Annotated in this window: 43 protein-coding genes, 1 tRNA gene and 3 pseudogenes (1 of these 47 running past the window's edge); 30 read left to right on the forward strand and 17 right to left on the reverse strand. The window is 42.9% G+C overall.

What is annotated here, in order from left to right; translation table 11 throughout:
• Positions 1-136 precede the first annotated feature (136 nt).
• Positions 137-1,393, reverse strand: coding sequence for a glucose-1-phosphate adenylyltransferase (gene glgC, locus DPF91_RS13075; protein WP_277392945.1), 1,257 nt, complete (start codon positions 1,391-1,393; stop codon positions 137-139).
• Positions 1,394-1,532: 139 nt separating this feature from the next.
• Positions 1,533-3,452, reverse strand: coding sequence for a sensor domain-containing diguanylate cyclase (locus DPF91_RS13080; RefSeq protein WP_164684155.1), 1,920 nt, complete (start codon positions 3,450-3,452; stop codon positions 1,533-1,535).
• A gap of 242 nt (positions 3,453-3,694) precedes the next feature.
• On the opposite strand from DPF91_RS13080, the gene DPF91_RS13085 reads away from it, so the two are divergent.
• Entirely contained in the window at positions 3,695-5,077 is a 1,383-nt protein-coding gene (locus DPF91_RS13085; RefSeq protein ID WP_117234883.1) for a CHASE4 domain-containing protein, read from the forward strand.
• Between the two features lie 2 nt (positions 5,078-5,079).
• Here DPF91_RS13085 and DPF91_RS13090 read toward each other — a convergent pair whose 3' ends face one another.
• The 3 genes from DPF91_RS13090 to DPF91_RS13100 all read right to left on the reverse strand — a co-directional run bounded on the left by DPF91_RS13090 (position 5,080) and on the right by DPF91_RS13100 (position 6,436).
• A complete protein-coding gene (locus tag DPF91_RS13090; protein ID WP_164684157.1) occupies positions 5,080-5,616 on the reverse strand; it encodes a hypothetical protein in 537 nt (178 codons plus the stop codon).
• Positions 5,613-6,143, reverse strand: a complete 531-nt coding sequence (locus DPF91_RS13095) for a YaeQ family protein (protein ID WP_117234885.1) — start codon at positions 6,141-6,143, stop codon at positions 5,613-5,615. Before DPF91_RS13095 ends, DPF91_RS13090 begins: the two co-directional genes overlap by 4 nt.
• A gap of 83 nt (positions 6,144-6,226) precedes the next feature.
• Positions 6,227-6,436 (reverse strand): cold-shock protein, encoded by a 210-nt coding sequence (locus DPF91_RS13100; protein WP_117234886.1) that lies wholly within the window; start codon positions 6,434-6,436, stop codon positions 6,227-6,229.
• A 524-nt stretch (positions 6,437-6,960) separates the two neighbouring features.
• Between DPF91_RS13100 and DPF91_RS13105 the strand changes: the two genes are divergently transcribed.
• The 4 genes from DPF91_RS13105 (at position 6,961) to DPF91_RS13120 (ending at position 12,567) form a co-directional block, all read left to right on the forward strand.
• Positions 6,961-8,970, forward strand: coding sequence for a methyl-accepting chemotaxis protein (locus DPF91_RS13105; RefSeq protein WP_117234887.1), 2,010 nt, complete (start codon positions 6,961-6,963; stop codon positions 8,968-8,970).
• A gap of 364 nt (positions 8,971-9,334) precedes the next feature.
• On the forward strand, positions 9,335-10,330 hold the full coding sequence (locus DPF91_RS13110; RefSeq protein WP_117234888.1) for a TRAP transporter substrate-binding protein: 996 nt from the start codon (positions 9,335-9,337) through the stop codon (positions 10,328-10,330).
• Positions 10,331-10,474: 144 nt separating this feature from the next.
• A complete protein-coding gene (locus tag DPF91_RS13115; RefSeq protein WP_117234889.1) occupies positions 10,475-11,203 on the forward strand; it encodes a TRAP transporter small permease in 729 nt (242 codons plus the stop codon).
• Between the two features lie 2 nt (positions 11,204-11,205).
• Positions 11,206-12,567, forward strand: a complete 1,362-nt coding sequence (locus DPF91_RS13120) for a TRAP transporter large permease (protein ID WP_117234890.1) — start codon at positions 11,206-11,208, stop codon at positions 12,565-12,567.
• 74 nt (positions 12,568-12,641) lie between these two features.
• Here DPF91_RS13120 and DPF91_RS13125 read toward each other — a convergent pair whose 3' ends face one another.
• The 3 genes from DPF91_RS13125 to DPF91_RS13135 all read right to left on the reverse strand — a co-directional run bounded on the left by DPF91_RS13125 (position 12,642) and on the right by DPF91_RS13135 (position 16,729).
• Positions 12,642-13,979 (reverse strand): sigma-54-dependent transcriptional regulator, encoded by a 1,338-nt coding sequence (locus DPF91_RS13125; RefSeq protein ID WP_117234891.1) that lies wholly within the window; start codon positions 13,977-13,979, stop codon positions 12,642-12,644.
• A 30-nt stretch (positions 13,980-14,009) separates the two neighbouring features.
• Complete coding sequence (locus DPF91_RS13130) at positions 14,010-15,785, reverse strand: sensor histidine kinase (protein ID WP_117235136.1); 1,776 nt, start codon at positions 15,783-15,785, stop codon at positions 14,010-14,012.
• 119 nt (positions 15,786-15,904) lie between these two features.
• Positions 15,905-16,729, reverse strand: coding sequence for an alpha/beta fold hydrolase (locus DPF91_RS13135; protein WP_117234892.1), 825 nt, complete (start codon positions 16,727-16,729; stop codon positions 15,905-15,907).
• A gap of 326 nt (positions 16,730-17,055) precedes the next feature.
• Between DPF91_RS13135 and DPF91_RS13140 the strand changes: the two genes are divergently transcribed.
• Complete coding sequence (locus DPF91_RS13140) at positions 17,056-17,589, forward strand: calcium-binding protein (RefSeq protein WP_164684159.1); 534 nt, start codon at positions 17,056-17,058, stop codon at positions 17,587-17,589.
• Between the two features lie 440 nt (positions 17,590-18,029).
• Here DPF91_RS13140 and DPF91_RS13150 read toward each other — a convergent pair whose 3' ends face one another.
• On the reverse strand, positions 18,030-19,811 hold the full coding sequence (locus DPF91_RS13150) for a sodium:solute symporter family transporter (RefSeq protein WP_117234894.1): 1,782 nt from the start codon (positions 19,809-19,811) through the stop codon (positions 18,030-18,032).
• An 822-nt stretch (positions 19,812-20,633) separates the two neighbouring features.
• Here DPF91_RS13150 and DPF91_RS13155 point away from each other — a divergent pair.
• Positions 20,634-21,374 carry an oligogalacturonate-specific porin KdgM family protein gene (locus tag DPF91_RS13155; RefSeq protein ID WP_117234895.1) on the forward strand — a complete coding sequence of 247 codons (741 nt, stop codon included), beginning with the start codon at positions 20,634-20,636 and terminating at the stop codon, positions 21,372-21,374.
• A 71-nt stretch (positions 21,375-21,445) separates the two neighbouring features.
• Here the strand turns inward: DPF91_RS13155 and DPF91_RS13160 are convergent, their stop codons facing one another.
• The 3 genes from DPF91_RS13160 to DPF91_RS13170 all read right to left on the reverse strand — a co-directional run bounded on the left by DPF91_RS13160 (position 21,446) and on the right by DPF91_RS13170 (position 25,067).
• Positions 21,446-22,150, reverse strand: coding sequence for a 3'-5' exonuclease (locus DPF91_RS13160; protein ID WP_117234896.1), 705 nt, complete (start codon positions 22,148-22,150; stop codon positions 21,446-21,448).
• Positions 22,147-24,012 carry a putative nucleotidyltransferase substrate binding domain-containing protein gene (locus tag DPF91_RS13165; protein WP_117234897.1) on the reverse strand — a complete coding sequence of 622 codons (1,866 nt, stop codon included), beginning with the start codon at positions 24,010-24,012 and terminating at the stop codon, positions 22,147-22,149. Before DPF91_RS13165 ends, DPF91_RS13160 begins: the two co-directional genes overlap by 4 nt.
• A 335-nt stretch (positions 24,013-24,347) precedes the next feature.
• Positions 24,348-25,067, reverse strand: a complete 720-nt coding sequence (locus tag DPF91_RS13170; RefSeq protein WP_117234898.1) for a FadR/GntR family transcriptional regulator — start codon at positions 25,065-25,067, stop codon at positions 24,348-24,350.
• A 284-nt stretch (positions 25,068-25,351) separates the two neighbouring features.
• Here DPF91_RS13170 and DPF91_RS13175 point away from each other — a divergent pair, with 284 nt between their 5' ends.
• The 4 genes from DPF91_RS13175 (at position 25,352) to DPF91_RS22095 (ending at position 29,271) form a co-directional block, all read left to right on the forward strand.
• The gene (locus DPF91_RS13175) at positions 25,352-26,068 is read left to right on the forward strand and encodes a FadR/GntR family transcriptional regulator (protein WP_117234899.1); all 717 of its coding nucleotides are present in this window, start codon (positions 25,352-25,354) and stop codon (positions 26,066-26,068) included.
• Positions 26,069-26,129: 61 nt separating this feature from the next.
• The gene (locus tag DPF91_RS13180) at positions 26,130-27,488 is read left to right on the forward strand and encodes an MATE family efflux transporter (RefSeq protein ID WP_117234900.1); all 1,359 of its coding nucleotides are present in this window, start codon (positions 26,130-26,132) and stop codon (positions 27,486-27,488) included.
• Positions 27,489-27,700: 212 nt separating this feature from the next.
• Complete coding sequence (locus tag DPF91_RS13185; RefSeq protein ID WP_117234901.1) at positions 27,701-28,747, forward strand: polysaccharide lyase family 7 protein; 1,047 nt, start codon at positions 27,701-27,703, stop codon at positions 28,745-28,747.
• Between the two features lie 371 nt (positions 28,748-29,118).
• On the forward strand, positions 29,119-29,271 hold the full coding sequence (locus DPF91_RS22095; RefSeq protein WP_164684161.1) for a hypothetical protein: 153 nt from the start codon (positions 29,119-29,121) through the stop codon (positions 29,269-29,271).
• Positions 29,272-29,539: 268 nt separating this feature from the next.
• On the opposite strand, the gene DPF91_RS13190 is transcribed toward DPF91_RS22095, so the two are convergent.
• Complete coding sequence (locus DPF91_RS13190; RefSeq protein WP_117234902.1) at positions 29,540-31,708, reverse strand: heparinase II/III domain-containing protein; 2,169 nt, start codon at positions 31,706-31,708, stop codon at positions 29,540-29,542.
• Positions 31,709-33,910 carry a heparinase II/III domain-containing protein gene (locus DPF91_RS13195; protein ID WP_117234903.1) on the reverse strand — a complete coding sequence of 734 codons (2,202 nt, stop codon included), beginning with the start codon at positions 33,908-33,910 and terminating at the stop codon, positions 31,709-31,711. It abuts the gene before it with no gap.
• A 312-nt stretch (positions 33,911-34,222) separates the two neighbouring features.
• On the opposite strand from DPF91_RS13195, the gene DPF91_RS13200 reads away from it, so the two are divergent.
• The 9 genes from DPF91_RS13200 (at position 34,223) to DPF91_RS13240 (ending at position 43,844) form a co-directional block, all read left to right on the forward strand.
• Positions 34,223-34,558: a cupin domain-containing protein gene (locus tag DPF91_RS13200; RefSeq protein WP_117234904.1), complete on the forward strand. Its 336-nt coding sequence runs from the start codon at positions 34,223-34,225 to the stop codon at positions 34,556-34,558.
• Between the two features lie 34 nt (positions 34,559-34,592).
• Positions 34,593-35,525: a 2-dehydro-3-deoxygluconokinase gene (gene kdgK / locus DPF91_RS13205; RefSeq protein WP_117234905.1), complete on the forward strand. Its 933-nt coding sequence runs from the start codon at positions 34,593-34,595 to the stop codon at positions 35,523-35,525.
• A 53-nt stretch (positions 35,526-35,578) separates the two neighbouring features.
• Positions 35,579-36,205: a bifunctional 4-hydroxy-2-oxoglutarate aldolase/2-dehydro-3-deoxy-phosphogluconate aldolase gene (locus DPF91_RS13210; protein ID WP_117234906.1), complete on the forward strand. Its 627-nt coding sequence runs from the start codon at positions 35,579-35,581 to the stop codon at positions 36,203-36,205.
• Positions 36,206-36,471: 266 nt separating this feature from the next.
• Positions 36,472-38,550 carry a DUF4962 domain-containing protein gene (locus DPF91_RS13215; RefSeq protein ID WP_117234907.1) on the forward strand — a complete coding sequence of 693 codons (2,079 nt, stop codon included), beginning with the start codon at positions 36,472-36,474 and terminating at the stop codon, positions 38,548-38,550.
• A gap of 150 nt (positions 38,551-38,700) precedes the next feature.
• Positions 38,701-39,021, forward strand: a complete 321-nt coding sequence (locus DPF91_RS13220; protein ID WP_117234908.1) for a cupin domain-containing protein — start codon at positions 38,701-38,703, stop codon at positions 39,019-39,021.
• Between the two features lie 308 nt (positions 39,022-39,329).
• Positions 39,330-40,166, forward strand: coding sequence for an endonuclease/exonuclease/phosphatase family protein (locus DPF91_RS13225; protein WP_164684163.1), 837 nt, complete (start codon positions 39,330-39,332; stop codon positions 40,164-40,166).
• A 483-nt stretch (positions 40,167-40,649) separates the two neighbouring features.
• The gene (locus DPF91_RS13230) at positions 40,650-42,401 is read left to right on the forward strand and encodes a sodium:solute symporter family protein (RefSeq protein WP_117234910.1); all 1,752 of its coding nucleotides are present in this window, start codon (positions 40,650-40,652) and stop codon (positions 42,399-42,401) included.
• A gap of 303 nt (positions 42,402-42,704) precedes the next feature.
• Complete coding sequence (locus DPF91_RS13235) at positions 42,705-43,592, forward strand: NAD(P)-dependent oxidoreductase (protein ID WP_117234911.1); 888 nt, start codon at positions 42,705-42,707, stop codon at positions 43,590-43,592.
• A 177-nt stretch (positions 43,593-43,769) separates the two neighbouring features.
• A tRNA-Gly gene (locus DPF91_RS13240) sits at positions 43,770-43,844 on the forward strand.
• A gap of 211 nt (positions 43,845-44,055) precedes the next feature.
• Here the strand turns inward: DPF91_RS13240 and DPF91_RS22410 are convergent.
• From DPF91_RS22410 to DPF91_RS13255, 3 genes and pseudogenes are all read right to left on the reverse strand, one after another.
• Positions 44,056-44,133 (reverse strand): annotated as a pseudogene (locus DPF91_RS22410) (helix-turn-helix domain-containing protein); the annotation flags it as partial.
• Between the two features lie 61 nt (positions 44,134-44,194).
• Positions 44,195-45,115 (reverse strand): annotated as a pseudogene (locus tag DPF91_RS13250) (IS5 family transposase).
• 296 nt (positions 45,116-45,411) lie between these two features.
• Entirely contained in the window at positions 45,412-46,449 is a 1,038-nt protein-coding gene (locus DPF91_RS13255; RefSeq protein WP_117234912.1) for a LacI family DNA-binding transcriptional regulator, read from the reverse strand.
• A gap of 183 nt (positions 46,450-46,632) precedes the next feature.
• Here DPF91_RS13255 and DPF91_RS13260 point away from each other — a divergent pair, with 183 nt between their 5' ends.
• The 10 genes and pseudogenes from DPF91_RS13260 to DPF91_RS13305 form a co-directional block, all read left to right on the forward strand.
• Positions 46,633-47,805 carry a glycoside hydrolase family 88 protein gene (locus DPF91_RS13260; protein ID WP_117234913.1) on the forward strand — a complete coding sequence of 391 codons (1,173 nt, stop codon included), beginning with the start codon at positions 46,633-46,635 and terminating at the stop codon, positions 47,803-47,805.
• 32 nt (positions 47,806-47,837) lie between these two features.
• Complete coding sequence (dctP, locus tag DPF91_RS13265; protein ID WP_117234914.1) at positions 47,838-48,824, forward strand: TRAP transporter substrate-binding protein DctP; 987 nt, start codon at positions 47,838-47,840, stop codon at positions 48,822-48,824.
• Positions 48,825-48,889: 65 nt separating this feature from the next.
• The gene (locus tag DPF91_RS13270) at positions 48,890-50,806 is read left to right on the forward strand and encodes a TRAP transporter large permease (protein ID WP_338116883.1); all 1,917 of its coding nucleotides are present in this window, start codon (positions 48,890-48,892) and stop codon (positions 50,804-50,806) included.
• 3 nt (positions 50,807-50,809) lie between these two features.
• Complete coding sequence (locus tag DPF91_RS13275; RefSeq protein ID WP_117234915.1) at positions 50,810-52,534, forward strand: DUF2264 domain-containing protein; 1,725 nt, start codon at positions 50,810-50,812, stop codon at positions 52,532-52,534.
• Positions 52,535-52,555: 21 nt separating this feature from the next.
• The gene (gene kduD / locus DPF91_RS13280) at positions 52,556-53,317 is read left to right on the forward strand and encodes a 2-dehydro-3-deoxy-D-gluconate 5-dehydrogenase KduD (RefSeq protein ID WP_117234916.1); all 762 of its coding nucleotides are present in this window, start codon (positions 52,556-52,558) and stop codon (positions 53,315-53,317) included.
• Between the two features lie 18 nt (positions 53,318-53,335).
• Positions 53,336-53,971 carry an RpiB/LacA/LacB family sugar-phosphate isomerase gene (locus DPF91_RS13285; protein WP_117234917.1) on the forward strand — a complete coding sequence of 212 codons (636 nt, stop codon included), beginning with the start codon at positions 53,336-53,338 and terminating at the stop codon, positions 53,969-53,971.
• Positions 53,972-54,287: 316 nt separating this feature from the next.
• On the forward strand, positions 54,288-54,848 hold the full coding sequence (locus DPF91_RS13290) for a hypothetical protein (RefSeq protein ID WP_117234918.1): 561 nt from the start codon (positions 54,288-54,290) through the stop codon (positions 54,846-54,848).
• Positions 54,849-55,004: 156 nt separating this feature from the next.
• Positions 55,005-55,415 carry a hypothetical protein gene (locus DPF91_RS13295; RefSeq protein WP_117234919.1) on the forward strand — a complete coding sequence of 137 codons (411 nt, stop codon included), beginning with the start codon at positions 55,005-55,007 and terminating at the stop codon, positions 55,413-55,415.
• Between the two features lie 446 nt (positions 55,416-55,861).
• Entirely contained in the window at positions 55,862-56,707 is an 846-nt protein-coding gene (locus tag DPF91_RS13300; RefSeq protein WP_117234920.1) for a hypothetical protein, read from the forward strand.
• A 230-nt stretch (positions 56,708-56,937) separates the two neighbouring features.
• Positions 56,938-57,671 (forward strand): annotated as a pseudogene (locus DPF91_RS13305) (IS5 family transposase); it runs 181 nt beyond the window's last position.

The following is a 57,671-nucleotide window of genomic DNA, read 5'->3' on the forward strand; positions in this document are numbered from 1 at the left end:
CTAGCTCTCTAGCTCTCTAGCTCTCTAGCTCTCTAGCTCTCTAGCTCTCTAGCTCTCTAGCTCTCTAGCTCTCTAGCTCTCTAGCTCTCTAGCTCTCTAGCTCTCTAGCTCTCTAGCTCTCTAGCTCTCTAGCTCTCTAGCTCTCTAGCTCTTCAAACTCATAGCTCTCTGGTATCACGACGACACCTTGCTCTGAAATATGGAATCGCGTTGAATCTTTGGCAGGATCAAAGCCGATGCGAGTATTGGGTGGGATCTTCACGTGTTTATCGATAATACAGTTACGTAGCTGGCTGTTTTCACCAATACAAACCCCATCAAATAAGATCGAATCGACGATGGTGACGCCATCATTGATTTGTACATTGGCAGATAAAATAGAATGATGCACCGAACCACCTGAGTTGACTACACCGTTGGCGATGATCGAGTTGATGAAGATGCCCTCGTTCCCCGTAGCTGACGAAACCGTGCGCGCAGGCGGGTATTGATATTCGTAAGTTCGCACTGGCCAAGAAGATTGGTAAAGATCAATCGGTGGCACTGGCTCTAGTAAATCCATATTGGCCTGGTAGAAAGAGTCGATGGTACCCACATCACGCCAGTACGCATCTTGGCTTACTCGGCCTTCTTCATTACCAAATTGATACGCATACACCCCTTGTTGGTCGATGAGCTTTGGAATGATGTCTTTACCAAAGTCATGACTAGACAGGTCATCATCAGCATCGAGTTCTAGGGATTCAATCAAGGTCTTCATTGAGAAGATATAGATACCCATTGACGCCAAGCTTTGAGTTGGATCGTGCGGTGTTGCAGGTGGATGCTCAGGCTTTTCTTCAAAGGCGACGATACGTTTATCGTCATCAATGCCCACACAGCCAAAGGCACTGGCTTCATCAAGTGGTACTTCCATACAAGCGATAGTCAGGTCAGCCCCCGTTTTCTTATGTTGGCTAAGCATTGGCTCGTAGTCCATTCGATAAATATGATCACCTGATAGAACCACTACATAATCCGCATCGCTGCGGTCTAGTAACCAAAGGTTCTGATAGATGGCATCGGCGGTCCCTTCGTACCAGTTCTCGCCTTTACGCATTTGAGGTGGTACGGCTGTGATGTATTCGCCGAGCTCTGGGTTGAAGATCGACCAACCATCTCGGAGGTGTTTTTGCAGGGAGTGAGACTTATATTGCGTCAGTACAAGGATACGTCTTAAACCGGAGTGTAGACAGTTGGTTAGCGTGAAATCGAGTATTCGATACTTACCACCGAAAGGAACGGCTGGTTTTGCTCGGTTGTCAGTAAGAGGTGAAAGGCGTGAACCCATGCCTCCTGCAAGTATTATGGTCAATGCGTCCTGCATAGTCGTAGTCCTTGAGCTTTGTTTAATTAGGGGGAGTTAAACAATAGCTATCAAGTTTTAGACCACAATATAAGTGGTTGTATTATTGGCTGATTATAGAATGGCCTTGTTTGATTGCACCAGAATGGCGAGCGAAGTTAATCTCTCAATCCCTAATATAGTGCAATCAAGCAATCTCAGTCGCTTCTTCTACGGTAAGCGTTTTAATGACGTTGCGACCCGATGACTTGGCATCATACAGTGCGATATCGGCACGCTTGTAAGACTCATTAGCTCTTGCACACAAGCTGGTTAAACCCCCACTAATAGTGACATCGTACCGATGCTCAAGCTCAATAGCGATGCGCAGACGATTGAGTACAACTTCTGCTTCACGTAATGGTGTATGAGGCAAAAGAATCGCAAACTCTTCACCTCCAACTCGGGCAATGAAGTCGGTCTCTCTGCAGCCAAGCTCTAACGTTCTTGATACAGATTTAATCACTGAGTCGCCGACGTCATGACCAAGTTCATCGTTAATTCGTTTAAAGTAGTCGATATCGACAATCGCTAGACAGGTATGTTCTTTGTCTGGGTAGCGGTTATATTTGGAGGTTAAAATATTCAGTTCTTGATCGAACTTTCTTCGGTTCCAACTATTGGTGAGAGGATCGCGCTCACTGAGATCACGTAAGCGGTTCTCTAATTTCTTGCGGGCGGTAATATCGACGAACGATGCGACGTAGAACTGGATATCGCCTTGTTTATCTGTGATGGTTTGTAGGCGCAGTAATTGGTCAATAAGCGCGCCGTTCTTGGTCTTATTGGTGATCTCACCTTCCCAAAAGCCATCTTCGCGCAACGATTTCCACATCATCATGTAGAACTCTTGGTTGTGCTTACCTGAAGCAAACACATCAGGTTGTTTGCCCTCAATTTCTGCTAGAGTGTAGCCACTGAGCTGAGTAAACTGCTGATTTACCTTAATGATCTTGTTCTGTTTGTCGGTGATGACGAGTGCAGACATGCCATTCATTGCAGCTCGTGCGATCTTACTTTCTAGACTGTTCTTATTGTGATTTGAATTCCACAGGGTTAAACCAGATGAGATGAGGAATACGATCATGAATAGATAGACAGAGTTCTCGATGAACTTTTCAATGGCCTCGTCGTAGACCTCGGCCATTTTTGGATCTTGCCCAACGAAGAGTAAAAATATTGGTCTTGTCAGCGAGGAGAGGTTTCCACCATGGTTGGGAGTGATGTTGAATCTTGAGTAGATGTACCACTGCTCACCATCGTAGTAACTACCATTCAATGATTCTTTCATTTGAGCCCAAAGCTTTTGGTGTGCGCGTGCAAATGTTAACTCTGCATTCTTTGGGTACATATTGATAAATTGAGGCTGGACGTCGTGCCCGAGAATGATGTCGCCAACTTCACTGATAATCAGTGGTAGGTAATTGCTGGTCTCGTAAGTGAGTGATTGATAGATCTGTCTGACATTAACGTTGGCAATGAAGTAACCATAGCGTTTTAGAGCACCGGTATCAGGGTTTATAGCATCAACAGGCGTTAACAAGCGCATCGTCGGGATTAGAGGGTAGACCAAATCGCCATTCTCTACCTCAAAATCGATACCAAAGTGCCCAATTTCCCCTGTTTTGAGTTGCTTTGCGTAATCAAAATAGTTTCGATCCCCTTTAAACTGAAGCTCCGATTTAGGAACGATGTAGCTAACACCGTCTTGATAGTTTAAGCGCAGTTTTTCCATTCCCTCCGTGTCTACAAACCGAAGTTGTGAATAAATCTGAAGTGATTCTGCGCTCAGGCGCCAAAAGTCATACATTAACGCGACATTACTCTGCGATGGATTTAATGCCGTGAGAGTGAGTTGGTCAGAGCTTGAAAGAATCTTGATCGAAGATTGCAGCTTACCTACAAACTGCTGTAAGCCTTTAACGCTGTACTGTAGGTGGTTGAAGTTATCTTGCTCAATGCGGTTGTGGTGCTCGGTCTTAATTTGCTGAAAGTCATAGATGACATAAAACAGTGGGACGACACCAAATGTGATTAAAAGCGCTAGAAACTGAAAAGCGATTTTCACTGGCTTCATATTTTGGACGGAGCTCACAAACCGAAAAATAAACCAGAATAGTATACCGCTAATAGAACTAAGGCTATTTCTAGTTTTTGAAAGTTTGACCTATTAAACATTACTACTAAAAGAGTAGATCTACTGATGGGTTTGAGCCCTGAAATTTATCTAGCATAGAGAAATACAGTTTACTGTGTGGTATAGTCGATGGTTAGATTCAATTTTATTGTTTAACGCTCAAAGGCTTCATCATGACCTGGAAAAATTCGATAGAGAATAGGCTAACTTTTCTATTCATGTTGGTCATGTTTGGCTTGTTTGGAATCACGTCCTCTATTTCCATATATTTTGGTGAAGTCAGCAAGTCTCAGAATGACTCTGAATACAGTGATAAGTTAATGCATGTGAGTTTTGCCTTGATTCGTGGATTTCGTAATCAAGTTAGAGTGTTGACTCGTGACTATGCGGAGTGGGACGAAACTTATCACTACGTATTAACCGACGATGCTGAATTTACCCAGCAACAACTGGGTGCGGCTGCTTTAGAGTCTGGTGAGGTTGACGGAGTCGCTATTCACTCGCCCGTTTATGGTTTGATGTACAGTGAAAGTACGCTTCAGTATTTAGATAATAAGTCTTTATGGGCATTGTTCGATGACTTCTCTAGTGCTGATGTTTCTGTTCCACTTCGAGGCTTAGTCTTTGATAAAAGTAGAGCCTACATCTATACATCCATGCCAGTGACAGGAAACGGTGCATCTAAAGAATCAGTAGGTAGGATTACTTTTATCAAGCAGATTACACATGCACTGAGTGAACAAATATCCGCGTCAATCCAAGAAGAATTTCGTATCGTGAACAATTTAGATACCCATACTTCTTCTCGCTTTGATATCCATGATAAATGGAGATACGAACGACTTAATATGAGTTTTGAGCACGAGCATCTTGTCGCTACTTATCAAATGACTCATGGAGAAGATCAAGTTCTACCGCTTCACATCGAAGTTAAGATGAAGCGACTGGATACTTCTAACGACCGTTATTGGCCGCAACTTGTTCCTCAGTTCATCATCATGGCGATTCTAGGTGGCATGTTGCTGCTGATTCTTAGAAGACGTGTCACGAACCCAATCAAACAGTTGATTGAGTGGCTGAATCAGATCGGTAACCTAAACATGTCTGAAGACCTCAAGCCATTTGAGCGTGCCGATTATGGTGAAATTGGCGTACTGAGTAAGCGATTCGAAGAAATCTATAACGATCTTTACGAGCAACACCAATTCAGTCAGATTTTACTCTATTCAATCAGTGACTTTATTTTTACGGTCGATAGTGCCGGGCGAGTTGATTACTGTAACCCCGCCGCTGCAGAGTGGTTGAAGATCGATGCTAGAAGTGTTGAACATCAAGAGTTTGAGTTGCTACTTTCTTGCTTAGATGATGATTTACCGAGTGTTTCAAATTGGCTTTATCGAGCGCTGCATACCTACAGTGAATACAGTGGAGAGGCGAATATTCGAATTATCAGTCAGCCGGATTGTGTGTTCAAAATGCAGGTTCAGGTGAGTCCGATGCTACAGGCAGAAGAAGGGCAAAAAGGCGCAATGATCATCCTGCGCCCCCTTGAGTAGGACTAAAAGCCTTGTTTGATCATGCCGATCAATTTTGACCATAGCGATGAGTCATGGCTCTTTGGTTGTGCTTCTTGGCCTAGATAGTAGTATTTCACTAGGCTTACTCTAATATCATCAACTTCTGTGAGCTCTATTTTACTGAGTAGCTCAGCACTCTCTAGCGCGTGGTCGTTCGCTAAACTAAAGTCCATACCTCGATAGCCCTGAATGTAGAGCCAGGCTTGAGTAATCATTGCTAAATGATTGCTACCGGTAAGCTCAAACTTGTTCGCGTGTTCATCGCCAACCCCATTTTTAATCGCACTTTTCATTGCACGAATGCTTTCTAAGTGTGTATTTAGGGTTTGAATCGATTCAATATGAAGTTTGGTAAAAAGGCCTAAAAGTAGATAAGAGGCAGACTTATCAGCTTGGTTTTCGACAACACGCTGATAAAAGGTATTATTTTGCGCTATCAACTGCTCGTATTGCGTCAGTTTTTCTGCCGCAACACAATCTGAAAAGCCAATAGACGTTAAGTGTTTTTTTAGAATCAAGTTAATTGTGTCCACTCAACTTCAGCGTCGCCCGATGGCGAGTTAATGTAAAGCTTGTCTCCCGAAATCATCACAGATAAGTCCATTGTGCGTTCCACAAGACTTGCCATTGCTTCAATACCTTCGTTGTCTAAGCGAATCACTTCAGGGTTGTATGTGGAGATCTTGTTCTGATTCTGATTCCACCAAACTGTTGATTTAGTATTGAACGTGAAGATGGAGACCTTGTCTGAAATACGGCTCACTTTTTTTACCCGCTCCGGATCTGGTTCACCAATATCAATCCACTCGGTAATCTGTCCGTCTAATGCTTTGACCCAAATATCCGGTTCTTCAATCGTTGATAGCCCTTTGGTTAACGTCAGCTCTGGTTGTGCTTTTAAACAGAAAGCACAGATGCGTGCCATCATACGTTGCAGTGTTTCGGAAGGGTGTTGTGCCACCGTCAGGTTGATTGAATCGTAGTGGTCGCGATTCATATCGGTCAGAGCGATACGAAACTTATAGATAGTCGGTTTGAGAGCCATGAAAAGAGTCACTGAGTTGTTGAGTGAAAGGCATAAAAAAGCCAGCAATTAAGCTGGCTATTGTGCATCAGTGTTCGGCGAGATTAAAGTGCTTTGATGCTGTCTGCTTGAGGACCTTTCTGGCCTTGAGAAACAGTGAACTCTACTTTTTGACCTTCTGCTAGAGTTTTGAAACCATCACCAACAATTGCAGAGAAGTGCGCGAAAACGTCAGGACCGTTCTCTTGCTGAATAAAACCAAAGCCTTTTGTTTCGTTAAACCACTTAACGGTACCTGTTACTGTGTTAGACATGTGTCATGTTCCTAATTTATACATTACTTTTTTGGGCTAGTGTAGGGCACTAGCAGTCGTTCGATAGCATGGAAAAGTTGATCGCTACTGATGTGACACAACGACAGAATTCCGACAATTCAACGAGATGTAACCGATAGACTAAGCCTTCCTGTGCTAACCTCGAGTCTAGAGTTTTGACCGACTAAGTCAATGAAATCAAGTGCATGAATTGTATGGATTTTGAACTTCCGCAAGTTTTTTCTAATGTCAGGCTAGATCCCATCAGGGCTGGCCGTTTTCATGAATTATTGATGACAGTTTTTCATGATCTATGCGACAGTTTTATGTTTGTCTTTTAAACAAAAAATCTTTGTTTGACCCAAATCACTTTATAAAAGATCTTTCATCCAAGTGGGTTATATGTGATTATACCGAACGAATGACGGAGCCGCTTGTAACGATAGGAAATTGTGCCTTTGACCAAATTTTTCTATCGGACAGTAGTCTTTATCCTTACTGCTTGATGTGAGTCTTTTGAAACCATGAATCTATTAAATTCGATCGCTAAGAAGTTGGTGCTAGCGATAGCAACCATACTAGTGATTATCTCTGCAATCGTATCCTATTTTGCTGTGTCCCAACGAGCAGAAAGTGTAGAGGCGGAAGTGCTTCAGCATGTTGAACTTGAAACTGGCCAAACCGCAAGCACCATCCGTGAGTTCTTCCGTGAGCGTTCTCGTGTTGTAACCACGCTTGCTGAAACCCCTTTTCTAAATGACTGGTTTGCGGACTATACAGAGCGTGGCTCATACATCGAAGACGATGCTGAATACCAATCTATTGTAAAAATGTTTGCAGGCGTATCTCAGCATGACCCATTGATAAAATCGGTATTTTACGCTCCAGCGAATACCTTCGAATATTTTGATATTAATGGTCGCTACAATGACGCGAACTACTACACCAATAAACGCCCTTGGTGGTTTGAAGCGCTAGAAATCGACCGTTTGTTTATCACTGAACCTCAGATTGATGCCAATGATAAAAGCATTGTGACGTCTATAAAGACCACGGTGAAAACGAACCAAGGTAAGTTAGTTGGTGTCTTGGGCATTGATATTCTTGGTACTGAGATCAAAGAGAAACTTATTGATAAGATGGCTTATCAAGGCCAAGGCACCGGCTTTTTGATTACCTCGGAAGGCCAGATCATTGCATTGAATGATCGCCAAAACATGATTGATATGTCAAAGCTACCAACACTGGACCAAGTTGACCGTATCGTACCCAACTCTTCTGGTTTCAGTGAGCTATTAAATCAGGCTCAACGTTCAGATACCTTATCTGGTAGTGTGGTATTTAACGGTGTTGAGCAGGAGGTATTTGTTCAGAGCATAAAAGACACTACGATGAACCTCGATTGGCGCATTGGCTTTATGGTCCCTGAATCTATGATTTCTGGCCCAGTTAAAGCGACACTTTGGGGCACGTTAGGCTTTATCGTTACCATGGTCGTGATTACATGTGTGATCCTAATGGCCCTGATTAATCTGGTGTTGACGAAACCAATGAACAAGGTTGTTAGCGCCATGGATGACATCGCAACAGGTGAGGGCGATTTAACGCAACGCTTGGATTATGCGCACAATGATGAACTTGGCCGTTTAAGCGACAGCTTCAATACGTTTGTTGATAACATCCAAACGACGATTCGACTTAGCCTAAGTGCGACAAATCAAGTGGCGACAGGCTCTGATGAGCTACAAAAAGTTGTGGGCTCGTTTGGTACAACGGTGTCTGGGCAGAAGAGCTTCATTGAACAGATTGCAACGGCTTCGACAGAAATGTCGCAAACCATCAATGGTATTGCCGATAGTGCTCAAACGGCGCAGTGTTACTCAGAAGATGCGACGGCTCGCGCTCAAGAGGGTAAAGAGGTGGTTGATCAAGCGACGCAGCTGATGAACGCGCTTTATGAAGACGTTTCGAAAACAGAGCAAGACGTAACAGTATTGCACGAAAACGTAACGGCGATTTCAAACGTACTCGGTGTGATCAAAGGTGTCGCAGAGCAAACCAATCTTCTGGCGTTGAACGCGGCAATTGAAGCAGCGCGTGCTGGTGAACAAGGTCGCGGATTCGCAGTTGTCGCCGATGAGGTACGTACTCTTGCTCAGCGAACTCAAGAATCAACCGTGAACATTGAATCTATTATCGATCGTCTACAAACCTCGGCTTCTGAGACGGTGGAGTCAATGAAGGTTGGTCGTGATAAAGCCGAGCAAGGCGTTGTGATGATTGCGGATGTCGACCAGAAGCTAAACGATATTCGTGAAGCGGCTGAGCTTATCAAGACTCAATCACAAGAGATTGCGTCTATGGTAAAAGAGCAGGCGATTGCCTCTGAAGATATCACCCAGCAAACCGTGTCGGTAGATCAGCTGGCTGAGGAGTCGGTAACAAGCACTGCGGAGATGGAGAATAAAATCCAACAGCAAGTGCGGGTTATCGATTCGTTGAACGAGACAATCAGTAAGTTCAAAGTATCCTAATTAGCTCTGAGCTAAAATGATGAAACGGCGACCTTTTGGGTCGCCGTTTTTATAGCTGTTAAAAGGTGGTCTCTTGTATATACATTGATCATTCAACATCGAACAAGCTAAAGATTCAGAGATTTGATGTAGTTGAGGGAGCTTGTATCCATATCTACCCATAACTCCAATTTCTATGGGTAGAAACCTACACATTTTTAACCGTCTAGGTTCGAAAAAATCATTAATGCACAGAGAGTTCCTCTTTAAGTTATTGAAAATAATATAATTTAATTGGTTGTATACCTGGTTGGCTAGCTTATTGCTCTTAGTAATGCATCTACACCCAAAGATGGGAGTAGTTCAAATACCAAGGAGAATAATAATGTTAAAGCCTCTTACCCTACTGTCTGCCTCTATCCTCGCTGTGACTAGCTTTAATGCTGCTGCAAATTGTGACCCGGGCGAAACTGTCATCAAATTCAGTCATGTAACCAATACAGACAAACACCCAAAAGGAATTGCTGCTTCTCTATTGGAGCAACGTGTTAACGACGAGATGAATGGCAAGGTTTGTATGCAAGTCTTCCCTAACTCAACACTTTATGATGATAACAAGGTGTTAGAGGCTCTTTTGAACGGTGACGTGCAACTTGCTGCCCCGTCTCTCTCTAAGTTTGAAAAGTTCACCAAGAAGTACCGTATCTTCGATCTGCCGTTTCTATTTGAGGATGTCGATGCCGTAGACCGTTTCCAAAATTCAGAGTCTGGTCAACAGCTAAAAGACGCGATGAAGCGTCGTGGTTTGCAAGGTCTGGCGTTTTGGCACAATGGTATGAAGCAGATGTCTGCGAACAAACCTTTAATGACACCAGAAGATGCAAAAGGCCTGAAGTTCCGTGTTCAAGCATCGGATGTTCTGGTAGCACAGTTTGAGCAGCTTGAAGCGAACCCACAAAAGATGTCGTTTAAAGAGGTATATGGCGGTCTGCAAACCAAGGTTATCGATGGCCAAGAGAACACATGGTCGAACATATACGGTAAGAAGTTCTTCGAAGTTCAAGATGGTATCACCGAGACCAACCACGGCATCCTTGATTACCTCGTCGTAACGTCGAATGACTTCTGGAAAGGTCTACCAAAAGATCAGCGTGAGCAGCTAAACACCATTATCCAAGAAGTCACAGCGACACGTAATGCCGAATCCACAAAAGTTAACCTCGCAAACAAGAACAATATCATTGAAGCCGGCGGTGAAGTTCGTAGCCTAACGCCAGAGCAACGTGAGCAATGGGTGAGTGCACTGCAACCTGTATGGAAGAAGTTCGAGAAAGACATTGGCTCTGACTTGATTGAAGCAGCACTCGCTTCAAATAACTAATCACAGCATATCTAACAATAATAACTATGGGGCTATAGCCCATTAAAAAGGCTCTCTTGTACTTGTAAACAACAGAACGTTACAGGTACATCGGGAAAGAGAGCCTTTCATTTTTCGATGAATAGAATCTAAAGCGATAACACTATGGAACAGTCTACTTTTGCCAAGATAGGTCAAGTGACGGATGCAATTGAAGAGACATTGATTGCCTTCTTCTTAGGCGCAATGACGCTGCTTACCTTTGCCAATGTCATCTTTCGCTATGTTTTAAACGACAATATTTTGTGGGCGCTAGAGCTTACCGTTTTTATGTTTGCATGGATGGTGCTAGTTGGTGCGTCTTATGGTGTCAAAAAACACTTTCACATTGGCGTTGATGTGATCATCAACATGGCGCCTGACAAGCTAAGAAAGATATATGCCCTAATCGCAGCCGCAAGCTGCTTGGCCTTCTCCATCCTTCTTCTCATTGGTTCATGGAACTATTGGTATCCGTTTGCGACGGATCGTGCTTGGTATGAAACCGACGATATTCCAATGCCTGAAATACTGCAGTTCTTGGCCGACTGGCTCAACGAGGGTGAACGCTACGAAAAATTGCCTCGCTTCATTCCTTATATGGCATTACCGATTGGTATGGCACTACTGACGTTTCGGTTTCTCCAGGTGACCTACCAAATTGCAACAGGCAAACTTGACCGCTTAATTGCGGGTCATGAAGCGGAAGAAGAATTAGAAGCGCTAAAAGAAGAATACAAAGAAGTGGGTGATGTGGTCTCTTCAAGCGCGCACAGCAATAGCGACAGCACTGCTAGCGATTTTAAGAACGACCACACCAAAAACAGCCACAACAATAACAATAAGGAAAACTAGACATGGATATCCTACTGCTTTTTGTCATGGTAATAGGCTTCATGCTGGTAGGCGTGCCTATTGCTGTTTCGCTGGGTCTATCCAGTATTCTATTTTTGCTGATGCACTCAGATGCCTCTTTGGCTTCAGTTGCTCAAACCTTATTTAATGCTTTTGCTGGGCACTACACCTTATTAGCGATTCCGTTCTTTATTCTTGCTTCCAGCTTTATGTCGACGGGGGGCGTTGCAAAACGCATCATCCGCTTTGCTATCGCTATGGTGGGCTGGTTCCGTGGCGGCCTAGCCATGGCCTCGGTTGTCGCATGTATGATGTTTGCTGCGCTTTCAGGATCATCCCCAGCAACAGTCGTGGCGATTGGTAGTATCGTTATCGCCGGTATGGTGAAAAACGGTTACTCAAAAGAGTTTGCCTCTGGGGTGATTTGTAACGCAGGTACGCTAGGTATTTTAATTCCACCTTCCATCGTTATGGTGGTGTATGCCGCAGCAACGGATGTATCTGTTGGTCGTATGTTCCTAGGTGGCGTTATTCCAGGCTTGCTTGCTGGTGTGATGTTGATGATTGCTATCTACATTGCTGCTCGAGTAAAAAACTTGCCTAAACAACCCTTTGTTGGTTGGGGTGAAATGTTCGCTGCAGCGAAAGATGCAAGCTGGGGATTGTTGCTGGTGGTGATTATCCTTGGTGGTATTTATGGTGGTATTTTCACACCGACGGAAGCCGCAGCAGTGGCTGCTGTGTACTCGTTTTTGATTGCTAACTTTATCTACAAAGATATGGGGCCATTCGCAGACGAGAAAAATACCAAACCAGCAATCGTAAAAGTGTTCCAAGCATTTGTTCATAAAGACACTAAGCACACGTTATACGATGCCGGCAAGCTGACCATCATGCTGCTGTTTATCATCGCCAATGCGCTGATTTTAAAGCATGTACTGACTGAAGAACGCATCCCTCAAATGATCACAGAATCGATGCTTTCTGCGGGTTTAGGACCAATCACCTTCCTGATTGTTGTGAACGTATTACTGCTGATAGGTGGTCAGTTTATGGAACCATCAGGCCTTTTGATTATCGTTGCGCCTCTGGTTTTTCCAATTGCGATTGCGTTGGGGATCGACCCAATTCACCTTGGGATAATGATGGTAGTGAACATGGAAATAGGGATGATCACACCACCCGTTGGACTCAACCTGTTTGTGACCGCTGGGGTTGCTAAGATGTCGATGATGCAAGTGGTCAAGGCCGCGCTACCTTGGGTGGGGGTTATGTTCTTGTTCTTGATTATCGTGACTTACGTTCCTTGGGTATCAACTTGGTTACCAACCACGTTAATGGGGCCAGAAATTATCACTAAGTAATTGACTGAAAGGCGGTTTACACCCAAGTAAACCGCCTCAACTTTTTCATATCTTAAATCTTAAATCTTAAATCTTTAATTTTTAAATCGACTCTTATCAATCCCATACTTCTGCATCTTGTCATACAGTGTTTTGCGTGCGATCTGCAATACATCTATCGTTTCATTTATTTTTCCGTCGCATCCGGCGAGCGTTTGTTCAATCAGTGCTTTCTCAAACTCAGCGACCTGCAAGGGAAGGGGAGCCGTCGAAGGTGTTGCCTGATTGGTGTCAAGGTGACTCAAGTTGCCAAGCAGGACAAACCGTTCTGCGCTATTACGTAACTCTCGCACATTTCCTGGCCAGTCGTGACACATCAAGCGTTGTAGGTCGGTCTCTGGAAGAGCATTGGCGGCTTTGCCGTAGCGGGATGCTGCAACCAGCAAAAAGTGATGGAATAGCGCAGGAATGTCGTCTTTGCGATGACGAAGCGCGGGTAGGTCAAGGGTGACAACATTGAGCCTGTAATAGAGGTCTTCCCGGAATGTGCCTTCTGCAGCGGCCTGTTTTAGGTCAACCTTGGTGGCGGCAATAACCCGAATATCAATTGGGATTAATGTGTTGGATCCGATACGCTCAATATGACGCTCTTGAAGTACACGCAATAGGCGGATCTGAGCCTGCATCGGCATCGATTCTATCTCATCAAGAAAAAGCGTTCCGCCGGAGGCATGTTCAAACTTACCAATGCGCTTGCTATCCGCGCCGGTGAAAGCGCCTTTCTCATGACCGTACAGTTCACTCTCTATTAGGTTTTCTGGCACAGCCCCACAGTTGATCGCGACAAAGTTCGCATCTCGACGTGAGCTCTGTTCATGAATAGAGCGAGCAAACAGCTCCTTACCCGTTCCGGTTTCACCAAACAGCAAGATATCGGCATTGGTATCTGCGATATGATTGATGGTGGAACGCAGGTTTTGAATCGTAGTGGTTTCACCAATGATTCTTGGGCCTAATACTTGACTTGCTTTGAGGTCTTTTTTCAGCGCCTGGTTCTCTAACATTAACTCGCGTTTTTCTAGTGCACGCCGAGTAGTGTCAATCAATCGTTCGATGGGAAAGGGCTTCTCAATAAAATCATAAGCACCATTTCTTAGTGCCTTGACCGCCATTGATATATCACCATGACCAGTAATCAAAATCACAGGAATATCAGCATCTTGATTAAGGATGCTGCTCAATACATTCTCGCCATTCAGGCCTGGTAAACAGATATCGGTAATGACGACTTTCGGTAACCCATCCGCCTTGATGGCGAGCAACGCATCTTCGGCACTGGCATAGAAGTTTGCCGATATGTCCTCTAATTCGAAACTCTGCTCTATAGCTATTCGAATGTCGTTTTCGTCATCGATGAATATTACGTCTTTCATGGTGATCTCGTTATGTTTGGTGTTATCGGGCTAGGCACTTGGCAAACTAATGATGAATCGAGCTCCACCCAAAGGAGAGCTGTCGACTTCTAATTGCCCTTGCATTGCTTCAATGAGTTGTTGAGAGATAGATAGCCCAAGTCCTACACCGTTCTTTTTCGTGGTAACGAAGGGTTTAAACAGCTCTCGTTGTTGTGTGAGTTCAATACCTGGACCGTTGTCATCAATGGTGATGATGAGTGATTGATTCATCACTTTGACACTCAGGCAGACATGTCTTTGCTGTTGAACCTCAAAGGCCTGAATAGCGTTCGTGACTAGGTTAATCACGACTTGCTCAAGCTGTATAGCATTGACATCAACCTGAGGTAGCGATTCTGGTATGTCTATTTGGAAATTAATCTGATAACTCTTTAGCTGAGCGATGAGTAACTCATGCGCCGACTCGATAATAGGGATAAGCGACTGCTTAGCGCGATCTTGCCGGTCACTCTTACGAGAAAACGTTCTGAGCTGCTGACTGATTTTCGCCATTCGATCCGTTAAGGCGGAAATCCTTGAGAGATTGTCGTCTACACGTTCGAATTTCTCTTTTTCTAGGAAGCGACGACCATTGTCGGCAAAGCTGCGAATCGCGGCTAATGGGTTATTCAGTTCATGGCTGATGCTCGCAGACATCTGTCCTAATACCGCGAGCTTGGCGGCTTGAATCAAGTCATCTTGTGTTTCACGCAGCTTGGTTTCGGTTTTTATCTTTTCGCCGATCTCTGCGTGAAGCTCTGCGGTTCTTTCCATCACAAGAAACTCGGCCTTTTGCTTCGCTTCATATTGCAGCTGTTCGAACTGGCGCTTCTTTAGCTGTCTTTGGTAATTCAGCAAAATCGAAAGGTAGGCGATGACAAATAACAGTGTCAATAGCAGTCCATAACTGAGCGCAGGCCAGAGTAAGGTTAGCTTAGATGTCAGTACCCGAATGGTGAGAGGATGGTTTTCCATTGCTAGTGAGGACATCAAGTAGTCACTTGCTAAGCGAGATGTGTGAGGAGTCACTAACTCTGTTTGTTTGCTAGTGACATCACCGTAAAGGTTGAGTGAACGAACCGGTTGATCCAGATATTGGCGACTATTGAGTATTTGTTGTCGAGTTTGGCTCGTTAATGGAATCAGGCTCTTGAACAACCAGCCTTCTTTATTCGACATAAAGATAACCTGATTGTCATCGGTTGCAACGAATATACTGTTGCTGTCTTTCCAGTTGGCTTCAATGGTGGAAAGATCCATCTTTACTACGATGATCCCAATGACGTCTGCCGCATAGATAACCGGGTAACTAAAGTAATAGCCGCGTTGCTTAGAACTAGATCCTAACGCAAAGTATTGTGCAGCTTGTCCTTTTACAGCGTGATAAAAATAAGGTCGCCACGCATAGTTTTTACCGACGAACGAGCGAGAAAGATTCCAGTTGCTAGCCGCAAGTGTTGTGCCTTCTGTATCTAGGAGATATACATCGGTCGATTGAATCGTATTGTTGATGCTTTCGAGATAACGGTTGGTGATGTCTTTCTGCGCTGAGTTAGACGGCGATTGCAGCAAGCCAACCAATAGGTCGTCTTTGGCGATAAGCTCTGGGATATGGGCATACTTGTCGAGCTTACTGGAGATGAATAGTGTAAAACGCTCGAGTTGTTCTGCATGCTCTTGGTAGAGCGAAGCTTTACTGTGGTGCCAAATCCAAAACGAACCTATCCCCAAACATGCTAAATAGAGGATAAGTAAGCTGATTTTTCCTTGTCGATAAGCAACCATAACACACTCAAAACGCTCTGAAACAACACTGCTTTTGGCAAACATCAATAGCGTAGCGTCATATGTTATTTATGTGTTGTTGTATGTTACATAATTGAGGTAGAGACCAAGTAAAGATCTTACTTCTGTGACCCCTTACTCTTTTCAGTCACAAGAACATTATCCGTCACACGAGCGCTATCAGTTCTACGAGGATTATCAGCCACATGAGTCTTAGCATTGATGTTCAGGCTGGTTTCTATTTGTTCGCATAGCCATTCGGGATCATCTAACGGCAGGTCATGACCCGCGGTTGGGTGTATCAGCAATGGGCAGTCCCAGTGGTGCGATAAGACCTTGGAACATTCAACGTTTACCAGATTGTCTTGTTCGGAGGCAATCAGTGTGAGTGGGCATAGAGGTTTCATCGCCTTGAAGTTAAAAGCGGCTTTCAACTGACGAAAGAGATTGATCTTGCGTAGTTTGCAGCATTCATTGAGATGAACCCAACGATGAATGATTCGGTTGTTTAATGGCTGGTTTGATACGGCTTGATAAACCAAGGTTTCTCTTTGTACCGGTGTGGATAGCAGCGCATGGCAGAGACGTGAGTAATTGGCCGGTCTGAGTCGATGGTAAAAAGGACTTAAAGACTGTGAGCTCGTGTTGATAGCTATGATCTGTTTAACGTCATCTGGGTATCGTTCAGCCCAGTTTAAGGCAATCATACCACCCATAGAGAGGGACAACAGTGACAATGGTTGTTCGTTAGAGACCTGTGCGCGTAACGCATCGACAATGGCACTTATGGAGCTCGGTGAGTCCTGATGAAAGAGTTCTCCCGTGCCAGGGATATCCAGGCAACGGACATCGTAATCAACGAGTTTTTCACTTAACTTTTTTGGAAAGTCGCCCCAGTGGTGTTGACCACGAAACAATCCTCTCAACAGGATCAATGGCTTCATCTATCGATATCCTTTTCCAATGACTCAATATTAAGTGTAGTGCTTGTCATCCCTAAGTTGGGTTAGAACCAAAGAATGAACAAATCACGCTGTTTGATAGCTTTATAAGGTACTGAATTAATTAATTAAAGTTGTTTTACCTAGTTAATTAGGTTGAAAGTCACTCAGTGCTTTACTCTAAAGTCGTAACTTTTGTGTGGTTATTGGCCTAGAAGCAATCCGCTCTTTAATCAAACTCTGTTATTAGCCTTTGATTTATATAATGTAATGGTCAAGGTTGGCTTGATGCTTGTAACGATATGGAAAACGAAAATGGAGTTCAGATTATGACAACACTAACAAATGATACTGATCTATATGCAGGCTCGTGGGGCTCAGATACTGCTGTTGGTTATGATGGCGATGATGCTATGTATGGAAGCTGGGGTAACGACTTACTTATTGGCGGTAAAGGTGACGACATTATCTTAGGCGGCTTTGGTGATGATGTGTTGCGCGGTGGTAGCGGTGATGACGTGTTAACTGCTGGTTTCGGTAACGATAGTTTAAGTGGCGGTACTGGTGATGACATTTTGATTGCTGGCTCTGGTACAAATGTTCTGAGAGGTGGTGACGGTGCCGACACATTCGTGATAGTGGGCCCTTCAGGTACAACAACGATTAATGATTTTGATATCTCGGAAGGTGATACTATCGATATTATTGACTGGGGTGTAAGTAGCTTTAGCGACCTTGCTATGTCTTATGATGCAGCAGGTAGCGTGGTTATCGAATATCAAGACTACAGCTTCAAGGTAAAAGGCTTAACTGAAACTGAAATTGCTGATGCAGGAATGGAAAACCTATTCTCAATTGCATGAGTAATATGAAGTAAAATGGGCGCTGCTGGATAGTGTAAACAGTAGCGCCCATTTTTATGCCCGTGCTAAAGACTAGGGTCTGTTGACCTTTCGTGGTTAAATTTTGTTCGAGATAAAATCGTTTTAGGCGCGGCAAGGGGTGTGTAGCCTAGTCATTCTAAGTAAATACCCCTTAACAAAGCATAAAACGATTTTAGCCGAACCCTTCGGGCAGCGTTTGTGCTTCATTCCCACTGTGTTATCGGCTTCTCATGTAGGCTAGCTACACATCAAAGCCTCTGCCTTGTGGAAATTTCCCACAAACTGCTGCAAAAACCAGCTCGAAAGGTCAACAGACCCTAGTCATTGTAATGAGAGAGAATGGGTATTTTTAATGATCAATTTAAACGGCAAAAGCCAGCGATTGAATCGCTGGCTTCATTAGTCGTCAGTCACTAAGGCTAACTTTCCGTTGCCGTTTGTCCTGCTTTCTCGATATTTTCATCGACTGCTTTCACAAGCAACAGACCAACACCACCGACAATCGCACCACATAGGATGAACACTAGACGGCCCCATAATGGGTTAGGTAGCAGTGCCATTAGCATCACACCAACACCTGCAACTGCGATAAGTTTACCTAGCATTTGACGCTGTTTGTTGTCCAGTTTCTTCTGCTCTGTAGATTCCGCTACAAGTGGAGTATCTAAGTTGTTGAAGAACTTATCAACGTCTGCTTGACGCTCTTCAGACAGAGGCTTGTAGAACAGCGTTGATACGATGAAGAAACCACCCGTTAATACAATGTGACCTACAAGACCGATAGCAACTTTCGCATCAGACCATTCACGTTTAGTCAGCTCTTCTAGACCGAATGCAGCTGATACCATCTCTGCATTGATAACGAAACCAACAACATAAGACACGATACCACCGACAACCAGCGTACCCCAGCCCGCCCAGTCTGGCGTCTTCTTAATGAAGAAACCAAGGAATGCAGGGATAGTCATTGGGAAGCCGATAAGCGCACCCACATACATCATCGTATCGAACAGGCTCAGACCTTTAAGAGAGTTGATGAACTGTGCAATCAAGATGATAGCTACACCAAATACCGTTGACGTAATCTTAGAAACAGTAACCAGCTCTTTCTCTGTAGCTTGACCCTTACGAACGATTGGCTCATAGAAGTTCTTAACAAAGATACCTGAGTTACGGTTTAGACCTGAATCCATAGAAGACATGGTCGCTGCGAACATTGCTGCAACAAGTAGACCCACCATACCAGCAGGCATGTATTCACGAACGAAGTATAGGTAAGCAAAGTCAGCTGCTTTTTTACCTGCTTCAGGGTAAGCCGCTGCTAGGTCAACACCTTGGCCAGCAATGTACCAAGACGGCATGAACCAAATGAATACACCACCTAGCATTAGAACACACGCAAGCAATGCTGCTTTCTTCGCATTCTTCGAGTCTTTTGCTGCGAGGTAACGGTACGAGTTCAACATGTTATTAGTGATAGAGAATTGCTTCACGAAGATGAAGAACGCCCAAATACCGAAGATGCTTAGGTAGTTCAGGTTGTTACCCGAAACAAAAGACGCGCCTTCTTGTACAGGGAAGTTGTTCACGATTTCGCCGACGCCGCCACCTTGTACAACCGCAACCACGGCACACGTTACTGTTACCGCCATGATGATAACCATCTGCATGAAGTCAGAAGCGATAACCGCCCATGAGCCACCGGTTACCGACATTGCGAGTACCACAAGACCAGTAGCCCAAATGGTGACGTTCATATCGAAACCGAAGATGCCTGAAGCAATGATAGCCAACGCGTTCAACCAAACACCTGCAGAGACAACAGAGTTCGGCATAGAAGACCAAGTGAAGACTTGTTCATTCGTGGTACCAAAACGCATACGGATAGCTTCGATTACCGTCACAACACGAAGTTGACGGAACTTAGGCGCGAAGTACGCGTAGTTCATGAAGTAACCAAAGGCGTTGGCCATAAAGATAACCGCAACCGCAAAGCCATCGTTGTAGGCTTTACCTGCTGCACCGGTGAATGTCCACGCAGAAAACTGTGTCATAAAGGCTGTTGCACCTACCATCCACCAAAGCATGTTACCGCCCCCGCGGAAGTAATCACTGGTGGTATTGGTAAATGTTCTAAACATCCATCCAATGGCAATTAAGAATAGGAAGTAGATTCCTACAATCGCTATGTTGAGATCCATGTCTAAGACCCTCTCGCTCGTTATTAAAGTTTGTAATTAAATTGACGAGGTTAATACTAACTGAGTGAGTCTCTATTTGTACTACAATAATTCAAAGGCGTGACTTATGATCGAATACTCATTGATAGATTAGTCATACAAGTGATCAAGGTCTCATTTTTACATTATCTTGACCGTAGGGAGCTTAAAAAGGGCAAGTTTGCTTAAGTTACTCTACTAATTAGAAAACTTATCAATAGATGCAACTGGGGATATTTTGACTGGAAATGCACAAATCTAACTTTCAATTAGACTTTTGTATGATTTTATTTCTTTGCGGATAAAAAAACGCTCAAGAGTACCTGCACACTCTTGAGCGTTAAATGGATACAACCTTGGGGGGAGCATTCCAGAAGACTATAATTGTAATTTTTGGGAGCAATATTCGGTATATATCAACACATCAACGTCGTTGATAATGGGCCTCATACTCATTATAAAAGTACGAGTTAACTTTGTATAATCATAATGTAATACAATTAAAAGTAAACACCATCTTATTGAATATTTGATCATCTGCACAGTTACGGACAAATTTATAGATTATATAGATATCACCTTTCTTTATAAATCAACCGCTTATATTGACATATAAGGTTGTAACAGTATGTAACCACTAACTTACTCGTGTTTAGGTGATCGTTCTCACAGATCAAATCGACTCGAAAATTTAATATATTTGTCATACATGAATACTTAATGATTACTTTCGTTTTGAGCATCAATTGCGTGCTCAGAGAAGTAATCACTTTTAGAACCATTACATATAATTGGACTAATACAATGACAAAAATGAAACTTCTAACCCTAGCTATTGCATCTGTAGCGGTAACAGGAACAGCAACTGCTGCTTCTTTTGACTTTCGCCATGAGTACAAGAGTCATACAGATCAACACGCTAGTCGTGTGAAGCTTGCTGATAGCATCGGCAACTTCCTGGTAGACATCGAAGCTAAGTTTAAAGGCGAAGATGGGGAGTTCATGGAAGATCTTAAGAACAACGGCTGGGAGCTAGGCCTTAACTATCGTCATAAGCTGGATGACAACTGGACACTGACCTACGGTATGCCTATTGAAGGCCGTGAAAGCGGTGTTACTTACAAGCCACAGATTCGTGCTACGTACGCGTTTGATAGTATCGATGGCTTGAGCCTAAGTGCTCGTTACCGTTACGACATGCGCCAAAACACTCGCACTACAGCGTTAAACGACGATGGTACACCAATTGTAGATGAAGATGGCAAGCTAACAGAAACTAACGTTGGCAACCAGCGTCGTCACCGTCTAACGTTCAACGCAAACTACGCAATTGAAGATTGGCGTTTCGGCTTTGAAGGTAACTACTATAAGGCTGATGACTACAACATTTATGATAATGACGATACAAACTACGAGCTAAACGCGACTGCTCGTAAGATCATGGGCCAATGGGCACCGTATGTAGAGTTTGGTGATGTAAGCACTAGTTCAGAGAAATCAACACGTGAGCTGCGTAGCCGTGTAGGTATTACTTACAGCTTCTAATGATAACAAGTCACAGATACACAAAAGCCAGCGATTGCTGGCTTTTCTCGTTTAATCAATAGTGAAAATAATCAATGGCTTAATTTAAACAGCTGACCAAAATTGGTTTTACTTCCGTTGATGCGTTTACTTTGTGCCAGTAACAGTTCAGCAGTGGCAACAGCGTCAGTTAATGCATTGTGGCCATGGTATTCTGGTAAACCGTAGCGATGCCTTGTTGCCCAGAGGGAAACGTCAATCTCGTCTGCTTGGTTAAGCGCTTGCGCGAGTTTCTTCTCGATACACATGGTATCCACCCAAAGCAAAGGAAACTCAGGTGCACTGTAGTTTAGCGCTAGGTATTGTCGAAAGAACTGTGACTCCACCACGCAAGCATGGGCAACGAGCACTTTACCTCTTGCAGCTTCGAGAAATGAACTCATTGCATCATGGATAGGCACACCATCTTCAAGCATTTGCGGGGTGATATGGTTGATCACCGCAGTTTCAGGGTTTATTTGTGAGCTGTCATCAATATAAATATGATGAGCACCTGCTAAGTCGATACGCTCACCACTCACCGTTACCCAACCAATGGATAGAATAATATCTCGTTCGCTATCCAACCCCGTTGTTTCTAAATCGACAACAATATACTCAAGCTCATTTGCTACCGTTTCGATCGTTGGATTTATATCGGTAATTAGGTCCTTAAGCATTTTAGGCGCGGACGTGCTTTGTAGATATTGTTCTCGGCCTCGTAAAAACTTCAGTAAAGGATGGAAGTAGCGGATCATTGACGGCTCCCGAAGCGTACCTTAGCGGCATCTTGCAGATCGGCAATGATTCTAAACGCATCTTTTAAGTGGTTGCGTTCAAAGCTCCCAAAGCTATTCGGATCGATATGGTTATCAGGGGTCTTGCCATGTTTTAATGCTTCAAGTTGGTGGCTGAAGCGGAAAGATAGGATGTACTGATAAGCACCAAGAATATTCTTCATCGCATCTTCGCTTAACACGCCTTTCTCATGAGCTGCCTTGAATCGTTCGTCCGTTGCTGATTCATCTGATTCAACCGCTAAACCATAGATTCGTGCGAGGTCGATAATCAGATTGATCGCATACTTCTTCACATTAAGTGTTTTTTTGTTTTCCCCTGACTTCTCAAGAACTAGGCTATTGAAAATTCCCAATGGTGGATTGGTATTAATCGCATCGTTCGTCAGCATGCCAAGAAACTCGCGGTTGTCGCGAATATTGGCATGCATTTCGTCGCGTAGGATGCGCTCGAAATCGCTATTGCCATAGATAGAGCGGATTTCTAGGAAAACACTGATATTGAGCAGGCGCTCATATTCAGGGTTTGCCACCCACTTCTTATAGTAATGCTTCCAAACTTTCAGAGGCTGACACCATTTTGGCGTCGCAGCCATGTACTTACCGGGGCAAAGAGGATAATCACAAGCGGCGAGTCCGTTGGTTACGATCATCGCAAGGTGTTTGAAATAAATACGGTCGTTCTCGGTCGCACTGTCATCCAACACAATGGCGCTGTCTTGGTCGGAAAGCATGTGGACTTCATTACGAGCATGTGAACCCGCCACTAACCAAGAGAAATCACAGGGCGGTGGACCGAGTTTATCAATCGCAATTTGAATCAAACGCTTGGTGTAGGCATCCATGATCATGGTCATCACTTTGCCTATCACTTCAGGAGCCACTTTGCCTTCAACCAGTGCCTCAAAAATGGCTTGTCGTTCTGGAGTAAAGCTAGATAAAGACTTCACGCTGCCAGCGTATTTGATCTTTTCAATGAGGAAGATTGCTTGAACACGGTGATTTTGTACCAAGTGTGTCGTTGTCAAAAGACCCACAACCTTGTTGTCCTTAACCACAGGAAGGTTACGAATGTTGAACTGCATCATCATCGAAGCAGCATGGAGAACCAAGTCATCCGGCTTGACGGTAAGAGGGGATAGGGTCATTACTTCCGAGATCGCAGTGGAGGTTGGGACATCTTTTGCGATGACTCGTTTCGTCATATCACGATCAGTAATAAGACCAACGATTTTTTCGTTCTCGTAAATTACCGCGCAAGGTGAGCGTTGTGTAAGCATCTCGGTAGCAACGTATTTGATGCTTTGATCGGCGGTCGCTATTGCGACTCGCCCACTCGCGACCTCATCAACACGGCGAATGAAGATACCTTTTTCTTTATTCGACCATACGACATCAAGTGCTGACTTGAGGCGTACTTGAGCTTGGGTTGCAAACAGCTCCGCGCCCTCTGGATACACCTTAAATAAGGTCTGCAGTGAGTGATAAGGGATGATGTAGATTAAACTATTCTCAATAGCAACCGCTTGATAATGTTCACCTTGGTTGTTTTGCTGAACGAGAGTAGTAAAACCAAACAAGTCTTCAGGGCCAAGGCGTGCGCGCAGGACACCATCGTTTTTACGCTGCTCCATTGAACCGGTACGAACAATGTAAAGTGACTTCTTCTGACTCTTATCGCATAGGTCAATTTGCTCACCTTTTGACAGGTAAGTGATCTGAACCGTTGAGGCAATTTCTCTTAGTAGCTTTTTAGGTAGTTTATCGAATGGATCAATCTGGCTAAGAAACTGAATGATATTAGGCAACAAGGGATCAGACATAATCGTACAAACCTTAAATAGTATTATTATATTAATCTTTATCTAATATAGCAGTTGTCGATGAGTATAGAAAGTAGGGTAAACCTGAATGGCGTTAGATTGGCTAACCGTTGACAGTAACCCAAAAGTGTCATTCCTTACCGCGAGGAACGAGCTAGATAGGGAATCTGACCTAAGTGATGAACGGCAGTATTGCTTTGAAGTTCTGCCTAGGTGTTGTAGCGAGTAATTGCGAAGGTAGCTTAGAGCTCAAAGATGACAGGTTTTAACTCATAAAAAACGCGCCATTTGGCGCGTTTCAATGATTCGACGTTAGTGTTTATGACCAAGCTAACTTAGGCTCCAGTTGCCACTCTGTGATTTGCGTCGATAAGATGGTTTGCTGACGCTTGACGCGCTTTATCGCTGTTTCCTGCCATGATTGCATCGTAAATCTGACGGTGTTCATTAATACAGGTGCTGCCTTCCTCTGAAGAATGGGCAATAAAGTTTACGAACATCGTAGTTAGGATGTTGCCAAACGGCAGATAGAAATCATTACCTGTCGCGTTGAAAATCAGACTATGGAAACGAGTATCTACGTCCATCCATTTTTCTTGATCAAAGACTGGTGATTCGGCTACTTCTACCATCTCTTGAAAGGTTTCAGAAAGTTGAATGCGTTGCTCTGCTGTAGCGAATTGTGCAGCTAGTGCACACGCTTCAGGCTCAATTGCACGGCGAAGACCAAGGAATTGACCACAGAATTGGTCAGTATCAGCCAGACCATCCATCCACTCGATAAGTTGTGGGTCAAGGAAGTTCCAGTAGGCGCGGTCAATAACTTTAGTGCCTACTTTTGGACGAGACTGAAGTAGACCTTTTGAGGTAAGCAGCTTTACTGCTTCACGTAGGGCAGTACGACTCACGCCAAATTGCTCGCAGAGCTCCATTTCACCAGGGAGAATAGAACCTTGAGCCAGTTTGCCTGAAAGAATGCCACGTGCGATCTCTCGAGCGACTTGGACGTGCAGGCTACGTTTTGAACCTGCGATAGAGTTAAATGCACCAGACATATTGTTCACTTAATATTTATGTATTATTTAAGCCTTACTATATCACTATAGCAAATAGTCACCAAATGATTGCGTGGTGATTTAGGCGTATGCTTCACACTTTTATCAGTAGCTGAAAATCATTCTCATGCTCACTTGATTTCTTATGTTTATTACGAGGGCTAAAACCATTTAGGTCACGCCAGAGATCACAGAATTTATAAGGATTGTTGAGAAATAGAATACTCTTACAAAGTGTTATTGTATTATTATATAAAAATATAACGACTCAGTTGGAGCATTGAATGGCAGAGTTTTCTCAAGTTGCGGATTCAAGCCGCAAGATTCACGTTCAAGTTGCCAGGCAAATCGCTCGCAAGATTCTGTCAGGGGAGCTTGAAGAACAAGAAAAATTACCCAGTGAGCTAGAACTCTGTGACCTGTTTGGCGTTAGCCGAACAGCGCTACGTGAGTCTACTAAGCTTCTATCAGCGAAAGGTCTCATTGAGTCTAAGCCGAAAGTGGGTACTCGTATACAACCGAGAAACAATTGGCACTTTCTTGATCCTCAATTACTAGAATGGATTCAAGACCTGGAAGATACACAACCATTTTTAGAGCAATTCTTAGGCCTAAGAAAAGCGATTGAACCAGAGGCGTGTGCGTTGGCTGCAACCAAAGCAACGGTTGAGCAACGAAAAGAGATTTCGGTTATTTTCCAAAGAATGGTCAAAGCGGCTGATGCGTTCGACTATCAGAGCTGGACCGAGAACGATCACCAATTTCATCAAGTGATTTTCTTGTCTACGGGGAATCAGTTCTATATCCCATTTGGTAATATTCTTTCGACGATATTCCGTCAGTTCATTGACCATTCCGCTGAAGGCGGGCGCTTCTGTCTCGATGAACACCGAGCTATCTACGAGGCGATAATGTCTGGCAATAGCTGTGAGGCTAGGATTGCATCACATAACTTGTTGAGCCCTGAAAACCAAAAGTTCTCGCAAGTCGCTAATGGATAATATTAAACGCAGCAGAGTAAAGCTGCGTTTCCTTTTTCTACCAACCCATTATTGAGCACCAATGTCTTCCCAGTCTTACGTAAGAAAAAACATCTCACTCGCTTGGCCACTTGCCCTTAATGCATTGCTGATGCAGTCAATGCTAATGATCGACACCTTCCTAGTCTCTCCATTAGGGGAGGTTTCGCTAGCGGCAATGGGTATCGCCACTACTATTATCGCCTTTGTGATGGGGATTCAAATGGCGTTGGCAAATGGTAGCCAATTGGTTTTGAGTCGAGCGGTAGGATCGGGAGGAAACATCGCTCTCAATAGAGGGTTTTGGGCTGGCATGGCGATCAATGTAGCAGTGGCTGGCTTGTTCTGGGTGCTCATTACGTTGTTTGATCAATCGCTAGTTCAAGGTCTAACAGACGACGCTGCACTACATGAAGAGATAACTCGCTACCTTGCTATCTCTAAGTATCTGCTCATTTTCAACGGTATTACACAGGTGACGATTGCGCTGTTCAATGCGTTAGGTAAAACCAAGATACCGTTCAAGGGCTATCTTATTGAAATGCCATTTAATGCCTTAATATCCTATTACCTGATTTATGGCTTTGTTGGTTTTGATGGCATGGGGGTGCAAGGTGCTGCGCTGGGCTCACTATTGGCAATTGCTCTTCGCTTGGTTTACTTAACTTACTGTCTAAAATCGCAAACTGGTGCAGGGTTATCGCCTAAAGATCTAGATAGCTCTCTGAAAAAAAGCATTGTTAACCACTTTAAAGAAATTTTCCCAGTTGCAGCCAATGTAACCATGCTGCAAATAGGGGCCACCATCTACTTGTTGATATTCTCACAGCTTAACATCAACGAGTATGTTGCGATAACGCTAGTGATGCCATGGGTCAAGGCAGGAACACAATTTATCACCGCTTGGGCGCATTCTTCAGCGATTACCATTAGCCAAGCGATCGGATCGCGAGATATGGATGATCTGAAAAAGAATGTCGATACTAGCATTGATATTGCGGTGATTATTTCGTTCTTCTCTGCGCTGTTTTTTCTGGCCCTAAGCTTTTTTCTTGTGAAGTTGTATCCAAATTTGGACCCCGCGACTTATCACGCGCTGGCTGTCATCGCACCTCTCTATATTTTCTTACCAATTGCTCGTGGCTATAACACTGTGCATGGCCATGTACTACGTGCTTTGGGTAAAACCACAGAAGTCTTTAAGGTGAACTTTACCGGGCAGTGGATCATTTCTATACCTTTATGTGCGCTTATTGTACTTGGTCTCGATGGATCTATTTTCTGGGCGTTTGCCATCTTCCCATTTGAAGAACTAGTGAAGATGCTGCCTTTTCGCATGCTAGCAAGAAAGTCCCTGAGAGAGTTTGACAAAAGCAAAGCCGAAAAGCTGATGTATGACTAACTCCCTTCTCAAAAGTAGGGTTGTGCTTGGCGATGAGTCGTTTGTTTAAAGCGGAGTGACGATCCCTTACTTCAACATATTAAGCAAGATCACAGTTGTCATAGAAGTGTCGCTTAAATTGTGATCGCTCATACACAACAACACTTCTTTCCTCGAATAGTCGAATCCATTAATTATCATATGTATGACAATATTACATATGATAAGGTTCGATGATGAAATACAAAGTACTCGCAGGCTCCGTGTTATTTGCACTATCTACTATGGCTATTGCCTCTGATGTAAATAATGGTGTCGACACCCCAGTTCCAGCCGATAAATTCGATATGCGAAACTGGAAGATAACGATTCCTTCTGACATCAATGAAGATGGAAGAGTCGATGAGATTGAGGGTGTTGCAATGCTGAGCTACTCCCACAAGGATTTCTTCTTCTTAAATGACGATGGGCATGTAGTCTTCGAAGTACACAACAAAGCGGTCACAACAAAGAATTCTAAGAACGCGCGTTCTGAGTTGCGTGAAATGCCACGAGGAGCGGACTTCTCGATTGACACGAGTGATCTTAAAAACCACTGGGCTTTAACTAGCCACCCGAAAGCTTCTGAACACAGTCACGTCGGCGGAACTTTAGAAGCGACACTCAAGGTTGACCACGTATCTCAGAATGCTAAGTTTCCTGAAAAAGGGCCAGCACATTCTGTTGTAGTGGGTCAGATTCATGCTAAAAAAATTGATGCTCGTATCAAAGAAGGCAAAGGCTATGGGCATGGTAACGAACCAATTAAGATTTTTTACAAGAAGTTCCCGGGTCATGAAATGGGGTCGGTTTTCTGGAACTACGAGCGAAACTTAGCGAAGAAAGATCCAAATCGTATTGATATTGCTTACCCAGTGTGGGGTAACACTTGGGAAAATCTAGATGAACCAGGCAAAGCCGGTATCGCACTTGGAGAGGAGTTCAGCTATAAGATCGAAGTGGTTGGGACAATGATGAACCTAACCTTTGAAACCGCTCGTCATGATACCGTGACGTACTCAGTAGATTTGAGTAAGGGTGTGGATGACAAAGATTTTGAACATGGCTATGCAGAAGACATGTTCTATTTTAAAGCGGGTGCCTACGGTCAATGTAGTGCAAGTGACTCTCACCCTGTTTGGGGTACTGGCTGTGCGGGGACAGGTGACTTTGCCGTTGATAAGAAAAATGGCGACTACAACAGTGTGACCTTCTCGAAGCTAAAACTTAACGGTAAGTAATATAGAGAGAGTTGTCGCGAGTTAGCTTCTAGCTTCCTTTGCCAACCAGAGTGTTAATAAACCAGCAATCGCCACCTTACTAGGTGGCGATTGTGTTTTTGAGCTTTTTAAACGGTAGTAATCGTATCGACAAATAATCGGATTAGGCGAAATAGAACACCTTTGTTTAAATGCGCGCCAAGGCCACTTGATTAGGGTTTCAACCTTAACCACTGCCTTATGCCCTTCATACTTGAAGCCACAGCTTTGTTAACTGCGTCAATTCACCGGATCGCCGGTCGCCCAAATCACATAGGGCTGAATTGTCTTGTTGCTGCGCTGCAACTCCAATTATTTTGGGTATAGTATTTTATTAATTTTGAGGTGTTCAAATGTTCTCAATTGATGATCGTGTTGTTGCTACTAAAGGCGTAGATAACGGCGAAATGGTAGTGGTAGGCTTGAGTGCTGAAGGTTTCTACGTTCACGTGCGTGGCGAAGGCGTGAAGCTAACTTACCCTGCACAAGACCTTAAGAAAGCATAATACCAACCACGCCAATTATTCGCTCATTCTTGCTGGTTAAAACCGCTGATAACTGCGTTAAAGATTTTGTAGGTAGAGCAACTAGCTAGCTGCAATCTTTGCCTTGTTCTAAGCGTTTTTCCCTGCGCAATTTACTGAGCCACTAATTAACCTGGTTGGTATGATCACAGTTTCCCCCAAACTGAGATTGAATAAAAAAAGCCGAGCATACGCTCGGCTTTGTCTTATTCCCGATTTTTTACATTTAACGTCAGCGACAGGCTGATGATTAAATTTGTGCGAATGCGCCTTCCCAAGAGAAAGTCACACCGTCGAACTCTACACTGTGTTGTGCATTTTGCTTATCTTCATCTAAGTTGCAGATAGCAAAGTGATAGGTATTACCTGATGTTGTTTCTAAGCGAACAACAGTACCAATCTCGTTGTGGCCGACAACGGTAACTGACTCAACTAGGCCACGAGCGTTTACTGATTGCTCGAACTCTTCGTTGAAGTAACCATGAGTCTCAAGTACAGAAGCGAATACATGATCTTTGCCTGATTGGCGCATGATCATTGCAGGCTCACTGCGTAGGTTGAAGTCTGGGTCGTTTGCACCTAGTCGAGCAAAGATAACTTCGCTGTCTGCTGCAGTAGCGCTTGTTACTAGTGAGTAGTAGCTGTTGTTTACTAGCCAGCTAACAAGAGAACTGCCTTCAACTTTACCTGAGCCTAGGTTCCATAGGTGTTGGTAGCCATCAGACTCACCTACAGGCTTAAGCGTGCTTTCTGTTTGGTATTCAAAGTCAGTACGGATGATCTGACCTGTGTAGTGTACAGGTAGGTCGTACTGGTTCTCTTGCTCAGACTCAATGCGGTAAACATCAATCACAAGTGGTTTTTCAAACTCAGGAAGGTCAGCAAGAAGGATGCTGCGTTGCATCTCTGTGCCTTCGTAGTAACCTGAGATACGACCGCTCATGCCTTGAAGCTTAGCATTGTCAGTGTTGAAGAAGTGCTTCTGACCAAACTTAGACTCAGCTAGTGCCGTGTTGAAGTTGTTTTGTGTCTTCTGGTTAACCGTCACTGTGTTGTGAGCAACAGTTTGCTTACAGTATGACTTGTTCTCTGGGATGTAACGACCGCCGAACTTAGGCTCAACGTTTACCCAACGGCCGTAGCCGTAGTCATGCAGTACTTCAAGGCCGCGGTTGAATACGCTTAGGTGAAGACCATCGTAGTGACCGTGATCCAGTGCTGAGTGGTACTGGTGATCAGAGCCGTGCTGACCGAACCAGATAAGCGCCATTGTGTCGTCGTCTTGCGCGTCACGGTGACGTAGGATTCCTAGACCACCTTTTTCACCTTCTGGACCATCAGTGATGTATAGGCTGCCCCAGTTGAATGGCTTGATTTCATCAGCTGCTTCAACAGCGTTAGATAGAGTCAGACCTGAAGCGTGTACCCAAACATTTTGCTGGTGGTTAGCCATTGCAAGTAGCGTTTCAGCTTGCTCGTAACGGTGGAAACATACCGATGTCGCCATCACAACACCTTCATCGTTGATAGAGATTGTCTTCGATGAATCGTTACATGCAGGAAGAGAGCCGTCAGGGAAGGCTGTTTTAAATACTGCGTAAGACGTTGTCTTGATAACAGAGTCGTTGAACTCGTAAATGCCGATTTCTGGTTGACGACGCTCAATCGCTTCTGCGAATAGGTAGATTGGGCGTAGAGAGAAACGGTGGTAGTAAGGACCTTCCATGTAGTAGCCATCAGGCGAGAACAGTTGGTCTAGCTGTGCAAGGAAACCACCGCTTACTTTGTCTAATTTTAGACCGTATAGCGCTTTATCTACCGACTCTTGATCATTAATCGCGTAACCACAGATACCTACAGCGGCAACTGCCCAAAGACCGTGATTGTGAACGATATCGAAGTCGTGGCCGTAAGTGACTACGAATAGGTCGATCATCTGTTTAAACAGGTCGTTTTCAATCAGTGTTTTTTGTTCTTCTTCCAATGTGTGGTAAACACAGCTGTACGCACAAGAAGCATAAAGCATCCACATGTTCTCGTTTAGAGTTTGGTGGAAGATCTTACCTGGAGGGTTAGTGTCTTTACTTACGTTGCTCTCTAGCGTTGGGTACACCTTCGCGTAAGCCGTTAGCATCTCAACGATGTAATCACGGTACTTCTGCTCACCCGTGATTAGGAACAGGCGACCAGCTAAGTCTATGTGAATGTAGTTTTGTTTGTGGCGGTTATGCTCATAACCGCCGCCTTCGCCGTGTCCTGGGACCTCAATACCCACTTCCGCCATGTAAGCGTCAGTTTGTTTGATATCACGTGCGAGCGCTTTCCCTAATAGGCTATCCGTGCCAAGTGCTTTGCTTAATTCTGCCGCTTCTTCAAAGTTCATTAATAGCGGTTGGTAAGCTTGGGTTTGATAGCTCATTTATTTCTCCTGCTCGGATGTTTTGCTTTCTGTTTCTGTAACTTCTAGTGAATAGAAGCCAGTCCAGCTGTAGGTTTTACCGTTAGTGTCCACTTGATGTGGAGTTTGTTCGTTTGCACCGAAGACGTTACTGACCATCAATGTGATGAGTGATGTTGCCGTTTCGACTTCGATAACGCTGCCCACTTGTGTTTTGCCGACAACGCGAATATCTTTGACTTGGCCGCGTGCATTGACCGATTGTTCGAACTCTTCGTTGAAGTAGCCGTGAGTTTCTAGCACAGAGGCAAACAGTGTTGATTCGCCTTTGCTACGCAACATAAATGCTGGCTCACTACGAAGATTGAAGCTTGGATCGTTCGCTCCTGTGCGAGTGAAGATCACTTCATTATCATCATTTGTGCTCGTACCTAACCAAGTGTAGTAAGTATTGTTTTGTAGCCAACTGACCAGTGCTGAATTTTGTGCTTTACCGGTTGCGACTTTCCATAGGTGTTGGTAACCGAAATCGCTGCCAAGGGTGTTAAGTTCCGTTTCAGTTTGGTATTCAAAGTTGGTACGTACAATCTGACCAGCATACTGATGTGAGTAATCGTATTGATGTTCACCGTCTGCTTTTAGACGATAAAGATCGAGCAGTAGAGGGGCTTCAAAACCATCAAGGTTGAGCATAAACACGCTGCGCTGCATGTCTGTATTTGGGTAATGATCGTTAGCGAATGCGCTCATGCCTTTGATTTGATCTTCTTCAACTTGGAAGAAGTGAGGTAGACCATGAACGGAATCAGCACGTTCTACATCGAAACCGTTCTGACATTGCTCATCCATAGTTACGGCATTGTGAGCAATGGTTTGGCGAGCGTAAGACTTGTTCTCGTCGAGGTAACGGCCACCAAATTTAGGCTCAACGTTTACCCAACGGCAGAAGCCATATTCACGCAGCACTTCTTGACCACGGTTGAAGTAAGTAATGCCTAGCGTATCAAAGTTGCCGTGGCCCATGCCGTGCTGACCATAGTTCATGACAAGTTGAGACACATCGCCGCTCTTGTCTTGCATGCGGATAAAGCCTTGTGCGCCGTTATTGCCTTGAGGCCCTTCATTTAATTCAACACTAGGGAAGAAAGGTAGGCCAATCTCACGTTCAGCCGTCGCTTGTTCGTAGGCTTTAGAAAGTTCTAAACCGCAAGCATGCATCCATACAGAATTTTGGATTTTTGCCATGCCTAGGATGTTGTCATCAAGGCCTTTGTGTTCTTGAGAGCCCCCGTTACCTTGAGAACCATAATGCTTGCTGTATAAGCTAACTGCAACTTGAACGCCGGCATCGCGAATGCCCATAGTACGCGAGGCATCATTGAGGGCTGGGAACTCACCGTTTGGATAAGCCGTTGCCAGAAGCGCCTGTACCGTATTGCCAATCACTTTGCCTTTGTAGTTGTAGATATCAATCTCAGGCATATGACGATGGATCACCTCTGCGAACACACACAAAGGACGAATGGCATAGCGATGGTAATAAGGGCCTTCCATGTAGTAACCCGACGGTGCAAATAATTGTGAAATCTGCGCTAAGAAACCGCCGGTATCATTGCGATCAAGGCCGTAAACCGACATATCAAGGTACTCTCGCTTACCAATCGCAAGACCACAAATACCAACCGCAGCAACCGCCCAAATACCGTGGTTGTGAATACGATCAAAATCGTGTCCATACTTAACGGTAAACATCTCAAGCATTGGTTCAAAAATGCGTTCAACAACAGCCGTTCGCTCTTGCTCTGTCATGGTTGAAGCCACGCAAGAATACGCTAGGCTTGTAAACATCAGCCAACAATGCTCATTCAAGATTTGGTGAAACAGGCGACCAGTAGGGTTGGTGTTCTTTTGTACATGGAAGTCAAAAGTGAGGTATTTTTCGGCGTAGATAGCCAATAAATCTTTAACGAACTGAGCATACTTTTCTTCTTGGGTAATTAAGAAAAGGCGACCAGCAAGGTTCATGTAAGTGTAGTTTTGCTTATGACGGTTATGTTCATAACCGCCAGCTTCACCGTGACCTGGTACGTCTAGCGGTAGGCGCATGAAAGCTTCGAGTTCTTTGCAGTTTGCCTCAATGGTTCTACCCATCAAGCTATCCGTTCCTACTTCTTTACGAAGCTGCTCAACTTCCTTTTCCGTTAACAGAATTGGTTGTGTCATTTTTAGTCACCCTTACATGAAGTGTGTGGATTTTGAAATTGCATATAAAGTAATACAATAAGATTGTTATGGGTAGCCTAATCCTCAAAAAGGATGATCAATATCACTAGTTACTATATAACTTGTTGTTTTTAAATGAATGAGTTTATTTTGTTTAATAATTACTTAAGGCGTATAGAGTACTGAATTCGAAGTCTAGTTTGATGTAAATCACATAAAACTGGATATATTGTATGACAATAAGGATTTATGGATTATGATTTACTCCATCAAATGATTTACAACAGATCACTATTGGATTGGAGATTCACGATGACTTCATTTTTCGTTGCAGATGAGCACCCGTGGGAAACGTTGGGTGGTGGCATTAAGCGCAAGATCGTCGCTTACACCGATGACCTAATGGCTGTGCATCTTTGCTTTGATAAAGGTGCAGTCGGCGCTCCACATGCTCATGAAATTCATGACCAGATTGGTTATGTGGTTCGTGGTAGCTTTGAAGCGGAAATAGAAGGTGAGAAGAAAGTACTGAAAGAAGGCGACGCCTACTTCGCACGTAAACTTATGGTTCACGGTGCAACTGCTCTTGAGCAAGACAGTATTTTACTCGACATTTTCAATCCAGCTCGTGAAGACTTCCTAAAATAACGTTAAATGCAACCTCAGTTGCAAGGGTAAGCAGATGAAAACTACGAATATCGCAATTATTGGCGAGTGCATGGTTGAGTTACAAAACAAGGAAGGCCAACTAAAACAGACATTTGGTGGCGATACGCTGAACACAGCGCTTTATCTATCACGCCTTACCAAGTCGCACGACATTACTACGAGCTATGTGACAGCTCTTGGTATCGATCCATTCAGCCATGAAATGCTAGAGAGCTGGCAAGAAGAAGGCATCGATACTCAACATGTCATGATGCTTCAAGACAAGCTTCCTGGTATTTACTACATCGAAACGGATGAGACGGGTGAGCGTAGCTTCCATTACTGGCGTAATGATGCAGCAGCAAAACACATGTTTGACCAAGTCGACTCATCATTGTTGCTCGATAAGCTGTATCTTTACGATGCGCTTTACTTGAGTGGTATCACACTGGCTATCCTGACTCAGAACGGTCGTGAAAAGCTATTTGACTTCCTAACACAGTACAAGAAGAACGGCGGTAAAGTATTCTTCGACAATAACTACCGTCCTAAACTGTGGCAGAGCCAACAAGAAGCGGTTGAGTGCTACGGCAGGATGTTGGCATTTACTGATACGGCGCTGCTTACTTTTGACGATGAGCAAGACCTGTACGGCGATACTGATGTTGAACAGTGCATCGAGCGTACGGCGAAAGCAGGCGTACAAGAAATCATCATTAAGCGCGGTGGCAGCGATTGTCTAGTTGTTGAAGGCGAAAAAGCAACTTACGTTGCGCCAAACCCAGTGAGCAACATTGTGGATACTACGGCTGCAGGCGATTCATTCAGTGCTGGTTTCCTAGCGAAACGTCTAACAGGCGGCTCGCCAACTGACTCAGCGTTTGCCGGCCATTGCGTAGCAGGAACGGTAATTCAGCATAAAGGTGCGATTGTTCCACGCCAATACATGCCAGATCTTTCTTTATAATTTAATTTCGTTGGCCCGGTTTAGCCGGGTCTCACAAACAGTGAGAACAAAAAATGACTACTTTAAACGAACAATTAGCAAATCTAAAAGTTATCCCAGTAATCGCGATCAACAAGGTTGAGCACGCTATTCCACTAGGCAAAGCACTGGTTGAAAACGGCATGCCTTGTGCGGAGATCACTCTACGTACTGAATGTGCAATTGAAGCAATCCGTATTATGCGTAAAGAATTCCCAGACATGCTAATTGGTTCTGGTACGGTTTTGTCAAACGAGCAAGTTGATGCGTCTATCGAGGCTGGTGTTGATTTCATCGTTAGCCCAGGCTTCAACCCACGCACTGTTCAATACTGTATCGACAAAGGTGTGGCTATTGTACCGGGCGTAAACAACCCAAGCCTAGTTGAGCAAGCAATGGAAATGGGTCTTCGTACACTGAAGTTCTTCCCAGCAGAACCATCTGGTGGTGTTGGCATGCTTAAAGCACTGACGGCGGTTTACCCAGTAAACTTCATGCCTACTGGCGGTGTAAGTTTGAAGAACGTTGATGAATACCTATCAATTCCTTCTGTACTTGCATGTGGCGGTACTTGGATGGTTCCAACAAACCTAATGGATGAAGGTAAGTGGGATGAGCTAGGTGAGCTAGTTCGCGCTGCTGTTGACCACGTAGCTGCTTAATCTACGCCGACATGTGTTTGAGGCGAGCGGATCTGCTCGCCTTTTTTGTATCGACGTATTTTATGTCGAGAATTGTGTTTTATGTCGAGAATTGTATTTTAGAGCGAGACAGTATTAGGGTCTCAACCCCAAGTGAAGCCCCGTCCTGACTGAATTTAAGAGTTAAGTCACGAAACGGTAAAATTTACCCAAATACAATTGTCATACAATAATACGCATGCTAAATTTATCTTAACTGAATTACTAAATATAGAAGAGAGTTCGCTATGAGCAACCAAAAATCTCTTGATGCGATTAGGAAGATGAAGCTGGAGAATGACACTTCAGCAGGTAACCTAGTTGACCTACTACCTATCGAAGTTCAAAAGCGTGACTTCGACCTTTCTTTCCTAGACAACTTGAGCGAAGCGCGTCCACGTCTTCTTGTTCAGTCTGCTGATCTAGAAACGTTTAAAGCTGCTGTACGTGCAGATGAATCTCACTGCATGTTCGATGACTTTTACAACAACTCAACGGTTAAGTTCCTTGAGACAGCTCCTTTTGAAGAGCCTCAACCTTACCCAGAAGAGACGGTAGGTAAAGCTTCTCTATGGCGTCCTTACTGGCGTCAAATGTACGTTGATTGCCAAATGGCTCTGAACGCGACACGTAACCTAGCAATCGCGGGTATCGTGAAAGAAGATGAAGCGCTCATCGCGAAAGCAAAAGCTTGGACTCTAAAACTGTCTACGTACGATCCAGAAGGTGTTACTTCTCGTGGTTACAATGACGAAGCGGCTTTCCGTGTAATTGCAGCAATGGCTTGGGGTTACGACTGGCTACACGCTTACTTCACTGATGAAGAGCGTCAGCAAGTTCAAGACGCACTAATCGAGCGTCTAGACGAAATCATGCACCACCTACGCGTGACGGTTGATCTACTGAACAACCCTCTAAACAGCCACGGTGTACGTTCAATCTCTTCTGCTATCATCCCAACGTGTATCGCGCTTTACCACGATCACCCGAAAGCAGGCGAGTACATCGCATACGCTCTAGAATACTACGCAGTACACTACCCACCATGGGGCGGTGAAGACGGCGGTTGGGCTGAAGGTCCTGACTACTGGAACACGCAAACTGCATTCCTAGGCGAAGCATTCGACCTATTGAAAGCATACTGTGGCGTAGACATGTTCAACAAGACATTCTACGAAAACACAGGTGACTTCCCACTATACTGTATGCCTGTTCACTCTAAGCGTGCGAGCTTCTGTGACCAGTCGTCAATCGGTGACTTCCCAGGTCTAAAACTGGCTTACAACATCAAACACTACGCAGGTGTTAACCAGAAGCCTGAGTATGTTTGGTACTACAACCAGCTTAAAGGCCGTGATACTGAAGCACATACGAAATTCTACAACTTCGGTTGGTGGGACTTCGGTTACGACGACCTACGCTTCAACATCCTTTGGGATGCACCAGAAGAGCAAGCACCGTCAAATGATCCATTGTTGAAAGTATTCCCAATTACTGGTTGGGCTGCATTCCACAACAAGATGACTGAGCGTGATAAGCACATCCACATGGTATTCAAGTGTTCACCATTTGGTTCTATCTCTCACTCACACGGTGACCAGAACGCGTTCACTCTACACGCATTTGGTGAAACGCTAGCAGCGATCACTGGCTACTACGGTGGTTTCGGTGTAGACATGCACACTAAATGGCGTCGTCAAACGTTCTCTAAGAACCTTCCTCTATTCGGTGGTAAAGGTCAGTACGGTGAGAACAAGAACACAGGCTACGAAGGTCACCAAGATCGTTTCTGTATTGAAGCGGGCGGTAACATCACTGACTTCGATACTGAATCAGAAGTTAAAATGGTTGAAGGTGATGCAACAGCATCTTACAAATACTTCGTTCCAGAAATCGAATCTTACAAGCGTAAGATCTGGTTTGTGAAGGGTAAAGTATTCGTAATGCAAGACAAGGCTGCTCTATCTGAAGAGAAAGACATGACTTGGCTAATGCACACAACATTCGCGAACGAAGTGGCTGACAAGTCATTCACTATCCGTGGCGAAGTAGCGCACCTAGACGTGAACTTCATCAACGAGTCTGCAGACAACATTGAATCTGTTAAGAACGTTGAAGGCTTCGGCGAAGTTGACCCATACGAGTACAAAGATCTTGAGATTCACCGTCACGTTGAAGTTGAATTCAAGCCATCGAAAGAGCACAACATCTTGACGCTTCTTGTTCCGAACAGAAATAAAGGCGAGCAAGTAAAAGTGTCTCATAAAATCGAAGGTAACACGCTGCTGCTATCAGTTGATGGTGAGACAGTGTCGATCGAGCTTTAATCGAGTCGTTCGAGTTTAAAAGCCCTCGCTGGGTGTTAGTCGTTTTTCCCTAGCGAGGGCTCTCTCTACTAATTAATGAATTATCCATCGCGACATCTTGCTTGAAAGCAGCGAGTCTGCGCTGGTCACATAACGAAAAGGTTTAAAATTATGTACGTATTCAATAAAGACGTTGTTCTTGAAGATATGGGTGGCGGTCTAAAGCGTAAGGTTATGGCTTACAGCGAAAACATCATGACTGTAGAAGTTCATTTCGACACTGGTACTGTAGCAGCAATGCACAAGCACCCACATGAGCAGCTGACTTACGTTGTTTCTGGTAAGTTTGAGTTCACCGTTGGTGAAGAAACTAAGATTGTTGAAGCGGGCGATACTATCTATAAAGAGCCAAACATCATGCACGGTGCAACGTGTCTTGAAAAAGGTATCCTGATCGACAACTTCACGCCTATGCGTAAGGACTTCGTTTAATCGCTCTACTGAGCGTTTGAACCGTCGAAATTAAGACAATCTAAAGCTTATTCCTGTCGTTTTTAGCTTTGGAATCGTCGTTGAAGACCTTACCTTTTCGGTAAGGTCTTTTTCGTTTCGGAATTCGTTTGAAAAATTGGTCTAATCTTTAAAGAAACGGCCACGACAGGAAACGAACTATCATCAAGGCTTTGTATACTCAGAATATGCTTAGGTTGTTGTTACTCGCCACGCTAGCCATTTGGCTCATGTGTTGGTGGAAGTACGACTATTGGTGGGCAGAGAACATCATATCTGTTTCTGCGTTTATGCTTTATTTGTTTGCTGTAATTGTGTTGTTTAGCTTTTATCTCAAAGATAAGTTATCAATTGCAGCGAGTCTGCTTGTTACAATGAGTTTTTACTACTTCACGCCGCCATTTAACAAAATTGTTCAGCAGCAGTGCTCTTCGCCACTTTCTATCGTTCAATATAACTTAGCATTCAATAACGACAACTTAGAGCAGTTTGTTGAATCTATCGCTGAAAAACAGCCTGACTTGGTTGTGCTTAATGAAGCCTCCCCTGAACATGCCGAGCAGTTCAGCCCCTTATTTGCACTATATCCTCATCGTTTTGGCGGACAAGAGAACATAGGGTATCCCTCCAATGTGTTTATCCTCAGTAAAGCGCTGCTTTATGGGCTTCAAATCGAACGGGCTTCTTATGGAGGGAATTTGATCCAAGGTGTTTGGCAGCCGAAAGAGGGAATTGATGTGTCAGTGTTCTTTGCCCATCCCCCGTCTCCAAGAAGTCAAAGCCTGTGGCGTGATAGAAACAGTATGATCAATCTCGTAGAGTACCAAGTGTCTAAAGCCGTGACTGAACGTTCCTTAGTTGCTGGTGACTTCAACCTCTCTTCAATGTCCCCAAGGTACAAACAAACCCTCAAAGATCATCAAAGCATTCCAGTACGCAGTTGGTCGATGGTCAATCAACGTCTTGAAGACTATTTTGGTATTCGCTTGCCCTTGCTCGGGATTGCGATTGACCACTTGTGGCTCAAAGGAGAACAGAAAGCCCAAGCCATATTGTGCTCGCGCCGATCTCTTATTGAAATTAAAGGTTCTGATCATTATCCCGTCTTGAGCTTCATTCAACTGTAATTGTCATACTTCCTTTTTCAATAAGATGATGGTGTGGAGTCCTATAAGTACGATTTAACTGGCCATTTCTGAGCTATTCTTTGTTGAATTTGAACAAACTATGAATAGGAACAGCAATAAGTCTCACAAGGTGAACATCTCGGTTTGATAACATTATCTATAATCACTTCTAATGTTTGATTTCCATCCCATAAAGGTGGTTATGGGATAGGTACTACGTTGTTGAGCGGTGCTTTGGTGTAAGTTGCTGATAATTATATAATTTAAATGGTATGACAATTGGGTGTTCAAAAGTAACAATTTATGAACGCTGCTCGAGCTGCGATCACTCCTCTCAGCCTTTATTGTCAGGGCTTTGTCATGTTTTTAGGAATGACAAAACCTCTTGGTTTGGATCACAATAAAAGCATATTGTAGTACAAATTAATTCATAAAAGGTTAATCTAGTACCCAGTTAATAATCACACTTTAAAGGCTGAAAAAATGACTATTGATACCCTTGTTGTTCTTGCCTATTTCTTCTTTTTGATCGCCATCGGTTGGATGTTCAGAAAGTTTACAACTTCCACGAGCGATTACTTTCGTGGGGGAGGCAAGATGTTATGGTGGATGGTAGGTGCTACCGCCTTCATGACGCAATTTTCAGCATGGACGTTTACAGGAGCTGCAGGACGCGCATTCAGTGACGGTTTCGTCGTTGTAATCCTATTCTTGGCCAACGCATTTGGCTACTTCATGAACTACATCTACTTCGCTCCGAAGTTCCGTCAACTTCGTGTTGTAACGGCAATTGAAGCGATTCGCCAACGTTTTGGTAAGACTTCAGAGCAGTTCTTCACTTGGGCAGGCATGCCAGACAGCTTGATCTCCGCGGGTATCTGGCTAAATGGTCTTGCAATCTTTGTTGCTGCAGTATTCAACATCCCAATGGAAGCAACGATTGTTGTGACCGGTCTGGTATTGATGCTAATGGCGGTAACAGGTGGCTCTTGGGCGGTTGTTGCGTCTGACTTCATGCAGATGCTAGTTATCATGGCCGTTACCATTACCTGTGCGATTGCAGCATACTTCCACGGTGGTGGTATCACGAACATTGTTACCAATTTTGAAGGCGACTTCTTCATGGGTAACAACCTAAACTACGCAAGCATCTTCGTACTATGGGTGGTATTCATCTTCATCAAGCAGTTTGGTGTAATGAACAACAGCATTAACGCGTACCGTTACCTATGTGCAAAAGACAGTGAGAACGCACGTAAAGCAGCAGGTCTTGCTTGTGTACTTATGATCATTGGCCCACTGATTTGGTTCCTACCAGCTTGGTATGTGGCAGCATTCATGCCTGATTTTGCTGACCAATACGGCAGTGTGGGTGGTGACGCAGCTTACCTTGCATTCGTACAGAACGTAATGCCAGCAGGTATGGTTGGTCTACTGATGTCAGCAATGTTCGCAGCGACCATGTCTTCAATGGACTCGGGTCTAAACCGTAACGCTGGTATCTTCGTAATGAACTTCTACAGCCCTATCGTACGCCCTCAGGCGTCGCAAAAAGAGCTAGTAGTCGTAAGTAAGCTAACGACTATCATGATGGGCTTCCTCATCATCGGTATCGGTCTGTTTATCAACTCACTACGTCACCTAAGCCTATTCGATATCGTACTGAATGTCGGTGCATTAATCGGCTTCCCAATGTTGATTCCTGTATTACTTGGTATGTGGGTTCGCAAGACTCCAGACTGGGCTGGTTGGGCAACACTAGTCGTCGGTGGTATCGTTTCTTACATCTTTGGTATCTCTCTACAAGCAGAAGACATCCAAAACTGGTTTGGCCTAGAGCAAGCACTAACTGGCCGTGAATGGTCTGACTTGAAAGTCGCACTTAGCCTTGCAGCACACGTTGTGTTTACAGGTGGCTTCTTCCTAGCAACAACGCTGGTATTCAAAGGTCGTACACCTGAGCGTGAAGCGGAAGTTGAGAAGCTATTTGAGAACTGGAACACGCCAATCGTGGCAGACAGTGCAGAGCAGCAAAACCTAGATACTAAGCAACGTGGCATGCTAGGTAAACTAATCAGCACAGCAGGTTTTGGTATCTTGGCGATGGCGCTGATTCCGAATGAACCAACAGGACGTATGTTGTTCCTACTATGTGGCTCGATTGTCCTAGTCGTTGGTGTACTACTGGTTAACGCGGCAAAGAACCCAAAGCAGGAACTCGCTAGCCAGGACTAACCGTTCACTAGCAACTTATCACTAAGCCAGTCAGGGAGACTGACTGGCTTCCTTCTCTACCTTTATATAAGTCACTATGGATTACGTCAAAGTTGTATGATTTTTCAACGATGACAATGATTAGCGAGTTATAAACATGAGAAGACTTTTATCGAGAACGCTTTAGGCAGGGAATCAAGCCTCGTCGAGGATCACAAAACGAGACTCTATTGCGCCTCTCACTGAAATTTATGATTGATCTGATGATGATATGGTAATAAGCTAAAGCCATATAATCATACAATAACGCATTTGGAGACAAAAATGACTAAACCTACTATCGGCTTCATCGGCCTAGGCCTTATGGGCGGCAACATGGTTGAGAACCTACAAAAGCGCGGTTATGAGCTTAACGTAATGGATCTTAACGCTGACGCTGTAGCTGTATGTGTAGAGCGTGGCGCTACTGCAGTAAGCACTGGTAAAGAGCTAGCAGAGAAAAGCGACATCGTAATGCTTTGTCTAACAACATCTGCTGTTGTAGAAAAAGTAGTATACGGCGACGAAGGTATCCTAGCGGGTATGTCTGAAGGCAAAACGCTAATCGATTTCGGTACGTCTATCCCAGCTTCTACTAAGAAGATTGGTGCTGACCTAGCTGAGAAAGGCGCAGGCATGATTGATGCTCCTCTAGGCCGTACTCCAGCACACGCTAAAGATGGTCTTCTAAACATCATGGCAGCAGGCGACATCGAAACGTTCAACAAAGTTAAGCCAGTTCTTGATGAGCAAGGCGAGAACGTATTCCACCTAGGTGCACTAGGTGCAGGTCACACAACTAAACTTGTGAACAACTTCATGGGTATGACGACTGTTGCAACTATGTCTCAAGCATTCGCTGTTGCGAAACTAGCAGGCGTAGACGGTCAACAACTGTTCGACATCATGTCTGCAGGCCCTTCTAACTCACCATTCATGCAGTTCTGTAAGTTCTACGCTGTAGACGGTGAAGAGAAGCTAGGTTTCTCAATTGCTAACGCAAACAAAGACCTTGGTTACTTCCTAGAGATGGTTTCTGACCTAGGTACTCAATCTCTAATCGCTGAAGGTACTTCTAAGAGCCTACAAGCAGCAGTAGATTCTGGTCTTGCAAACAACGATGTACCAGTAATCTTCGATTACTTCGTAAAGCTACAAAGCGAAGCTAAGTAATCCTTAGGTTTTATTCTGTCTAAAACAAACGGCATGGAGTCCCACCATGCCGTTTTTTATATCTATATCACACTTATCGAGCTATTTGGCTCATCTTTAACCACTTAAACCATTGATATATAAAAAAGGTTTCCCTTTTTAGATGGTTGTGGCATAGTAAATCTCGTTCCACAAAGTGCGTACTTCGTATAATGGCTATTACCTCAGCCTTCCAAGCTGATGATACGGGTTCGATTCCCGTAGTACGCTCCAATCTATTCTCTATAGTTACCCAATTCAACTGATTGAAATAACACGCTTAATTGCGTGATTTTGTGTTTCTGCTACTAATTTTTTATCTTTCTGTTTATAGACGAAAATGAGTTGAGACCAAATTGAGACCACAGTGAGACCATAGTTACATTATGGATCCGTATGGCTCAAAATGGCCTAAAGTACGACTTCTGGAATCGTATAAGAAAAACTAATCTTCTTGCTCCTTTCTAACCTCTAGTAGTTCCCCAACTGTACACCCTAAGTAGTCACAGAGTTTCTCTAGTGTTTCAAAGGGCTTTGTTGCTTAATTCAGTGAGAAGACATGGTAGCCCCATGTTGACCAGTCCTTAAACAATATACTGAGTTTCAGGCATACCAAACCCTGTAAGCTTGTTCAGCGCTTTGATCATAGCGTAAGCCTCGCCAACCTGAGCATTGTAATTTCTTAGGCTTAATTTCCCACCTAGCAGCTGTTTTACTCGGTACATTGCAGTCTCTGACAGAGAGCGCTTATGATAACCATACCGCTTTTTCCACTTCTTATTGGAGCCGTAGAGCTTCTGACAACCTACTGCTAAGTTACGAGGATGCCCTCGTTCCCAGAAGGCTGCTCCTTCTCTTGGCGGGATGAGCGGAACAGCTCGCTTGAGCCGTATGGCATCATGGCAATTCCTTGTGTCATAAGCGCCATCACCTGATATCTCCATGATTTTTCAACGTGTCTGCTTAAGCAAGTTGGGAAGCACTTCGGCATCGGTTACGTTAGATAAGCTCAGCTCTGCTGCGACTATTTCGTGGGTGTTGGTATCTACTGCGATATGTAGCTTACGCCAAACCCTACGCTTCCTGTCAGTACCATGCTTCTTGACTTTCCATTCACCTTCGCCATAAATCTTGAGACCAGTGGCGTCAATGGCTAAGTGTTGTATCGCAGCTCTGGTTTTAGTTTTGAATGAAACCTCAACTTCCTTAGCTCGACGGCTCATACAGATATAGTGTGGGCAAACAAGCGGGATGTTAGCCAGCTTAAATACTGAGTCTAGAAAACCTTGCAGCGCTCTCAATGGCATAGAGAAAACGCGTTTCACCATCAGAGCGGTAGTAATGGCTAAGTCGCTGAATCGGCGAGGTCTACCACGCTTGCCTTGTTTGTTTTGCTTCCACTCGGCTATCGCTTCCTCATCAATCCAAAATGTCTGAGAGCCACGGTTGATTAAGGCTTTATTGTACTGCTTCCAGTTAGTTGTTTTGTAACGAGGTTTAGGAATGAGGATACGATGATTGATGGCTGTAGCCGATCAGATCGTAGCTTCTTGATTTAGTTCCATCGATTTAAGCAACAAAGCCATTTCAGAAACCGAAATTCCCCGTTCCAAAAGAGCTGAAATCTGGTATCTTCTGCCCTCGGTCAACTGTTGATAATTCATGGTAGTACTGCTTGTTTCTTTGGCGAGAAGAGCGTACCACTTTCAGCAGTTGGCTTCCTCTTCTACACCTTTCCATGAATGTCGCACTTATTATCTGAAATCAGGATGAATATTCGAATATAGCTGAGAAAGTGAACCTATAAGGACTTTCTTTCTATGTAACTAACTTCGGTATATGAACGAACAGTTGGCTCTTGAACGTCATTACTCAAGTGGATGAGTTTGTAGATGGCTGACTTTGCAAGGCTTTCATATGCTGGTCGAATCGTTGTTAAGGATGGTGTCACTAAAGACGAGATCTCTAGGTCATCAAACCCAACAACAGCAATGTCCTTTGGAACAGAAATGTTCTTTGATTTCAAAGATTGAATCAAAGATATAGCCATTAAATCACAAATACAAAAGACGACATCACAATCATCAAAAACACCAGATTCAACAATTTTATCCATAATTAAACTACTGCCGAAATCTTGTCCAGCGGTATCGTTATTCATCAGTTCCAACGTTGTAGTGTCGGCATAAGTACGAATATCTATTACATCTCTTGCATATTCAAAGCTAATTTCCTCCATCTTCATTGCTCGGAAGAATCCATCAACTCTTTGTTGGATAGTTAAACGAGGGATTGTTGTTAATATCTTTGGTTTTCTATAACCATTATTCACGGTTGCCTTACCTAGTAGGTAACCACCAAGCTCGTAATCAGGACTTATACTGCTCAGCCTCATTAAGTCATCAAAGCAGTTAATCATGACTGTGGGGATATTCAACTCAAACGCAATATTGTTGAGCTCAGTATTGGTTATACCTGCAATAATAACTGTTTCAGAGTTCTTGACCTTCTTGATAGCGGAAGAAATTTCATTATCTGATCTCATTATAATAGTTTCGATAGTCAATCCAAATTTTTTAGCTTCATTTTTTAAGTGTTCATAGATTGTAAAATAGAAACTATGTGGTTGTAGTACTGATGAGTGAATGACAAGCGAAATTTTATTGAAGTAAATATTTACCGATAAAGTCTTTTTTATCCTTGGTTTATAAGAGATTTCCTCAAGCGCTTTATTAACTTTTTCTACGGTTTCTGGTTTTACTATTGATGGGTTGTTTATCGCTCTTGAAACGGTGGCTTTAGAAACCCCTGCTATCTGAGCAATGCGTTCAATACTCATTTCGTTATTCTCTTTCTATATGACCTGCATCACGACCTAGATTTTATAACTAATGAAACAAATCATTTGAATGAGTTGTTACATTTTGCGTGTTGTAGATCACGTTTTTTTGGATTTCCGTTGTTTAAAGTACCCTCCATCGAAACAGCGTAATTTGTTGAAAGTTAGTTAAGTTGAGAGTTTATGTTTAAAGAATTAACGGAAATTAAAAATGATATTCTAGAGAGTATCGAGCGCAATGCACCAATCATTGGCAATCGTAATCCAATGATTGGAGCTGGTCCGGAAGATTTCACGTGGCAATATCCAAAAGAAGATTATTTCTGGACGGACTCATTTTGGACTGGTGAACTGTGGCTAGCTTACATGCTGACTGGTAAGCAAGAGTACAAAAATATGGCGCGTATGCGTTATGCGCATTTTGGAGAAATCCTAAACAATCCAATGTGGCTGAACCATGATCTGGGTTTTGAATTCTCATTAACCGCGGTAGCTGATTACAAATTAACGGGCAATGAAACAGCTCGTAATCTTGCTCTGAAAGCTGCTGATGCACTACGTAGTCGCTTCAACTGGAATGGTAACTATTTAGTTGCTTGGACTGCAGGTACAGAAGACCAAGCACATGCTGAGCTAGTTCAAGGCAAAATCATTATCGATTGTATGCAAAACCTCTCTTTGCTGATGTGGGCATACTCGGAAACCAATATTGAGTCATACAAAGAAGTGGCGATTCGACAAGCTGAAACATCGCTAAAATACTTAGTTCGTGATGATTTTAGTACCTATCATACTTATGACTTCGATACGAAGACAAACCAACCAATCGCAGGTAAAACTTTCCAAGGTTATGCTGATGAGTCTTGCTGGTCTCGTGGCCAAGCATGGGCTATCCACGGGTTTGCTCAAATGGCGCTATTAACAGGTGATGAGCGTTACTCAGAAATGAGTATGAAGCTAACAGACTTCGTTATGGAAAATATCACGGATGACTTAGTACCCATCTGGGATTACCGTCTGCCAAAAGAAGATAAACAATATAAAGATACGTCTGCCGGTTCAATTACAGCAGCTGGTTTATACCTGCTCTCTGAAGTGTTGGAAAAACAAGGTAAAACTGACTTAGCTGAAAAGTATCGTAAGTTCGGTGAAAAAATGCTTCTAGCATTAAGAAACAACTATGACTTAACTGATAATAAAGAAGCTCAAGGGTTGTTGTCAGATTCTGCGTCTTATGTTCACCAAGCACATCAATTAGATAAAGAGTTTTTAGCAAACGCTATGCTTCCGTATGGTGATTACTACTATTTTGAGGCCGTTTTGCGAGCACTTGGCCATAATAAACTGTTTTGGTAATTGAATAATCTTAAATAAAAAAAGGAAACAAAATGTCTAATCTTAAAAAATCCCTACTCCTTGCTAGTATTTGCTTAGCGTTTACAGGTACAGCAAGTGCAAAAGTGTATAAGTTTGCAACGAATATCCCAAGTGATGGCGCTCCAGGTGTTCTATTACAAGAGTTCTCTGATAATGTAAAAGAAAAAACAGATGGTCGTGTGAAATTCAAAATATTTTGGAACGGCACACTAGGCAGTCAAGGTGATTACCTAAAGAAAGTACAAAGTGGTGTTATTTCTGTTGGCATGACCAATACAGCAACGCTTGAAAACATTGCTCCTGAAATGGGTGTTTTGAACTTACCTTATATTTTTAGAAGCTTAGATGAATACAGTGAGACAATGTTTGATGATACGGTAAAAGCTAAAGTCGACGAAGCATTGTCATCAAAAAAACTAAACCCACTAGGTTTTCTTAGTAATGGCTTCCGTGGAATCATGACATCCAAGGAAATCAAAACGATTGATGACCTAAAAGGAATGAAGATTCGCACAATGGGTAGTGATAACTACATCAAAATGCTTGAATCATTTGGCGCTGTTCCATCTCCAATGGCCTTCAGTGAAGTGTACCCAGCACTACAACAAGGCGTTATTGATGGTGCAGAGGGCGGTGTTGCTGCACTTTGGGAAATTAAATACGGCGAGGTGACAAAATTTGGCACACATACTAACCATACTCGTTTAAGTGATTATGTTCTTATTAGTGACAAATTCAAATCGAAAGTTTCCGCAGATGATCTAAAGGTTGTATTTGATGAGTTTGAAAAGGTGAGCAAGAAATCACTTTCATTCGTTGATGATACTATGGCTAAATCTGAACAAATTGGCATCGAAAAGCTTGGTGTGAAGATTAATGAAGTAGATATTGAGCCGTTTGTCGAAGCTGTTCAACCAATGTACCAAAATGCACTGAATGACCCTAAAAAGAAAGATTTACTGAACGTTATCTTTGCTCTTCAAGGTAGAGATTTATAATCTATTAACATATATAAATGAGGTCGGCTAAACTCGACCTCTCATTATAAAAATAAGAGTTCGTAATGATGGATGGTAATGTTATTGAAGAGAAAAGAGACTCTTCATTATTTGATAAGTTTGGTAAAATAATTAATCAATCTTTAAAGCCAATTTTGGTTTTTACTTTAGGTCTAATGAGTGTTTTGATTGTATATCAAGTATTTTGTCGATATATACTAAACTCACCAAGTAATGTATCTTCAGAACTACTCACTTATATGTTAATTTGGCTAGGTCTTTTAGGTGCGTCAGTTTGTTTCTTACAAGCTAAACACCTTAATTTGCCAATTATTCTAGATAAAATATCAGAAGATAGTCAAGATACATTAGTTATTATCACGATTGTCACATCAATTTTCTTTGGTGGTATTGTCGCTTATAGTGGTGTGATTGGTCTTGATAATCAATCGTTTACACCAATCCTAAAAATGAATCAGGGTCTATTGCAATCCGTGATTATCATACTAGGTGTAGTAATCTGTGTCTCTTATTTAATTAAGTTAAGCAATCTATTTACTAAAAATAGCAAGAATAGATTTAAAACGATCGCAGTATCAATCATATTAGGGCTTCTAATCTTTGGTTACTCAAGCTTGAAGTCTAACGATTTTACGATGGGGTATATAGAGGACAATATTGAGCTGATTTCTTTCTTCGTATTGTTCATGGCATTCTTCTTTTTCTTGCTGATCGGTACACCAATTGCTGTTGGTTTAGGTATTGCGGGTTTAATGACTCTGAGTTTGCAAATGAACATTTCAGAGTTGGTAAGTACAACAGGTGAAACATTATTTGCATCATTGAATAACTTTGGTTTCCTTGCATTACCGTTCTTTATCCTTGCTGGCAACATTATGAACCAAGGCGGTATCGCGAGAAGACTGATTAACTTTGCAATGTTGATTGGACGTCGAATTCCAGGCAGCTTATGGCAGACAAATATCGTTGCGAATATGTTGTTCGGATCGCTCTCTGGCTCAGCGATTGCCGCTGCAACAGCGATCGGAGGCATTATTACTCCAATGGCAAAAGAGAAAAATTATGATATGCCATTTAGCACGGCAGTAAACGCCGCTTCATCAATTGCAGGTATGTTGATCCCGCCAACCGGTGTATTTATTGTTTATTCTCTGATCACAGGGGGCGGGGCGTCAATCGCAGCTCTATTCTTAGCAGGTTATGTTCCAGGGATTATCATTGGCCTTAGTGTGATGATTGTTGCTGCAATCTATGCGAAGAAGAATAATTATCCAGTATCAAAGGCCTCAATTGATTTAAATAGTTTCCTAAATGTACTCTGGGGTGCGCTGCCAAGTTTGATGCTTATATTTGTTGTGATAGGAGGCATCATTGGTGGTGTATTTACTGCAATTGAAGCATCGGGTATTGCTGTAGCATATAGCTTATTACTATCAGTTTTTTACAAGACAATTACTCTTAGGAGTTTGACTAAAATTCTCTATGACTCTGCAATTAGTTCTGCCGTCATCTTATTTCTAATTGCTTGTTCGAGTGTAATGAGCTGGAGTATGACATTTGCCTTTATTCCAGACACAGTGGCAGAAATGTTAATCAGATTTAGTGATAATAAATATGTAATTTTGGCATTAATTAATATCACACTGTTAATCGTTGGTGTGTTCATGGATATGTCACCAGCACTATTAATCTTCACACCGATTCTATATCCAATTGTGACTGGGTTAGGTGTTGACCCTGTGCATTTCGGGGTGATTATGGTTTACAACCTATCTATGGGCGTTGTGACACCACCTGTTGGGACAGTGTTATTTGTTTCATGTGGTATTACTGGTGAAAAAATCACTAGTGTAATTAAACCTTTGTTACCTATTTTCTTAGTGCAAATTATTGGCTTGATATTAATTACATACTTCCCAGTGTTGTCATTAGCACTGCCTAGATTCTTTGGGTTAAATTAAATTATGAAAAATCCATTTAATAATAACGAACTAAAAACAAAGCAAGACTATCAAAACTTAGTCAATGATATGTTTGAGCCGCTAGTTCCCTATTATCAAAAGCAGAGCTCTCTTATCGACTTTGGAACGGGCGGTGCATGGTTCGACATGAAAGCTAGTTCATTAGAGGGTGCAGTACGACCTTTGTGGGGGATTATTCCTTTAACTTTAGGTGGTGGTGAGTTTGAGCATTGGCCGTTAATCCAGAAAGCCATTATTGAAGGGACTGACCCTGAACACGCAAACTTTTGGGGGCATGTAGGTAATCACGACCAACGCTCGGTCGAAATGGCCGTCATTGGCTTTTTGTTAGTCGCATTGCCAGAGTTTAGTTACACCCCTTTGACGGACAAGCAAAAGGATAACTTGGTTAGTTGGCTGGCTAGAGTCCAATACAAAACCATGCCTCAAAATAACTGGTTATTCTTCACTATCTTAGTGCAAGAGGGGCTAAAAAATGTTGGGCGCCATGACCTTGTTAATCAAGAGGTTCAAGATCAGTACTTTGAGAAAATTGAGAACTGGTATCTAGGTGAAGGTTGGTACGGTGACGGTGACGTTAATACGGTTGATCACTATGGTGGTTACGCATTGCACTATTACGGCATTCTTTACTCAACCTTTGTAAAAAATGCCAACCCAAGATTGACGGCTGTTTTTAAGCAAAGAGCTCAATCTTTTTTTGAACCATTCAAGTACTGGTTCTCAGACAAAGGTGAAGTATTGCCATTAGGTCGTTCAATGGTTTATCGCTTTGCTACTGCTGCATTTTGGGGTGCATTAGCTCTTGTTGAGTTCGAACCGCGAAAACTAAGAGAAGTCAAAGGTATTTGGGAACGGCAAATAAAAGTATGGTCAGACAAGCCAATATTTGACGATGAGGGACTTTTGACTCGTGGCTATTCATATCCGAACTTAATGATGTGTGAGACTTATAACTCTCCAACATCTCCTTACTGGTGTATGAAAGCATTTATCCCATTATGTCTGCCTGATGATTCTGAGTTTTGGCAATCAGATGCACTACCAATGACCATTGAAGATGATGTTTATTCTATGCCATGTAGTCAGAGCGTAGCTCAACGAATAAACGGTGAGTCAATTGTTCACTTTTCGGGGCCAATAAATACGTTATTTCAAAAGGACAAATATAATAAATTTGCATATACAACATGGACTGGTCTAGATACTCATTCATTACTTTATGCAGATTCTTTGAGCTTTGGAGATAACATTCTTGCTTTCAGCTTTGATTCAGGAATTAACTGGCAAATGCGCCATAAAAATAATGAAACCAAGATTAAGAATAACGTAATTAAAACAAATTGGACTACAGGTCAGATTAACGTAGAGACAGAAATAACGGTATTAGATAACGGTCTTAGTATTAGAAAACACACATTTGAATTAACGGAAGATGCTTGGGTTTCTGAAAGTGGTTTTGCGATTGGTCACTGGTATGAAGAGCCAAATATTATTACTAAAAATGATGAATTTACTTCAGTATCTATTGTGGTAGGCAATGAGAAATCAGGTATTCTCAGTCTTGATGAATATGAAAAAGAGCCTTTATCTTCAGTTCGTATACATACGAATATTGTATACCCAAGATCATCGGTACCTTTTCTTCTAACAAAGCTAAAAGCTGGAAAACACACGCTGATTAGCGAGTTTTCAGTTGTTGTATAAATAATATCTTAAGTGAAATATATGATTAATAATAAATTTGATTTGAATGGTAAAGTTGCAATTGTTACTGGCTGTAATACAGGTTTAGGTCAGGCGATGGCGGTATCTCTAGCTGCTGCTGGTTGTAACATTGTTGGTGTAAACGTATCAGAGCCGACAGAAACAATGAAACTTGTAGAAGAACAAAATAAAAAGTTCCTTGATGTTCGAGCGGATCTATTTGATCAGTCTTCTATTGGTGAAATTGTTGAATCTGCAGTTAATGAATTTGGACAGATCGATATTCTTGTAAATAACGCTGGCATCATCCGTCGTGCTGACTCAGTTGATTTTACTGAAAAAGATTGGGATGACGTAATGAACATTAACTCAAAGACGGTATTCTTCTTCTCGCAAGCAGTGGCTAAACAGTTCATCAAGCAAAAGACTGGTGGCAAGATCATTAATATTGCTTCCATGCTCTCTTTCCAAGGCGGTATTCGTGTTCCGTCATACACAGCATCTAAGAGTGCTGTTATGGGTCTAACTCGTTTAATGGCAAACGAATGGGCTAAGCACAACATTAATGTTAATGCGATTGCACCGGGGTATATGGCAACAGATAACACGGCTGCGCTTCGTGCTGATGAAGCGCGTAATTCTGAAATTCTAGCGCGTATTCCTGCTGAGCGTTGGGGGGCACCAGAGGATCTGAGTGGTCCTGTTGTATTCCTAGCTTCAGATGCAGCAGCGTATGTTAACGGTTACACGCTAGCAGTTGATGGCGGCTGGTTAGCACGATAAGAATTTGGGAGAAAAATAATGAAAATTGCACTAATGATGGAAAACAGCCAAGCGGCAAAAAGCGCGATGGTTGCAAGCGAGCTTAATAATGTAGCTTCTGGCCTTGGTCATGATGTTTTTAACGTAGGTATGACGGATGAGAATGATCATCAACTGACTTACATTCACCTAGGTATTATGGCAAGCATTCTTCTAAATTCAAAAGCCGTTGATTTTGTAGTTACAGGCTGTGGCACAGGTCAAGGGGCGATGATGTCATGTAACCTACATGCCGGAGTCGTGTGTGGTTACTGCCTAGAACCATCGGATGCGTTCTTGTTTAACCAAATCAATAATGGCAATGCACTTTCACTGGCATTTGCTAAAGGTTTTGGCTGGGCTGGTGAGCTGAATGTTCGTTATATCTTTGAAAAAACATTTACAGGTGAGCGTGGTCAAGGCTACCCACTTGAACGTGCAGAGCCGCAACAACGTAATGCTGCAATTTTGTACAACGTAAAATCAGCTGTAGCAAAAGATACGGTTGAAGGTCTTAAGGCGATTGAACAAGAGCTTGTAAAAACGGCGGTTGGTAGCGTTCAATTCCAAGAATGTTTCTTCGCAAACTGCCAAGAGCCTGCTCTAGCGGAATATGTTAAGTCACTTCTAAACTAAGCGACGTAACGATTTATCGGGAAGCAATTAAACCGGCTTCTTAGGCTAGGCTGATAAGTTATGGGGGATCTGAGTTTGACTCTGATCCCTTTTTATTCTTTTAATTTCAACATCTTACCATTAGGTAGGAACACCTAAAATCGTAGGGTGATATGAAATAATGCAATAATTACAATGGCTTATGTCTTAAACTCGAATTTTATAATTACAAATAATTCATCCAATGAGTCTGAATGCAGTCTTTCGGCTTTGATTCCTCGATATGACTAGAACTGTTATAAAGCTACGTAATTGCTAATCAAAATTCGGAGAAATAATGGAAACATTCTTAGTTTTACTGGCATTAATTGTTGCTTGTACAACACTTTTTGTTCAGAGACAGCACAATAGAAAAGAGTTGCTACCAATTATTCATACTTATTTCTCTGTAGATGTTCGCGACGAATGGTTAACTCGAGAGTTTAAGTTAATTAACGACGGCAATGGCGTTGCTATTCTCAAAAAAATCACACTGCACTTAGAAAATGAAGTTATTGAAGTTACCCATTTCAATGACTTTTCGAAGATAATCGAAGATAAATTGCCTCAAAGAAAAGATGTTTCAACATCGTTACCTTTTTGCGTTAGTGCTTCTTCTAGTGAGGTTATGTATAGGTACACTATTCCAGTTAAGAGCAGAGATATACTTGATGGGGTTTCCATTACTGTTGTTTGTGAGTCAGTGTATGGAGATATTGTGGAAGCAAATCCAAATGGGTTTGAAGTTAGGTCAAATAATAGAGATTTGCCTTTTGAATACATCTTTTCAAAGTGTGCAGACCTCTGTTCAGCTATTGTAGAGAAAGCAACTAACAAACGCTTCAAGAGGGATTCTTGAACGCGTGCCGAACTCACTTCGCTCAAACATGACGCACGCTCACTCCCCCCTTAAAGTGGGTGTTGATAGCACAAGTCCAGAATATACCACATGAAATCTACTTGAATATTAGTTATTCTTTTCGTCAATAAAACGGGTAAAAATCTTGGTTATCTTATGAGTTTATTGACTAAAAATAAAAAATCGAAGCAGAGAATATTTGAAGAGTGGGTCTATGAACAGGTAGCTCAGGAAATAACTCAAGATCAGAGAAGAGTTGGGTTATGGACTAAAGCTAAGGCTTTGAGTGGTGGCGAAGAAGCTAAAGTTGAAAGTATTTATATTCAGCTGAGAGCCGAATCAATCGTTGATGAGGCAAAAGTTGCTCAAGAGCTAGTAGAAGAGTCTCGAAAGAAAGCAAGACAAGAGGCTTCGTCTAGAGAAAGCACTATACATAAAGCAAAGAAAGCAGCTGTATTGGATCAGTCCAAAGAGAAAGAGCCATTTAAGTTAGATAAATTTGTTTTCAAAATCTTTGGTTTAGTCGCTATCTTTGCATTGATTGGGGTCTTTGTCAGTGCATCGTAACGTCTTCTATGCCAGCGTTTTTTTCAGCATACATTCTATACGTGCGCATACAAAGCATTTAAGTCTGACTCGTAAACGCGTGCCATTTTCGCTTCACTCCAAATGTGACAAACGTTCACTCACGTCTTAACGTGGCGTAAGTACTCCCCGAAAACTGATACATTGGAGCTAAAATGCAAAGTGGTAAGTTAGTTTTGGCATACTCACATTTAAGGAATCAATCGAGTCGATATCAGAACTGTATGCTCGAAATATGAACTCATTTTATCTGCCTATGGTTAAATCTAACTCATCAATTGGGTGTATATTGTAATATTCAATTGGATAATGAGTTGTTCTAAATTAATTTCATATCAGGTTGTCTGAATTTAATTTAATTTAATTTTTAACCAATAATGAGTTAACTAATTTAATTAGTTGAAGTCTCAAGATTTAATAGGCGAAAAATGAAAAAAACACTTTTGCTAGCCTTGCTTTCAGCAGGCTTATCAGTTTCGGCGTATGCAGATATGACTGCTAGTGAAACATCCCAAAAATTAAATGATCCAACATCTGATATTTGGGCTATGTTTACGGCTTTTCAATTGAACAGTTATTCAGGTGATTCGCTAGAAGGTTCTGAGTGGGGAGCATCGATTCTTATCGAACCAATTATGCCCATTACTATTAATGACGATATTAAACTATTATCTCGTCCAGTATTACCTGTTTTCTTAGGACAACCAGTGCCGGGTGAAACTTATAAGTCAGGTTCCAATACTTATCTAGATACAGATCAAGAGTTTGGTCTAGGTAATATGCAATTGCCACTGATGCTATCACCAAACAAAGAGTCAAAATTAACTTGGGGTTTAGGCCCAACGTTCATTATTCCAACGAACACAGATGATGCACTAGGTGATGACGTATGGGAAGCAGGTGTTTCATTTTTAAGTGTCTATAAACCAAATGAGAAATTTTTGTCGGGTGCTTTGACACAATATTGGTGGAGTATTGATCACGACTCTGAAGAAGAGAAGAAAAGTCATGCTCAGATCTCCCTATTTAATTGGTATGAACTAGGTGGTGGTCGATCAATAGGTTTCGCACCGACTATAACTTATGATGCTAATCGTGAGGGAGAGAAGTGGAATGTTCCAGTAGGGCTTTCTTATGCTTGGATGGATAAGATCGGTGACATACCAACAAAGTTTCAGATAGGTGCTGAGTATTCCATAATTAAAAATGATTATTACGACTCTGATTTTGTGCTTAAATTAAATATTATACCTGTTATTCCAAGTCTTCTTTAGGTTTGATCTTGACTATGGGTTTACAGTCATAATGGAATCATGTAAACCCATAATTATACCTAGCTGCTTAAGGACGAAAATTCATTATAGATTGTCTTAATCTACTCAGTCCATTCGTATACATCAAACCAATTCATCCCACCTTCATAAAGGCTTTGTTGCATAATTCGATCGAGCTAAATTAGGAACTTACGATCTGATCGGCAACACCTGTTAGTCATCGTAGCTCTATGCCGAAGCCTCGGTACAAAACATCTAACTGCAAACAGTATCAAGCCCTGATTACCGTGGTTCTCTCACTTTGTGGATTAATGAAGAAGCAATAAGAGAATGGAAACAAAGCAAACAGAATAAACGTGGTAGACCTCGCAGGCTCAGCGAACTAGCCATAACTACAGCGCTGATGATAAAGCGAATATACTCAATACCATTAAGAGCATTGCATGGGTTTATCGATTCGTTGTTCAAGTTGGCGAATATTCCTCTAACCTGCCCACATTGTAGTTGTATAAGTAGGAGAACTAAAGATGTTGAAGTTTCATTTAAAACTAAAACCAGAGGTGTAATTCAGCACCTAGCAATAGAAGTTACTGGCCTCAAGGTTTACGGTGAGGAGAAATGGAAAGTCAAGAAACATAGCACTGACGCAAAGCGTAGAGTCTGGAGAAAACTGCATCTAGAAGTAGAAACCAGTACTCACGAAAATGTCGCAGCAGAGCTGAGTTTATCTAATGTCACTGATGCTAAAATCTTCCCTAATTTGCTTAAGCAGACTTGTCGAAAATCACTGAAATATCATGAGAAGGGGCTTACGACACAAGGGACTACCATGAAGCTATTCAAATCAAGTGGACTACAACACTTATTCCACCAAGGGAAGGTGCTGCTTTCTGGGAGCGACGACACCCTCACAATTTAGCTATTGGTTGTCAAAAGCTTTACGGCTCAAATAAAAGATGGAAAA

The organism is Vibrio maerlii, assembly GCF_003415655.1.
Lineage (GTDB): Bacteria > Pseudomonadota > Gammaproteobacteria > Enterobacterales > Vibrionaceae > Vibrio > Vibrio maerlii.

Excerpts from the sequence above, each read along its gene's own strand:
- DPF91_RS13115 (WP_117234889.1), top strand. The coding sequence starts at position 10,475 with ATGGAACAGTCTACTTTTGCCAAGATAGGTCAAGTGACGGATGCAATT.
- DPF91_RS13160 (WP_117234896.1), bottom strand. The coding sequence starts at position 22,150 with ATGATCCGCTACTTCCATCCTTTACTGAAGTTTTTACGAGGCCGAGAA.
- DPF91_RS13175 (WP_117234899.1), top strand. The coding sequence starts at position 25,352 with ATGGCAGAGTTTTCTCAAGTTGCGGATTCAAGCCGCAAGATTCACGTT.
- DPF91_RS13270 (WP_338116883.1), top strand. The coding sequence starts at position 48,890 with ATGATGGATGGTAATGTTATTGAAGAGAAAAGAGACTCTTCATTATTT.
- DPF91_RS13110 (WP_117234888.1), top strand. The coding sequence starts at position 9,335 with ATGTTAAAGCCTCTTACCCTACTGTCTGCCTCTATCCTCGCTGTGACT.
- DPF91_RS13215 (WP_117234907.1), top strand. The coding sequence starts at position 36,472 with ATGAGCAACCAAAAATCTCTTGATGCGATTAGGAAGATGAAGCTGGAG.
- DPF91_RS13085 (WP_117234883.1), top strand. The coding sequence starts at position 3,695 with ATGACCTGGAAAAATTCGATAGAGAATAGGCTAACTTTTCTATTCATG.
- kduD (WP_117234916.1), top strand. The coding sequence starts at position 52,556 with ATGATTAATAATAAATTTGATTTGAATGGTAAAGTTGCAATTGTTACT.
- DPF91_RS13200 (WP_117234904.1), top strand. The coding sequence starts at position 34,223 with ATGACTTCATTTTTCGTTGCAGATGAGCACCCGTGGGAAACGTTGGGT.
- DPF91_RS13210 (WP_117234906.1), top strand. The coding sequence starts at position 35,579 with ATGACTACTTTAAACGAACAATTAGCAAATCTAAAAGTTATCCCAGTA.
- DPF91_RS13225 (WP_164684163.1), top strand. The coding sequence starts at position 39,330 with ATGCTTTATTTGTTTGCTGTAATTGTGTTGTTTAGCTTTTATCTCAAA.
- DPF91_RS13230 (WP_117234910.1), top strand. The coding sequence starts at position 40,650 with ATGACTATTGATACCCTTGTTGTTCTTGCCTATTTCTTCTTTTTGATC.
- DPF91_RS13180 (WP_117234900.1), top strand. The coding sequence starts at position 26,130 with ATGTCTTCCCAGTCTTACGTAAGAAAAAACATCTCACTCGCTTGGCCA.
- DPF91_RS13220 (WP_117234908.1), top strand. The coding sequence starts at position 38,701 with ATGTACGTATTCAATAAAGACGTTGTTCTTGAAGATATGGGTGGCGGT.
- DPF91_RS13135 (WP_117234892.1), bottom strand. The coding sequence starts at position 16,729 with ATGAAGCCATTGATCCTGTTGAGAGGATTGTTTCGTGGTCAACACCAC.
- DPF91_RS13295 (WP_117234919.1), top strand. The coding sequence starts at position 55,005 with ATGAGTTTATTGACTAAAAATAAAAAATCGAAGCAGAGAATATTTGAA.
- DPF91_RS13300 (WP_117234920.1), top strand. The coding sequence starts at position 55,862 with ATGAAAAAAACACTTTTGCTAGCCTTGCTTTCAGCAGGCTTATCAGTT.
- DPF91_RS13255 (WP_117234912.1), bottom strand. The coding sequence starts at position 46,449 with ATGAGTATTGAACGCATTGCTCAGATAGCAGGGGTTTCTAAAGCCACC.
- kdgK (WP_117234905.1), top strand. The coding sequence starts at position 34,593 with ATGAAAACTACGAATATCGCAATTATTGGCGAGTGCATGGTTGAGTTA.
- DPF91_RS13140 (WP_164684159.1), top strand. The coding sequence starts at position 17,056 with ATGACAACACTAACAAATGATACTGATCTATATGCAGGCTCGTGGGGC.
- DPF91_RS13285 (WP_117234917.1), top strand. The coding sequence starts at position 53,336 with ATGAAAATTGCACTAATGATGGAAAACAGCCAAGCGGCAAAAAGCGCG.
- DPF91_RS22095 (WP_164684161.1), top strand. The coding sequence starts at position 29,119 with ATGTTCTCAATTGATGATCGTGTTGTTGCTACTAAAGGCGTAGATAAC.
- DPF91_RS13185 (WP_117234901.1), top strand. The coding sequence starts at position 27,701 with ATGATGAAATACAAAGTACTCGCAGGCTCCGTGTTATTTGCACTATCT.
- DPF91_RS13125 (WP_117234891.1), bottom strand. The coding sequence starts at position 13,979 with ATGAAAGACGTAATATTCATCGATGACGAAAACGACATTCGAATAGCT.
- DPF91_RS13235 (WP_117234911.1), top strand. The coding sequence starts at position 42,705 with ATGACTAAACCTACTATCGGCTTCATCGGCCTAGGCCTTATGGGCGGC.
- DPF91_RS13105 (WP_117234887.1), top strand. The coding sequence starts at position 6,961 with ATGAATCTATTAAATTCGATCGCTAAGAAGTTGGTGCTAGCGATAGCA.
- DPF91_RS13190 (WP_117234902.1), bottom strand. The coding sequence starts at position 31,708 with ATGAGCTATCAAACCCAAGCTTACCAACCGCTATTAATGAACTTTGAA.
- DPF91_RS13155 (WP_117234895.1), top strand. The coding sequence starts at position 20,634 with ATGACAAAAATGAAACTTCTAACCCTAGCTATTGCATCTGTAGCGGTA.
- DPF91_RS13290 (WP_117234918.1), top strand. The coding sequence starts at position 54,288 with ATGGAAACATTCTTAGTTTTACTGGCATTAATTGTTGCTTGTACAACA.
- DPF91_RS13275 (WP_117234915.1), top strand. The coding sequence starts at position 50,810 with ATGAAAAATCCATTTAATAATAACGAACTAAAAACAAAGCAAGACTAT.
- DPF91_RS13195 (WP_117234903.1), bottom strand. The coding sequence starts at position 33,910 with ATGACACAACCAATTCTGTTAACGGAAAAGGAAGTTGAGCAGCTTCGT.
- DPF91_RS13100 (WP_117234886.1), bottom strand. The coding sequence starts at position 6,436 with ATGTCTAACACAGTAACAGGTACCGTTAAGTGGTTTAACGAAACAAAA.
- DPF91_RS13150 (WP_117234894.1), bottom strand. The coding sequence starts at position 19,811 with ATGGATCTCAACATAGCGATTGTAGGAATCTACTTCCTATTCTTAATT.
- DPF91_RS13165 (WP_117234897.1), bottom strand. The coding sequence starts at position 24,012 with ATGTCTGATCCCTTGTTGCCTAATATCATTCAGTTTCTTAGCCAGATT.
- DPF91_RS13095 (WP_117234885.1), bottom strand. The coding sequence starts at position 6,143 with ATGGCTCTCAAACCGACTATCTATAAGTTTCGTATCGCTCTGACCGAT.
- dctP (WP_117234914.1), top strand. The coding sequence starts at position 47,838 with ATGTCTAATCTTAAAAAATCCCTACTCCTTGCTAGTATTTGCTTAGCG.
- DPF91_RS13260 (WP_117234913.1), top strand. The coding sequence starts at position 46,633 with ATGTTTAAAGAATTAACGGAAATTAAAAATGATATTCTAGAGAGTATC.
- DPF91_RS13130 (WP_117235136.1), bottom strand. The coding sequence starts at position 15,785 with ATGGTTGCTTATCGACAAGGAAAAATCAGCTTACTTATCCTCTATTTA.
- DPF91_RS13170 (WP_117234898.1), bottom strand. The coding sequence starts at position 25,067 with ATGTCTGGTGCATTTAACTCTATCGCAGGTTCAAAACGTAGCCTGCAC.
- DPF91_RS13120 (WP_117234890.1), top strand. The coding sequence starts at position 11,206 with ATGGATATCCTACTGCTTTTTGTCATGGTAATAGGCTTCATGCTGGTA.